Source organism: Corynebacterium sp. HMSC070H05 (assembly GCF_001837615.1).
Classification (GTDB): Bacteria; Actinomycetota; Actinomycetes; order Mycobacteriales; family Mycobacteriaceae; genus Corynebacterium; species Corynebacterium coyleae.
In genome coordinates, this window is record NZ_KV833345.1 from 22,970 (window position 1) to 78,338 (window position 55,369).

At 62.2% G+C, this 55,369-nt stretch carries 59 protein-coding genes (1 of these 59 only partly in view); 42 read left to right on the forward strand and 17 right to left on the reverse strand.

Annotation, left to right across the window (positions count from 1 at the left end; genetic code table 11):
- Window positions 1-417 precede the first annotated feature (417 nt).
- Both HMPREF2617_RS11160 and HMPREF2617_RS11165 read right to left on the reverse strand, forming a co-directional pair.
- Window positions 418-1,893, reverse strand: a complete 1,476-nt coding sequence (locus tag HMPREF2617_RS11160) for an aldehyde dehydrogenase (RefSeq protein WP_070840748.1) — start codon at window positions 1,891-1,893, stop codon at window positions 418-420.
- Window positions 1,894-1,948: 55 nt separating this feature from the next.
- Window positions 1,949-2,581: a GntR family transcriptional regulator gene (locus HMPREF2617_RS11165; protein ID WP_070840749.1), complete on the reverse strand. Its 633-nt coding sequence runs from the start codon at window positions 2,579-2,581 to the stop codon at window positions 1,949-1,951.
- 127 nt (window positions 2,582-2,708) lie between these two features.
- Here HMPREF2617_RS11165 and HMPREF2617_RS11170 point away from each other — a divergent pair, with 127 nt between their 5' ends.
- The 13 genes from HMPREF2617_RS11170 to HMPREF2617_RS11225 all read left to right on the forward strand — a co-directional run bounded on the left by HMPREF2617_RS11170 (window position 2,709) and on the right by HMPREF2617_RS11225 (window position 12,536).
- Window positions 2,709-3,620 (forward strand): dihydrodipicolinate synthase family protein, encoded by a 912-nt coding sequence (locus HMPREF2617_RS11170; RefSeq protein WP_070840750.1) that lies wholly within the window; start codon window positions 2,709-2,711, stop codon window positions 3,618-3,620.
- Window positions 3,621-3,628: 8 nt separating this feature from the next.
- Complete coding sequence (locus HMPREF2617_RS11175; protein WP_070840751.1) at window positions 3,629-4,687, forward strand: proline racemase family protein; 1,059 nt, start codon at window positions 3,629-3,631, stop codon at window positions 4,685-4,687.
- Window positions 4,688-4,722: 35 nt separating this feature from the next.
- On the forward strand, window positions 4,723-6,177 hold the full coding sequence (locus HMPREF2617_RS11180; protein ID WP_070840752.1) for an alanine/glycine:cation symporter family protein: 1,455 nt from the start codon (window positions 4,723-4,725) through the stop codon (window positions 6,175-6,177).
- Between the two features lie 32 nt (window positions 6,178-6,209).
- Entirely contained in the window at window positions 6,210-7,367 is a 1,158-nt protein-coding gene (locus HMPREF2617_RS11185) for an NAD(P)/FAD-dependent oxidoreductase (protein WP_070840753.1), read from the forward strand.
- A 12-nt stretch (window positions 7,368-7,379) separates the two neighbouring features.
- Window positions 7,380-7,673 carry a (2Fe-2S)-binding protein gene (locus tag HMPREF2617_RS11190; protein WP_070840754.1) on the forward strand — a complete coding sequence of 98 codons (294 nt, stop codon included), beginning with the start codon at window positions 7,380-7,382 and terminating at the stop codon, window positions 7,671-7,673.
- Complete coding sequence (locus HMPREF2617_RS11195; protein ID WP_141763060.1) at window positions 7,673-9,130, forward strand: FAD-dependent oxidoreductase; 1,458 nt, start codon at window positions 7,673-7,675, stop codon at window positions 9,128-9,130. Before HMPREF2617_RS11190 ends, HMPREF2617_RS11195 begins: the two co-directional genes overlap by 1 nt.
- 56 nt (window positions 9,131-9,186) lie before the next feature.
- Window positions 9,187-9,951 (forward strand): SDR family NAD(P)-dependent oxidoreductase, encoded by a 765-nt coding sequence (locus tag HMPREF2617_RS11200; RefSeq protein ID WP_246819498.1) that lies wholly within the window; start codon window positions 9,187-9,189, stop codon window positions 9,949-9,951.
- Between the two features lie 52 nt (window positions 9,952-10,003).
- Window positions 10,004-10,324, forward strand: a complete 321-nt coding sequence (locus tag HMPREF2617_RS11205; RefSeq protein WP_070422088.1) for a hypothetical protein — start codon at window positions 10,004-10,006, stop codon at window positions 10,322-10,324.
- 67 nt (window positions 10,325-10,391) lie between these two features.
- Entirely contained in the window at window positions 10,392-10,526 is a 135-nt protein-coding gene (locus HMPREF2617_RS12385; protein WP_256365574.1) for a hypothetical protein, read from the forward strand.
- A gap of 205 nt (window positions 10,527-10,731) precedes the next feature.
- On the forward strand, window positions 10,732-11,040 hold the full coding sequence (locus HMPREF2617_RS11210; RefSeq protein WP_070422087.1) for a type II toxin-antitoxin system RelE/ParE family toxin: 309 nt from the start codon (window positions 10,732-10,734) through the stop codon (window positions 11,038-11,040).
- 13 nt (window positions 11,041-11,053) lie between these two features.
- The gene (locus HMPREF2617_RS11215) at window positions 11,054-11,302 is read left to right on the forward strand and encodes a helix-turn-helix transcriptional regulator (RefSeq protein WP_070840756.1); all 249 of its coding nucleotides are present in this window, start codon (window positions 11,054-11,056) and stop codon (window positions 11,300-11,302) included.
- A gap of 242 nt (window positions 11,303-11,544) precedes the next feature.
- A complete protein-coding gene (locus HMPREF2617_RS11220) occupies window positions 11,545-12,195 on the forward strand; it encodes a Fic family protein (protein ID WP_070840757.1) in 651 nt (216 codons plus the stop codon).
- Between the two features lie 125 nt (window positions 12,196-12,320).
- Entirely contained in the window at window positions 12,321-12,536 is a 216-nt protein-coding gene (locus HMPREF2617_RS11225; RefSeq protein ID WP_070840758.1) for a type II toxin-antitoxin system Y4mF family antitoxin, read from the forward strand.
- A gap of 81 nt (window positions 12,537-12,617) precedes the next feature.
- On the opposite strand, the gene HMPREF2617_RS11230 is transcribed toward HMPREF2617_RS11225, so the two are convergent.
- On the reverse strand, window positions 12,618-13,064 hold the full coding sequence (locus HMPREF2617_RS11230) for a hypothetical protein (protein ID WP_070840759.1): 447 nt from the start codon (window positions 13,062-13,064) through the stop codon (window positions 12,618-12,620).
- Window positions 13,065-13,389: 325 nt separating this feature from the next.
- Between HMPREF2617_RS11230 and HMPREF2617_RS11235 the strand changes: the two genes are divergently transcribed.
- The 5 genes from HMPREF2617_RS11235 to HMPREF2617_RS11255 all read left to right on the forward strand — a co-directional run bounded on the left by HMPREF2617_RS11235 (window position 13,390) and on the right by HMPREF2617_RS11255 (window position 19,553).
- Window positions 13,390-14,559 carry a Fic family protein gene (locus tag HMPREF2617_RS11235; protein ID WP_070840760.1) on the forward strand — a complete coding sequence of 390 codons (1,170 nt, stop codon included), beginning with the start codon at window positions 13,390-13,392 and terminating at the stop codon, window positions 14,557-14,559.
- Window positions 14,560-14,837: 278 nt separating this feature from the next.
- Complete coding sequence (locus tag HMPREF2617_RS11240) at window positions 14,838-16,199, forward strand: SLC5/6 family protein (protein WP_070840761.1); 1,362 nt, start codon at window positions 14,838-14,840, stop codon at window positions 16,197-16,199.
- Between the two features lie 144 nt (window positions 16,200-16,343).
- Window positions 16,344-17,585 (forward strand): inorganic phosphate transporter, encoded by a 1,242-nt coding sequence (locus HMPREF2617_RS11245; RefSeq protein ID WP_083316681.1) that lies wholly within the window; start codon window positions 16,344-16,346, stop codon window positions 17,583-17,585.
- Between the two features lie 13 nt (window positions 17,586-17,598).
- Window positions 17,599-17,856, forward strand: a complete 258-nt coding sequence (locus HMPREF2617_RS11250; protein WP_070452853.1) for a hypothetical protein — start codon at window positions 17,599-17,601, stop codon at window positions 17,854-17,856.
- Between the two features lie 431 nt (window positions 17,857-18,287).
- On the forward strand, window positions 18,288-19,553 hold the full coding sequence (locus HMPREF2617_RS11255) for an amino acid permease (protein WP_070840790.1): 1,266 nt from the start codon (window positions 18,288-18,290) through the stop codon (window positions 19,551-19,553).
- A 133-nt stretch (window positions 19,554-19,686) separates the two neighbouring features.
- Here the strand turns inward: HMPREF2617_RS11255 and HMPREF2617_RS11260 are convergent, their stop codons facing one another.
- Both HMPREF2617_RS11260 and HMPREF2617_RS11265 read right to left on the reverse strand, forming a co-directional pair.
- Window positions 19,687-20,154, reverse strand: a complete 468-nt coding sequence (locus HMPREF2617_RS11260) for a hypothetical protein (protein ID WP_070484567.1) — start codon at window positions 20,152-20,154, stop codon at window positions 19,687-19,689.
- Window positions 20,155-20,407: 253 nt separating this feature from the next.
- Complete coding sequence (locus HMPREF2617_RS11265) at window positions 20,408-20,863, reverse strand: hypothetical protein (RefSeq protein ID WP_070771137.1); 456 nt, start codon at window positions 20,861-20,863, stop codon at window positions 20,408-20,410.
- A 264-nt stretch (window positions 20,864-21,127) separates the two neighbouring features.
- On the opposite strand from HMPREF2617_RS11265, the gene HMPREF2617_RS11270 reads away from it, so the two are divergent.
- The 3 genes from HMPREF2617_RS11270 (at window position 21,128) to HMPREF2617_RS11280 (ending at window position 27,438) form a co-directional block, all read left to right on the forward strand.
- Window positions 21,128-22,864, forward strand: coding sequence for an ATP-binding protein (locus tag HMPREF2617_RS11270; RefSeq protein WP_070840762.1), 1,737 nt, complete (start codon window positions 21,128-21,130; stop codon window positions 22,862-22,864).
- Window positions 22,865-23,077: 213 nt separating this feature from the next.
- Window positions 23,078-25,921: a leucine--tRNA ligase gene (gene leuS, locus HMPREF2617_RS11275; RefSeq protein ID WP_070840763.1), complete on the forward strand. Its 2,844-nt coding sequence runs from the start codon at window positions 23,078-23,080 to the stop codon at window positions 25,919-25,921.
- A gap of 464 nt (window positions 25,922-26,385) precedes the next feature.
- Entirely contained in the window at window positions 26,386-27,438 is a 1,053-nt protein-coding gene (locus HMPREF2617_RS11280) for a DUF2189 domain-containing protein (RefSeq protein ID WP_070840764.1), read from the forward strand.
- Here HMPREF2617_RS11280 and HMPREF2617_RS11285 read toward each other — a convergent pair.
- Entirely contained in the window at window positions 27,428-28,375 is a 948-nt protein-coding gene (locus HMPREF2617_RS11285; protein WP_070840765.1) for an acrylyl-CoA reductase family protein, read from the reverse strand. The genes HMPREF2617_RS11280 and HMPREF2617_RS11285 overlap by 11 nt on opposite strands.
- Before the next feature lie 23 nt (window positions 28,376-28,398).
- On the opposite strand from HMPREF2617_RS11285, the gene HMPREF2617_RS11290 reads away from it, so the two are divergent.
- From HMPREF2617_RS11290 to HMPREF2617_RS11300, 3 genes are read left to right on the forward strand one after another with little or no spacing between them, the layout of a single operon-like run.
- Window positions 28,399-28,890, forward strand: a complete 492-nt coding sequence (locus HMPREF2617_RS11290) for a VanZ family protein (RefSeq protein WP_070840791.1) — start codon at window positions 28,399-28,401, stop codon at window positions 28,888-28,890.
- On the forward strand, window positions 28,887-29,249 hold the full coding sequence (locus tag HMPREF2617_RS11295) for a YidH family protein (protein WP_070840766.1): 363 nt from the start codon (window positions 28,887-28,889) through the stop codon (window positions 29,247-29,249). The genes HMPREF2617_RS11290 and HMPREF2617_RS11295 overlap by 4 nt, the downstream gene beginning before the upstream one ends.
- Window positions 29,246-29,563 (forward strand): DUF202 domain-containing protein, encoded by a 318-nt coding sequence (locus HMPREF2617_RS11300; protein ID WP_246816750.1) that lies wholly within the window; start codon window positions 29,246-29,248, stop codon window positions 29,561-29,563. Before HMPREF2617_RS11295 ends, HMPREF2617_RS11300 begins: the two co-directional genes overlap by 4 nt.
- 36 nt (window positions 29,564-29,599) lie before the next feature.
- On the opposite strand, the gene HMPREF2617_RS11305 is transcribed toward HMPREF2617_RS11300, so the two are convergent.
- From HMPREF2617_RS11305 to HMPREF2617_RS11325, 5 genes are all read right to left on the reverse strand, one after another.
- Window positions 29,600-30,931, reverse strand: coding sequence for an IS1096 element passenger TnpR family protein (locus HMPREF2617_RS11305; RefSeq protein WP_070568381.1), 1,332 nt, complete (start codon window positions 30,929-30,931; stop codon window positions 29,600-29,602).
- A 23-nt stretch (window positions 30,932-30,954) separates the two neighbouring features.
- The gene (dcuC, locus tag HMPREF2617_RS11310) at window positions 30,955-32,379 is read right to left on the reverse strand and encodes a C4-dicarboxylate transporter DcuC (protein WP_070840767.1); all 1,425 of its coding nucleotides are present in this window, start codon (window positions 32,377-32,379) and stop codon (window positions 30,955-30,957) included.
- Window positions 32,380-32,455: 76 nt separating this feature from the next.
- On the reverse strand, window positions 32,456-32,998 hold the full coding sequence (locus HMPREF2617_RS11315) for a pirin-like C-terminal cupin domain-containing protein (RefSeq protein WP_070484586.1): 543 nt from the start codon (window positions 32,996-32,998) through the stop codon (window positions 32,456-32,458).
- A gap of 10 nt (window positions 32,999-33,008) precedes the next feature.
- Complete coding sequence (locus HMPREF2617_RS11320) at window positions 33,009-33,611, reverse strand: response regulator (protein ID WP_070840768.1); 603 nt, start codon at window positions 33,609-33,611, stop codon at window positions 33,009-33,011.
- Window positions 33,608-34,759: a sensor histidine kinase gene (locus HMPREF2617_RS11325; protein ID WP_070840769.1), complete on the reverse strand. Its 1,152-nt coding sequence runs from the start codon at window positions 34,757-34,759 to the stop codon at window positions 33,608-33,610. Before HMPREF2617_RS11325 ends, HMPREF2617_RS11320 begins: the two co-directional genes overlap by 4 nt.
- Before the next feature lie 112 nt (window positions 34,760-34,871).
- Here HMPREF2617_RS11325 and HMPREF2617_RS11330 point away from each other — a divergent pair, with 112 nt between their 5' ends.
- On the forward strand, window positions 34,872-35,828 hold the full coding sequence (locus HMPREF2617_RS11330) for an ABC transporter permease (RefSeq protein WP_371441310.1): 957 nt from the start codon (window positions 34,872-34,874) through the stop codon (window positions 35,826-35,828).
- Entirely contained in the window at window positions 35,828-36,475 is a 648-nt protein-coding gene (locus HMPREF2617_RS11335) for an ABC transporter ATP-binding protein (protein ID WP_070450720.1), read from the forward strand. Before HMPREF2617_RS11330 ends, HMPREF2617_RS11335 begins: the two co-directional genes overlap by 1 nt.
- 52 nt (window positions 36,476-36,527) lie before the next feature.
- Here HMPREF2617_RS11335 and HMPREF2617_RS11340 read toward each other — a convergent pair whose 3' ends face one another.
- From HMPREF2617_RS11340 to HMPREF2617_RS11355, 4 genes are all read right to left on the reverse strand, one after another.
- Window positions 36,528-37,640 carry an MFS transporter gene (locus HMPREF2617_RS11340; RefSeq protein ID WP_070568511.1) on the reverse strand — a complete coding sequence of 371 codons (1,113 nt, stop codon included), beginning with the start codon at window positions 37,638-37,640 and terminating at the stop codon, window positions 36,528-36,530.
- Window positions 37,641-37,721: 81 nt separating this feature from the next.
- Entirely contained in the window at window positions 37,722-38,576 is an 855-nt protein-coding gene (locus HMPREF2617_RS11345) for a hypothetical protein (RefSeq protein ID WP_070840771.1), read from the reverse strand.
- 357 nt (window positions 38,577-38,933) lie between these two features.
- Window positions 38,934-39,905 (reverse strand): NAD(P)-binding domain-containing protein, encoded by a 972-nt coding sequence (locus HMPREF2617_RS11350; RefSeq protein WP_070840772.1) that lies wholly within the window; start codon window positions 39,903-39,905, stop codon window positions 38,934-38,936.
- Window positions 39,898-41,478 carry an NAD(P)H-hydrate epimerase gene (locus HMPREF2617_RS11355; protein WP_070840773.1) on the reverse strand — a complete coding sequence of 527 codons (1,581 nt, stop codon included), beginning with the start codon at window positions 41,476-41,478 and terminating at the stop codon, window positions 39,898-39,900. The genes HMPREF2617_RS11350 and HMPREF2617_RS11355 overlap by 8 nt, the downstream gene beginning before the upstream one ends.
- Window positions 41,479-41,555: 77 nt before the next feature.
- Between HMPREF2617_RS11355 and HMPREF2617_RS11360 the strand changes: the two genes are divergently transcribed.
- From HMPREF2617_RS11360 to HMPREF2617_RS11370, 3 genes are all read left to right on the forward strand, one after another.
- Window positions 41,556-43,049 (forward strand): DUF1846 domain-containing protein, encoded by a 1,494-nt coding sequence (locus HMPREF2617_RS11360; protein WP_070840774.1) that lies wholly within the window; start codon window positions 41,556-41,558, stop codon window positions 43,047-43,049.
- A 65-nt stretch (window positions 43,050-43,114) separates the two neighbouring features.
- Window positions 43,115-43,456, forward strand: a complete 342-nt coding sequence (locus HMPREF2617_RS11365; RefSeq protein ID WP_070450708.1) for a helix-turn-helix domain-containing protein — start codon at window positions 43,115-43,117, stop codon at window positions 43,454-43,456.
- A gap of 10 nt (window positions 43,457-43,466) precedes the next feature.
- Window positions 43,467-44,366, forward strand: a complete 900-nt coding sequence (locus HMPREF2617_RS11370) for an oxygen-dependent tRNA uridine(34) hydroxylase TrhO (protein ID WP_070568400.1) — start codon at window positions 43,467-43,469, stop codon at window positions 44,364-44,366.
- On the opposite strand, the gene HMPREF2617_RS11375 is transcribed toward HMPREF2617_RS11370, so the two are convergent.
- Window positions 44,341-44,805 carry a hypothetical protein gene (locus HMPREF2617_RS11375; protein ID WP_070422061.1) on the reverse strand — a complete coding sequence of 155 codons (465 nt, stop codon included), beginning with the start codon at window positions 44,803-44,805 and terminating at the stop codon, window positions 44,341-44,343. The genes HMPREF2617_RS11370 and HMPREF2617_RS11375 overlap by 26 nt on opposite strands.
- 10 nt (window positions 44,806-44,815) lie before the next feature.
- Complete coding sequence (locus HMPREF2617_RS11380; protein ID WP_070840776.1) at window positions 44,816-45,778, reverse strand: universal stress protein; 963 nt, start codon at window positions 45,776-45,778, stop codon at window positions 44,816-44,818.
- Window positions 45,779-45,879: 101 nt separating this feature from the next.
- Between HMPREF2617_RS11380 and HMPREF2617_RS11385 the strand changes: the two genes are divergently transcribed.
- The 13 genes from HMPREF2617_RS11385 to HMPREF2617_RS11445 all read left to right on the forward strand — a co-directional run.
- Entirely contained in the window at window positions 45,880-46,242 is a 363-nt protein-coding gene (locus tag HMPREF2617_RS11385; RefSeq protein WP_070422103.1) for a DUF5318 family protein, read from the forward strand.
- A gap of 102 nt (window positions 46,243-46,344) precedes the next feature.
- Window positions 46,345-48,570 (forward strand): transglycosylase domain-containing protein, encoded by a 2,226-nt coding sequence (locus tag HMPREF2617_RS11390; protein WP_070840777.1) that lies wholly within the window; start codon window positions 46,345-46,347, stop codon window positions 48,568-48,570.
- 4 nt (window positions 48,571-48,574) lie between these two features.
- Window positions 48,575-50,089: a glycosyltransferase family 87 protein gene (locus HMPREF2617_RS11395; RefSeq protein ID WP_083279383.1), complete on the forward strand. Its 1,515-nt coding sequence runs from the start codon at window positions 48,575-48,577 to the stop codon at window positions 50,087-50,089.
- A complete protein-coding gene (locus tag HMPREF2617_RS11400) occupies window positions 50,086-50,274 on the forward strand; it encodes a hypothetical protein (protein WP_070422058.1) in 189 nt (62 codons plus the stop codon). Before HMPREF2617_RS11395 ends, HMPREF2617_RS11400 begins: the two co-directional genes overlap by 4 nt.
- A gap of 22 nt (window positions 50,275-50,296) precedes the next feature.
- Window positions 50,297-50,674, forward strand: coding sequence for a hypothetical protein (locus HMPREF2617_RS11405; protein ID WP_070450698.1), 378 nt, complete (start codon window positions 50,297-50,299; stop codon window positions 50,672-50,674).
- A 101-nt stretch (window positions 50,675-50,775) separates the two neighbouring features.
- On the forward strand, window positions 50,776-51,750 hold the full coding sequence (locus tag HMPREF2617_RS11410; RefSeq protein ID WP_141763062.1) for a hypothetical protein: 975 nt from the start codon (window positions 50,776-50,778) through the stop codon (window positions 51,748-51,750).
- Between the two features lie 194 nt (window positions 51,751-51,944).
- Entirely contained in the window at window positions 51,945-52,241 is a 297-nt protein-coding gene (gene rpsF / locus HMPREF2617_RS11415; protein WP_070422055.1) for a 30S ribosomal protein S6, read from the forward strand.
- Window positions 52,242-52,293: 52 nt separating this feature from the next.
- Window positions 52,294-52,920, forward strand: a complete 627-nt coding sequence (locus tag HMPREF2617_RS11420) for a single-stranded DNA-binding protein (protein WP_070422054.1) — start codon at window positions 52,294-52,296, stop codon at window positions 52,918-52,920.
- A gap of 48 nt (window positions 52,921-52,968) precedes the next feature.
- The gene (gene rplI, locus HMPREF2617_RS11425; protein WP_070422053.1) at window positions 52,969-53,421 is read left to right on the forward strand and encodes a 50S ribosomal protein L9; all 453 of its coding nucleotides are present in this window, start codon (window positions 52,969-52,971) and stop codon (window positions 53,419-53,421) included.
- Window positions 53,422-53,557: 136 nt separating this feature from the next.
- Window positions 53,558-54,322 (forward strand): chymotrypsin family serine protease, encoded by a 765-nt coding sequence (locus HMPREF2617_RS11430; RefSeq protein ID WP_070820115.1) that lies wholly within the window; start codon window positions 53,558-53,560, stop codon window positions 54,320-54,322.
- Between the two features lie 69 nt (window positions 54,323-54,391).
- Entirely contained in the window at window positions 54,392-54,700 is a 309-nt protein-coding gene (locus tag HMPREF2617_RS11955) for an antitoxin (RefSeq protein WP_141739352.1), read from the forward strand.
- Window positions 54,701-54,708: 8 nt separating this feature from the next.
- On the forward strand, window positions 54,709-55,107 hold the full coding sequence (locus tag HMPREF2617_RS12480) for a type II toxin-antitoxin system VapC family toxin (RefSeq protein WP_070450728.1): 399 nt from the start codon (window positions 54,709-54,711) through the stop codon (window positions 55,105-55,107).
- A gap of 4 nt (window positions 55,108-55,111) precedes the next feature.
- A protein-coding gene (locus HMPREF2617_RS11445) for an AAA family ATPase (RefSeq protein WP_070828859.1) crosses the window boundary here: on the forward strand, window positions 55,112-55,369 show its 5' portion. Its footprint extends 429 nt past the window's final position; the window shows 258 of its 687 coding nt (coding positions 1-258); it begins with the start codon at window positions 55,112-55,114; the stop codon falls past the right edge of the window.

Consider the following 55,369-nt stretch of genomic DNA (forward strand, 5'->3'; position numbering starts at 1 on the left):
CTGCCCCGCACTCGCGGGGATGAGCCCTCGACGGCCCTACCATCACCACGTGGATTGACGTCTGCCCCGCACTCGCGGGGATGAGCCCGAGGCACCCATGACCGAGGAACAGGTCGACCGGTTTGCCCTGCACTCGCGGGGATGAGCCCTCGCTCATCGGTGCGCTGCGCTCTACCTACTCGTCTGCCCCGCACCTGCGGGGATGAGCCTTCCGGCGGCTCCGCAGCCGAGAACAGGTCACCGTCTGCCCCGCACCCGCGGGGATGAGCTGGTGAGACGGGTGGTGTTGGGGTGTGGCTTCGTCGAGAAGCAACGCCCCACAGAGAACTAACTCCCTAGTGCCCCTCAACACCCCAGTAAGCAACAAACGACGAAACCGGAAGCAGCCTCCCTGCTTCCGGTTTCGCACGACGCAATCTACGACAGTTCCATCCAGATGGTCTTCAGGTTGGTGTACTGCTCCATCGCTTCGAAGCCGTTGTCCTTGCCGCCGAAGCCGGAGTGCTTGTAGCCGCCGAACGGCGTGCGGATGTCCCCCTCACTGTAACCATTGACGGCGATGGTGCCGGCCTGGAATGCGCGCGACATGCGCATGACCTGGCTGAGGTCCTTCGACCAGACGGTGCCGGCGAGGCCGTACTTGGTGCCGTTGGCTAGGCGGATTGCCTCGTCTTCGTCGTCAAACTCAAGCACTACCGTGACTGGGCCGAAGATCTCTTCCTGCGCGACTGCAGAGGTAGCGGGGAGGTCGGTGATCACGGTCGGGGCGACGAACCAGCCACCGGTCTCCTCGAGAACGGCCTTGCCGCCGGTGACAATGGTTCCGCCATCCTCGCGTGCCTTCTCGATGTAACCCAGCACGCGCTTGTAAGCAGCCTCCTCAATGAGGGCGCCGAGCTCGGTGTCCGGATCCATCGGGTCGCCGACCTTCTTGGATTCGGTGACGGTCTTCAAACGCTCGACCAGTTCGTTCTTAATAGACGAGTGCACCAAGACCAACGAGCCTGCCGTGCAGTTCTGTCCGTTGTTGCCAAAGGCTGCTTCGGCGAGGTCTTCGGCAACACGGTCGAGGTCGTCTGCCCAGCTCGGCATGACAATCTGGGCACTCTTGCCGCCGAGTTCAAGGGTGACGTTTTTCAGGTTCGACGCGGCGGAGTACTCGAGAAATTTCCGCCCGACCGGCTCGGAGCCGGTGAAGGACAGCACATCCACATCCATGTGCTTGCCCAGTGCCTGGCCGGCGACCTCACCACGGCCGGGGACGACGTTGAACACGCCAGCGGGGATGCCTGCTTCGATTGCCAGCTCTGCCAGGGCCAGGGTGGTCAGGCTTGCTAGTTCTGGCGGCTTGACCACCACGGAGTTACCAGTGGCGAGGGCGGGTGCGAGCTTCCATGCGAGCATCGCAGCCGGGAAGTTCCAGGGCAGTACGGCTGCAACGACGCCTGCAGGTTCGCGGACGAGCAGGCCCAGGTTCTCCGGTCCGGTCGGCACAACCTGGCCGAAGAACTTGTCGGCTGCCTCTGCGTAGAACTTGAACGTGCCAACGACATCCGGGAAGTCGAAGGTTTGGCAGTCGGTGATCGGCTTGCCGGCGTCGAGTGCTTCGAGGTAGGCAAGTTCTTCGGTGCGTTCTTCGATCAGCTGGGCGAACTTGGCCAAAACCGAGCCGCGCTCGCCGGGTGCGAGGGCGGACCAGACGCCGGAGTTGAACGTCTCACGCGCGTTTGCCACGGCGCGGTCAACGTCTGCTTCGTTGGCAGAGGCGACCGTGGTGAGCTCTTCGCCCGTGGCGGGGTTCGGCGTGCTGAAGCGTTCGCCGGACGAAGATTCAACAAATTCGCCACCGATGAACAAGTCGCGCTTGACGTTGTCGGGGAGTTGAACAGCCATGGGGCCTCCTGAAGTCGAAAAGATTGTCAGACGAAACACGACTGTAGCTGTGGTCCTACATACCGTCAAGCATTTTTGTGGCAGCGATCACGGTGTGGTCATAAAACGCCTGTCGGATCTCGTCAAGATTGCGCTCCCGGAGCTTGGCTACAAGGAGTTCGTGCGAGGCCACATCGTGGGTGCGATCGTTGTGGGCACGAGACTCAATAGCGATCGCCAGGGAGATGTGCGACGCGGTGAGTGGCCAGTGTTGGAGTAGTACTTCACTGTCGGAGGCTGCCCAAATTTCGCGGTGGAAAGCAAGGTGTGCTTGAAGTCGATCGCTCTCATCTAGCGAGGTCATAGCCTTGCAGTAAGTTACCAGCCCCTCCTCGACTCGGTTGAGGCGACCGTTCGAGGCGTCCTCGATAATTCGCGTGGCGGCCAACATGTCAAGGGTGTGGCGTACTCGCATGGCGTCGAGGATTTCGTCGGCTGAAAGTTCTTTGACGAGCACCCCAACGTTCGGAATTTGGGTGAGCAGCCCTTCGGAAGCAAGGGTTCCTAGAGCCTCGCGCACGGTCGGTCGGGACGCGCCATATTCCTCGGCAAGCGCCTGTTCTTTGAGACGAGTGCCCGGCGGGAGCTCACCGCCTGCGATGGCGGATCGCAGGCTTTCTGCGAGGCTAAACCGCTTGCTGGTCTCCATTTGTGCCTCCTTAACTGGGCAAATATTAAAAATGTGATTGACATCAAATTAAAAGCAGGATATCGTCCGCACCACACTAGATTGTGTGACAATCTAGGCCAATATTCAGACTCTGGAAGGGTATGTCATGGGCAAGATCAATTATGAAGGTGTCATTGCAGCGATGACGACGCCGTTCTCTGCGGACGGTGAGAACATTCAAAAGGACATCATCGAAGAGATGACCAAGTTCGTTGCTGACAACGGCGTGATTGGCATCATCCCGGGTGGTACGACTGGTGAGTTCGGTGCGATGACGGTCGAAGAGCGCATTGAGGTCAACCGTCTGTACTGCGAGGCTGGCAAGAAGCATGGCCTTTCCGTGATCGCAGGCGTCGGCTCCCTGAGCACGAAAGAAGCAGCGCTGCTGGCACGCGAGGCTGCTGACGCGGGCGCAGACGGGCTGATGGTTGTTGCGCCGTTTTACACCCCGCCGAGCTTTGAAGAGCTGGTGCGCCACCTCAACGAGATTTCCAGGGCGGCTGACTTACCGATTCTTTACTACCACCTGCCTGACACGACCGGCCTGCAGCTCACTGCGGAGGAGCTGGTCGAGCTCGGCGCCCGCACCAATGTCGACTCCGTGAAGTTCACCGAGGGCGACATGGTGAAGTTCAACACCATCATTCAGATGGACCAGCAGGACATCGTTCCCCTGTGCGGTTTCGATGGCCTGAACCTGTCGGCTCTTGCTGCTGGCGCACCTGGTTCGGTGTGGGGCATGGCTGCCTTCCTGCCGGATCTCGCCGTGAAGTTCTTCAACGCCTTGGCGGTGGACAAGGACCTGGACACGGCTCGTGACCTCTGGCGTTACCTGTTGCCGATCTGCGACGCGTTGGAGTCGGGTAACTACGCGGCCGGTGTGAAGGCTGGTCTGAAGATCCGTGACATCGATGCCGGTCCGATTCGTCTGCCAGCATCCGCGATTGACGACGAAGCCACCGCCCTGCTCAAGGACCTCATCGACCGCGCCCTCGACGCAGCAGACGGTAAGGCCTAGGAGTCGTCATGGCAAAGATGCGAACCATCACGGTGATCGACGCCCACGCTGAGGGCGAGTCCGGACGCGTGGTCATCGACCAGCACCTTCGTCTCAAGGGTCAAACGATGTTGGAACGTTTGATCAACGCCGAGACCCAGCTTGAAGACCTGCGTCGCATTGTGCTTCACGAGCCCCGCGGCTTCCCCTCCCTCTGTGCTCCCGTGATCACCCCGCCGGTGGAACCGGATTCTGATTTCGGGCTGATCGTCATGGAACAGGGTGGCTTCAGGCCGATGTCTGGGTCGAACTTGATCTGTGCGGTGACTGCGCTCGTCAATAGTGAGCTCGTGCGAGTCACAGAACCCGAAACCACGCTGAAGGTCGACACCGCCGCAGGCACAGTCGAAGTTGTGGCTGTGGTTGAAGACGGTGTGCTGCAGGCCGTGAGGTTCGCAAACGTTGCCTCGTTCCCCGTTGGGCTCGATGTTCCGCTCGAACTTCCCGGCTACGGGACGATTAAGGCAGACATCGCGTTCGGCGGGCAGTTCTACGTCCAGGCCAACGTGGACCAATTCCCGTTCGAGCTCGAACGCAGCGCGGAAAAGCAGATTCTCCGTGCGGCATCTGCGCTGTGTGCAGCGGCCCGCGAGCAGTTCCCGGTGGAACACCCGCTGTTCCCGGACCTCAACGAGGTTCACCTTCCCATGATCTATCGGACCGCACAACCCGGGCGCAGCGCCAGGAATGCAGTGGTGCTGCCAAACGGAACGCTCAAACTCGACGATCCGGATACCTGGACCGGAACCTTCGATCGTTCCCCGTGCGGCACTGGTACCTCGGCACGCGTCGCCTGCATGTACGCGCGCGGCGAAATCGGCATCAACGAAGAATTCCTGCACGAATCGATGCTGGGCACCTACTTCAAGGCCCGAGTACTCGAGGAACAGGAAGTGGGCGGTTTCAAGGGCATCACCCCTGAGATCACAGGACGTGGATGGATCACCGGAATCAACAAACTCGTCGTTGATCCAACTGATCCGTTCCAGCAAGGCTTCACAATCGGTGACATCTGGGGTGCTGATTAACCACTCCCTCCCCAACAGCAGAGAAGAGGTTCTCCATGCTTGCAACAATCAATGATCTCATCTGGAACCCCATGGCGTACTTCGCGCTACTGGTGGGACTCTGGTTTACAACCCTGACGCGTGGCATCCAGTTCCGTCGCATTCCCCAAATGCTCAAGGAGATTACGGCCCAGCCAGCCGAAGACGGCGGCGTGCGTCCACTTCAAGCCCTGATGCTTTCGCTATCCAGCCGTATTGGCGTGGGCAACATCGCCGGTGTGGCGACCGCGATCTACGCCGGCGGCCCGGGCGCAATGTTCTGGATGGTTGTCGTCGCCCTGTTGGGCTCCGCGTCGGCGTACGCCGAGGTGGTACTCGCGCAGACCTTTAAGAAGCGGATCAACGGTGAAGACCGTGGTGGCGCTCCGTTCTACGTGGAACTCGGCCTGAAGCTTCGCTGGCTCGCCGTGATTATCGCGGTGTGCTACCTGGTCTGCTACGGATTCCTGACCACAGGTGTTCAGGCCAACACGATCACCACCTCGATGGATAACGCGTTCAGCATCCCAGCTTGGGTGACGGCGATCGTGCTGACCTCCATGATGGGCATCACCATCTTCGGTGGCACCAACCGCATCATGAAGGTCGCGCAGGTCATGGTTCCGGTCATGGCTGCCGCGTATGTCCTGGCGCTACTGGTGCTGCTGGGCATGAACTCGGATCAGATCTTCCCGTCGATCTCCCTCGTGCTTGGCTCCGCTTTCGGCACTGACCAGATCTTCGGTGGCCTTGCAGGTGCCGCGATTGCGTGGGGCGTGCGAAGGGCGACGTTCTCCAACGTTGCTGGCGTCGGCGAAGGAACCTTCGCTGCCGCTGCGGCGTCAAACTCGCACCCGTCCAAGCAGGGCCTGATCCAGTCGTTCTCCATCTTCATTGACACCGTGGTGGTGTGCCAGGCAACCGGAATCATGATCCTGATCACCAACTCCTACAACGTCACCGATGGAAGCCGTCTCCTGGTAGAGCACCTCCCGAACGTTGACGCTGGTGTCGGCTACACGCAGGAAGCTATTAACTCCGGCCTGCCGGGCTTCGGTCCAGCGTTTGTCGCCCTTGGCATCTTCTTCTTCGCGTTCACTTCGATGGTGGCCTACTACTACATTGCAGAGACCAACCTGATCTTCATCATGGGACGCTCCGATGGTGTTGCTCGCCTGCTGCTGCGCATCGGTGCACTGGGTATCACTGTCTTCGGATGTGTCGGTTCCGGCGACGTCATGTGGGCGCTCGGTGATATCTCCTTCGGTCTGCTTGGCTGGATCAACATGCTGGTCATCCTGAGCATGTCCAGGCTGGTCCGCAAGATTACAAAGGATTACGACGAGCAACTCAAGCAGGGCCTCGACCCGGTCTTCGATCCGCGACGCGTTGGCATCGAGAACGCTCGGTGGTGGGAAGACTTCAACGCCCGCCGCAATGCAACCCCCGACGCCACTGCAGCAAAGGCCTAAACACCAAGGCGTACATACCAAGGAGGACGGACATGGCTGAGACGTTCGACGTCGTCGTAGTCGGCGCAGGCATCATCGGTGCCGCCACCGCCTACTACTGTGCGGAGGCGGGCCTGCGGGTGGCAGTCGTCGAAAAGCACACTGCTGCATCGCAGACCTCCTCACACTGCGAAGGAAACCTCCTCGTTTCCGACAAAGAAAACGGTCCGGAACTGGAGTTGGCAAAGTACTCCCTCGGGTTATGGCGAGGGGAATTGTCACAGTTCGCGGAGGAGATTGAATTCGAGCCGAAGGGTGGGTTGGTCGTCGCAACGAATGACCAAACCATGGAGTCGCTCCAACGCGCACTCGCAGCCCAGCGCGAATACGGCATCGACGTCGAAGAGCTCAGCCCGCAGGAACTTCGCGACAAAGAGCCATTTATTACCGACGACGCCGTCGGGGCCGCCTGGTACCCACAGGACTCCCAGCTCATGCCCATGGCCACCGTGAACTGCTTCCTCGCCAACGCCGTCCGTCTCGGCGCGCGACTGTACGAGCACAACCCGGTCCAAGAACTGATCACCAACGGAACCACCGTGGTCGGCGTGCGCTGCCCCGCGGGAGACTTCCACGCGAAGACGGTGGTCAACTGCACCGGTCCATTCGCCGCTGGAGTCTCCGAACAATGGGGCGCAATGCCACTGCCGGTGGAGCCACGCCGCGGGTACGTGCTGGTCACGCAACGCGCAGACATGACGGTCAACCACAAGGTTTACTCCGCGTCCTACCTGGACAACGTGGTCAGCTCGGACGGTGGCCTGCAGACATCCCCAGTGGTTGAGAGCACCCAAGCTGGCACGATCCTGATCGGTTCGAGCCGCGAACGCGTCGGGTTTTCCAACGAGGTCAGCCAGGACGCTTTAAAGGGAATCGCGCAGAACGCCATCGCGCTCTTCCCCGGCCTGTCCAAGGTGAACGTGCTGCGGTTCTACCACGGCTTCCGGCCCTACTGTGCAGACCACGTCCCAATCATCGGCCCCGACGCACGCCTGGATGGCCTGTGGCACGCCACCGGGCATGAAGGTGCCGGCATCGGACTCAGCGCAGGCACGGGCAAACTGATCTCCCAAGCCCTCACCGGTGGAATCGGTAGCACTGATGTACCGCTCGATGACTTTCTTCCCTCCCGATTCGAAGCAGCCAGGTAAGGAGCAGCACCAATGACGATCCGGTTTGTGCTCGACGGCGCCCAGCACGAGGTGCCACGACCGATGAAAATCCCGGCGGCGATCTACTCGGCCCGGGAAACCCTGACCAACCGTAAATCCGAAGTCACCGAAGCGCCCCGCGGCATGTTCTGTGGCATCGGCTGCTGCTTCGAATGCCTGGTCACCGTCAACGGGACACCGAAGGTTCGCGGCTGTCTTGTGCAGGTGGAGGACGGCATGGTCATTGAAACGGGAACAGGAACCGCCGGAACAGGAACCGCCGCTTCGAACGGGAGGAACGAATAGTGAGTGTTTACGACGCAGTCATCGTCGGCGGCGGCCCCGCAGGCCTGTCCAGCGCATGCGCATTCCGCGGAAACGGAAAGAAAGTCCTGCTCATCGACCAGAACCCAGCCGTCGGTGGCCAGTTCTGGAAGCATGCCGAGATCGCGCCTCGTCTCGAGTCCAAGCACTCGAAGTGGCACCACCACTGGCAGCAGTTCCGCGACCTCAAGCGCGACTTCCTCGAAGGCGTCGAGGCCGGCGAGCTCGAATACGTACCCAACGCCTCGGTCTCCAGGATCGACCATGCCCAGGAGTCTGGCCCGGCACGGTTTACGCTTCGCCTGAGCGGGCCGTTGGGTTCGCCGGAAGTGTTCCCCGAGGGGCACGTCTCCGCTGCGAACGTGTTCTACTGCGCCGGCACCTACGACCGTCAGTTGCCCGTCGAAGGCTGGACGCTCCCAGGCGTGATGGCCGCCGGCGGCATGCAAACCTTTATCAAAGAAAACGGCTTCGCCCCTGGCCAGCGCTTTGTCATCGCAGGCACCGGTCCGTTCCTAATGGCCGCGGCCGCGACTGTCATCAAAGCAGGCGCCAAGGTCGAAGCAATTATCGACGCCTCCAACCCCACCGCATGGTTCCCCCGCGGCCTCTCCGCCGTCCTTGTCCCTTCGAAGATCAAGGAAGCGTTGGGTTACTCGGCCTTGCTTGCGCGCCATGGGGTGAAGTTCCACTTCAACTCGGTGGTGAGCAAGATCGAATCCACTGCGAGTGGGGACGGGGTGAGCGCTGTCCTGGTGCGTAAGATCGGTGCGGATAGCGATGCGCAGGACAAGCGCTACGGTGTGGACGCAGTGGGGTTGAACTGGGGATTTATCCCGCAGCTCGACCTGTTGCTGCAGCTGCGCGGCGAAACACACCTCAGCGCAGATAACGCGCTGGTGGCCACGGTGGATAAGAACTTTGAATCCTCCGTCGAAGGCTTCTACGTCGTCGGCGAAGGCAACGGAGTCAGCGGTGTGCTCGGTGCTGTTGCTGAAGGCAGCATAGCCGTCCGCAAGTTCCTCGGCGAACCGGTGTCGCTTCGGGATCGCTACACCGTCACCGCAAACAACATCTTCGCCCAAGCCTTCCAGCGCGCCGGGCGCATCCCGGAGAACTATATGTCGGATCTCTCACCCGACACAGTGGTGTGTCGCTGCGAAGACGTGACAAGCGATGCGCTGCAGCACTACTTCGCCGAAGACACATCACCGGACGCACGTGCCGCGAAGGGCGTCACCCGGGTTGGCATGGGCAACTGCCAGGGCAGAATGTGCGGCTTCGGACTCTGTCATGCCGCCGATGAGCAGCGCGGAAAGAAACCGAGCGCCTGCAGCGTATCGACGACCGACCTTCTCCACCGCGACCTTCACGCCATGAGCGTGCGTCCCCTGGCCAACCCGGTGTCGCTGGAGTCGCTGGCCCAGGACACGGAGTAGGCGCAGGCGAACAAGCTCTCGAGCGACCCTGGTGAGCAGGGCATACACTCGGGTTTATGAGCACTCAAGATATGAACACGCAGTTGCAGGATCAGGTCGCCGTGGTCACCGGCGGTGCGGCAGGCATCGGCGGGGCAATCTCGCGCATCCTCGTCGCACGTGGAGCGAAGGTAGTTGCCGTAGACATTAACGACGACGCCGGCGCCACCCTCGAGAAAGACCTCGGCGACAACGTTGTCTTCCTCAGCAGCGACGTGAGCAAGCCGGAGACCGCGAAGAAGGCCGTGGAGCTTGCGGTGGAGAAGTTCGGCAAGCTCACCGGCGTGGTCAACAACGCACACGCATCGCGGCAGAAGCCGTTCACCGATTTAGAGCAGGAGGACTGGGACCTGTCCTTCGGCACCGGCTTCGAGGCCACCAAGAACTTCATGCTTGCCGCCTACCCGCACCTCAAAGACAACGGTGGCGCGATCGTGAACTTCGCCTCCGGTGCCGGCATTATCGGCCAGCCCACCCAGGCGGCGTACGCGGCAGCTAAGGAAGCGATTCGTGGCCTTTCACGCGTGGTAGCCAACGAGTGGGCGAAGGACGACATTCGCGTCAACGTCGTCGGTCCGATGGCGCTAACCGAGGGCGTGCAGAAGTGGTCCGAGGCATTCCCGGAGCTCTACCAGCAGTCTCTGCAGCGCATCCCGCTCGGTCGTTTCGGCGACCCAGAGACAGACGTCGCCCCGGTCGTCGCATTCTTGCTTAGCCGCGACGCCCGCTACATCACCGGCCAAACACTCATGGTGGATGGCGGAACCAACAAGGTCTACTAGACGTAGCTGCGCGGGACGAGATGATTACGGGTCAGCGTCACGAGGAGTAGCAATGGCTGGTTATCTTCCATATGGTCTTGTCTCGGGGGCTGGTGAGGTTGCGGTTATCGAGTCGCCCAACGGTGGATGGAACGTTATCTACTCCGACCGCAGAACAGCGGGCGGCGGAGCAACCGTGGAGGGGCACGACCAAGAGTTCGCCAACCGTCTTGCCCACCTGTTCGTGGCCAAAAGCAAAGAAGGCGTGAACCCTGGCGACCTATTCGGCACGTTGTGCTGGAAGTTCAAGGCGGAACGTATCGAGATCTACAACAACCTTTCGAAACTCTGCCTTCTCACCGGATACGGTGAGCCACTGCCAGACGAGGAGTAACTGACCCCTCGCATCCGCCCCCTACACTCGGTGCTGTCCGTCTTCGCCGCTGTCCCGGAAGGTGCCCATGAACGTCACGCAGCTCCGCGACGTCATCTTCACCGCGGGTGTCGTGTTCGACAATCTGTCCACCAGCTGGCTCGCGACAGGTCGGTTCCTCCAGTCGAGCGAGGTCGCCAGCATCGGCGCGTCTTGCGTGTGAACCCCCAAGCGCTGCTTGTTTAGCACTTTATTCGTTTGGTGCGGTTTTCCGCGGGGAAGTGTTCACTCAAATGAGCAGTCAGAGGCTATGCAGACCGTAGATCGCTCTCTACACTTCTTCTCATGGGGAGAAAAGGGTGGGCAAGCGGGCCAACGCGTAATTTAGGCAAGTTCTCAAACGGCCGGTGTTTTCACCAGACGGAGTCATGGTCTGCGTGAGAATTCGTTTCGAAGACAAGATCCTTAAACGCCTTGCCGAAGATTCCACGTTCCAGCCAAAGCGTTGGTCTCCCGAGCTGGTGCGAGCCTTTCGTCGCAAGATTCAGGTACTTGCAAATGTCAGTGACGAAAGAGATTTGCGAGCGCTGAAGTCCTTAAGACTCGAGCAACTTCGAGGCGATCGAGTCGGTACCTCATCGATTCGATTAAACAGGCAATTTCGCCTTGTCATTCGGTTTGAGACAGATGAAGATAGACGCATCGTAGTTGTGATCGAGATGGTCGACTACCACTAATGGGAGGTGAACGATGACTACTCAACCACTGGCCGAAGCTTTTCCGGTCGGAGACTACCTGGCTGAAGAATTGGAAGCGCGCGGCTGGAGTGAAGAAGACTTTGCAGAAATTCTGGGCCAGCCAACGACGTTTGTGGAAGCGTTGATTTCAGGGCAACACGAGCTCACGAGAGAATCAGCAGCCCTCGTCGGTGCGGCGCTGGGAACTTCGGCAGAGCTGTGGCTGAACCTGCAGGACACGTACCTGCGGCGCACTCAGTAGTTCGCGGACTAACGGAACGAATTCGGCGTGATCGCTCCGCAAAGACAAACATTTGGCAAGAGGAAGTGACACGTGGACATTGAGGCGCTCGGCGCTCCTGTAAGTGCCCAACGTAAGGGGCGGAGGCTGACTCAGCTTGAGTACCGAGGATCTTGTTGCAGAGCTTGTAGCTGCAGACCGAGATAGGCATCCGCCCCTACACTCGGTGCTGTCCGTCTTCGCCGCTGTCCCGGAAGGTGCCCATGAACGTCACGCAGTTACTCAGCGTCATCTTCACCGCGGGTGTTGTCTTCGACAACCTGTCCACCAGCAGGCCCGCCACGGGCCGTTTCCTCGAAACCGGCGACACCACCGGCGTGCGCGGACGCAGCGACCTCGCGTTGCTTGAAGACCTCAAATCCGCCGGTGAATTCATCCTTAACACCCCCGCCACCAGCGTCGACGCGTCGTATCTGAAGCGCATCAACGCAAAACTCACGCGGAGCGCGGCGCTCAACCCGGGCAGTTTGCGTACCGACGACCAGGGTATTGGCGTGCGCACTCGCTACGGGCGTCACGAACCGCCGGCGCTCTCCGACTCAGAGCTCGACACTCTTATCGACGACGCCCTCAACCACCCCGACCCAAAACACGCCTCCGTCGACCTATTCCTCCAGGTCGCCCGCGCGCAACCGTTCGAGGATGGTAACAAGCGAACTGCGATCTTCGCCGCGAATGGCTATCTTCTCGCCCAGCAGTCGCCCTTCCTGCTCACCGCGCCCTTCGACGAGGACGACCCGTCCGTCACCGAGCACTTCAACGACCTGCTCGCCCGGTTCTACATGTTGGGCGAGGATGGGCCGGTGAGAGAGTTGTTGTTGGGGCGTGGGGTCGTCGCAAAGCAATGCCCGTAGACCGAACCCAAGAACCGGAACGAGCGCACCGAAACGAACAAAACTGCGCTAAACTCGCGGCCTAACGGAACGAATTCGGTGCGAACGCTCCGAAAAAGCACACGTTTGGCAAGGAGAAGTGGCACGTGGACATTGAGACGCTTGGCGCTTTTGTACGCGCCCAACGTAAGGAGCGCAGGCTGACGCAGCTTGAAGTCGCAGAACTTGCCGACGTCTCAGACCGGTTCCTTAGGGAACTCGAGCACGGCAAGCCGACTGCGGAAATCGGGAAGGCCATGGAGGTGCTCGCGGTGCTGGGGTACGACCTTGAGCCTGTGGTGCATAGGGGTGATCTGTTGTGAGTTCCGCGGATCCCTCTCGGCTCCGGTCGGTGACTACCTAGCCGAAGAATCGGAAGCGCTGATTCCGGGCAGCGCGAACCCCTACCCCTGCCTGACCCGTGCGGCGGCCTCCAGCGCCGCGAACATCAGCGCTGCAAATGCGGCGCCGAGCAACGTGTGCGGCTTCTTTACCCCGCGGCGCTCGAGTGCGCGGGCGAGCTTCGTCTGGACGACAACGTGCAGGCGCAGGCCCAGCGCATTCAGCGCGATCCCACCGGCGAGCAGCCCCCACGTGACCTTCGGGTTCGTGGTGTCGGGCTTCTCCTCCACCTTGGCGGTGACGTCGTGGTCGGTGTCCTCGTAGACGGTGTCGAACTTCGCCACCGCCGCCGCGTACGCGCCGAGGATCGCCGTCCACGCGAAGATGCGACCCGGGGTGGACCGGACGTAGTCGGGGACCGCGACCAGGGTGCCGGCGATGGCGGATTGGGTGAGGCGGTCGGTGGTGGTGTCGTCGTGAAGCGATGCGCTGCGGGTTGACTGAGTCATGGGGCCGAGCGTACCGGCCTTAACGCTATCTCCAGGCTTCATATGCAGGTCTCGATATGCGTAACCCCTGGTCACGGCGTTTCTGGGAAAACCGGCCGAAATTTCGGAAAACGCTCTGACCGGCACTTACGCATATCGAGCCCTGCATATGAACGGAAACAGGCGGTTCGGCGAGGCCACGGAAACGGGCGGTTCGGCGAGGCCACCGAAACGGGCGGCCCGGCGAGGCCACCGAAACGGGCGGCCCGGCGAGGCCACCGAAACCTTGGCGGTCCGCGAAAACCACCAAACTTAAGGCCAAAAGTTTGGTGGTAGCGTCAAAATCATGACTTGGCCCAAGGTTGGTAGCGAGACGCTGCCGTGGACACCGTCGCCTGCTGCGTACTCGCGGCGGGCGATTCGGAATGCGCCGCGTCAATACGCAGCGGCCGTGGTGCCACGCATTGCCAACGAACGCGTTGCACTGTCGCAGGAGACGCAGACGGTCCTGGACGCAGCAACGATTGAGACGGTTCGTTTCGACGCCACCGAGGCACACCGGGTCGTACCGTTTACGCCGTTGTTGTTGCGGAGCGAGTCGGTGGCGTCGAGTCGGATTGAGAAGCTGACGTCGTCGGCAAGGAAAGTGCTGGAAGCCGAGGTGACTGGACGAGGCAGCGCCAACGCGAACCTCATCGTGGCCAACACACGGCAGATGGCGGCGGCGGTGGAGAACGCGCGGGCGGACGTCCAGGGGATCGTGGAGATGCACCGAATTCTGTTGGGGCAGTCTTCTCCAAACATCGCAGGGCGGCTGCGTGACCAGCAGGTTTGGATCGGCGGTAGCGACCACTCCCCCGCCGGCGCTCTGTTTGTTCCGCCGCACCACCGCCACCTCGAGGCGTTGATGAAGGACCTCGGCGCGTTCATGCAGCGCGACGACATGCCGGCGCTGGCGCAGGCGGCGATTGCGCACGCGCAGTTTGAAACGATCCACCCGTTCGCCGACGGCAACGGCCGCACAGGGCGAGCGCTCGTCCACGTGTTAATGCGGAGCCGTTGCTTAGCGACGACCACCGCACTGCCCATCTCTGCCAGCCTCCTCACCGACACCACACGATATTTCGCAGCACTGGACGCGTACCGCGCTGGTGATGTCGATGGCATCGTCCAACTGTTCGCCCGGGCATCGATCGAAGCCGCACGGCGCGGAGCGCGGTTGGCAGAAGAGCTCACGCAGATCCGCAACGAGTGGAACGGCCTGCTCACCGCACGTGCCGATGCCCTCGCCTGGCGAGTCCTCGACCTCCTCGTGCAGCGTCCCGTACTGACAACCGCCGCCGTGTCTGCAGAGTTCAGCGTGTCAGCGGAGACCGCCCGCAACGCACTCGAGCGCCTGGAAGTCGACGGGATCGCCGTGTCCGCGCAGTTAGATAAGCGCCAACGCGGGTGGCGCTCCCCCGACGTGCTCGAACTTCTCGACGAGTTCGCCGACCGCGCCGGCCGCCGAACCTAGCGCTGGCCGCGGTTGCGTTGTTACCAGTTTCCGTTTCGGCTCTCACCCTGCCCCTCCAGGCTTCATATGCAGGTCTCGATATGCGTAACCCCTGGTCACGGCGTTTCTGGGAAAACCGGCCGAAATTTCGGAAAACGCTCTGACCGGCACTTACGCATATCGAGCCCTGCATATGAACGTAACGCCCCCGACTCACCTTGGCGTTCCGCACGATCCACCGACAACCCCACCGCACAAAAACACGCAGCGTGCCGGAGGCGCCTGTACCGTAATTCTTTATGACTAACGCGGAGCTGCCGGAGCAGTACAGCGATGAACACCTGGAGCTCGCGCGTGACGAGTTCGACGCGGACAACCTCACCGACGCGGACATTGACCAGATCAAGGAGCACCGCGAGGGTGACGAGCCCGACGGTTCGTTTATGCGTTGGGTGATCACGCTTTTCGGCACGGGTGTGGGTGCGGGCATCCTGTTTCTGCCGATTAATGCGGGGAGTTTCGGGTTCTGGCCGTTGGTCGTCGCTACGTTGCTGATTGCTCCGATGGTGTTTTTCTCGCATCGGACGTATGCGCGCATTGTGGCGGCGTCGCCGGTGAAGGGCCTGGATGTGCTGCAGGTGATTACGGCGCTGACGGGCCGCAAGCGGGGGTTCGTCTCCGCGGTGCTGTATTGGCTGGGGATTTATCCCACGGTGTTGATTTACGGCATTTCGATTACGAACACGCTGGACAGTTTCATCGTCAATCAGTTGGGTGGCGCGCAGGTGGACCGGTGGGTGCTGGCCACGGTGTCGGTGGGCATCATGACGGGTGCCTACGCGTTGGGCAAGAAAATCACGCTGTGGATCGCGAATGCACTGGTGTATCCGCTGATCATTGCGCTTGCGGCGGTGTCGTTGTATCTCATTCCGCGGTGGGACTTTGCCAGTTTCCGTGGCTACGAGTCGGATGTTCCGGTGTGGCAGGGCCTGCTGCTGATTCTGCCGGTGTTGGTGTTTTCGTTCAGCCACATGGCGGCGTTGAGCCAGTTCGCGTTGGATGTGCAGAAGAAGAAGGACGGCGACGTTGAGGCTGTCGAGCGTGAGGTGTCCAAGGTGGAGTTGGTCACCGCGCTGATGCTGGTGGCGTTCACCATGTTTTTCGTGTGGTCGTGCGCGCTGTCGCTCGGCGCGGAGGGTATGGATGCGGCGCGCGAGCAGAATGTGCCGGTGCTGTCGTATCTGGCCAATGAGACGGATACGCCGTTCATGGCGTGGATGAGCCCGATCATTGCCATCGCTGCGATTGTCACGTCGTACTTCGGTCACCTCCTGGGGACGGAGGAGGGCACCGGCTATCTCGTGCGCGTGGTCGCGCCGGGCTTTGCGTCTCGCGTATCGACGACCACCCTGCGCTGGTCCGTCAACATCTTCGTCTTTGTCACCGCGGTGTTGGTGGCGGTGGCGAACCCGTCGATTCTGGACATGATTTCGGTGGTCGGCGGCATTTTCGTTGCGTTCTTGGTCTACATCATGCCGGTGTTGCTGTTCCATAAGGCGGTGGCGTTTAAGCACTACGCGCGTCGCCCGGACACGATCTTTGTGCTCGTGGTGGGGTTGGTGATCATGGGTGTCACTGTGTGGAACATCGTGGCTGGCTAACTACCCCCAGAAGGTGAACGCTAGGTGCCGTAGGCCGGAAACCCCCAGGTAAAGCAAAGTAGCACCAAAGGGCTTGGTAAACGGGAGGTTAATGGCGCGACCGTGAGTTTCTTAAGTGCTAATTAGGGCGCATAATGCCAGGATGTGAGCATCACTATCCTCCTCGTCCTAATTATTGTTGTGGCGCTGTTTTTTGATTTCACAAATGGCTTCCATGACACCGCGAATGCGATGGCGACGTCGATTGCTACTGGCGCGTTGAAGCCGAAGACGGCTGTGGCGTTGGCTGGCATTTTGAACCTCATCGGCGCGTTCTTGTCGGTAGCGGTGGCCAAGACCGTGGCCAACGGCATTGTGAAGCTAGACGTGTTTGACCTCAGCGACACGGTTGAGTCGGAGCGGCTCCTGCTGGTCGTGTTCGCGGGCCTGACGGGCGCCATTCTGTGGAATTTGTTTACGTGGCTGTACGGCATCCCGTCGTCGTCGTCACACGCGCTGTTCGGCGGCCTGATTGGCGCGGCGATCGCGGCGATTGGCTGGCAGGGCGTCGTGTGGGGCGGCGTGCTGCACAAGATCATCCTGCCGGCGTTGTTTGCGCCGTTCGTGGCTGGTCTCGTCGCAATGATTGGCACCTGGCTGGTGTACCGCCTGACGTCGAATGCGGAGAAGGAGCACCGCGACAATTACTTCCGTTGGGGCCAGATTGGTACGGCGTCGTTGGTGGCGTTGGCGCACGGTACGTCGGATGCTCAGAAGACGATGGGTGTGATCTTCCTGGCCATGGTGGCCGCGGGTCAGTTTGATTCGGATCACACGATGCCGTTTTGGATCCAGGCGTCCTGTGCGCTCGCCATCGCGATTGGCACCTACTCGGGTGGTTTCCGCGTGATCCGCACCCTGGGCAAGGGTCTGGTGGAGATTCACCCGCCGCAGGGTATGGCTGCGGAGACGTCGTCGGCGGCGATCATTCTGACGTCGTCGCACTTGGGCATGGCCTTGTCGACGACCCACGTCGCCACCGGTTCCATCATGGGCTCCGGCCTGACGGGCCCGAAGGGCGAGGTGCGCTGGGGCGTTGCCGGCCGCATGGCCATCGCGTGGATCACCACCCTGCCGATCGCCGCGTTCGTCGCGTTCGTCACCTGGTGGGCGGCCCGTTGGGTCTCGGATCTTGGTGGCGACCCCGTGTGGGGCGGCATCATGTTGGCAGTGGTGCTTGTGATCTGCGGCGGTTACATGTTCATCGTGGCGCAGCGCGAGCCGGTGCACCGCGACAATGTCAACGATGACTGGGAGAGCGACTCGCTTATCGACGAACCCACCACCCCCCACCGCGGCGAACCCGCCCATATCGTGGATACGACCCGCGGCCTGGACCACCAGTAAAGAGGTATAGGTCATGCTTGAAATTCTGAAGTCTCTGTTGATGGTGCTCGGCACCGGCTTGCTGCTCGGCGCTGGCCTGCCGGCGTTGTTCTCGTTGAGCATCCACTTCCTGTCGCCTGAGGAGGACGGCACGGCACCCGTGGGTGCGCGCCGGGTGATCGGCTGGGTGTTCCTAGCTATGGTGCTGGTGGCGGTGGTGGCAGCGATTCTGTTGATCGCTCGCGAGCGCATTGAGTACTTCACCGGATGGGACCCATATCCGTTCCTCTAGTCACATGCGTCACATTAATTTTTAGTGCGTATGCAGGGATTATTCGCACGGGCCAATCGTTGGTGTTGACAAACTATTTGGCCCGGCCTAGGGTTGCCTCAAGATGAACGGAAGGTGAACAACCTTCACGCTTTGAAAGGAGGTGAACCCGCATGATGAACCTGTTCGACCAGATTCGCGCGTGGTTCCGCGATGAGGACCGTGGCCTTGCCACGCGCATCGACGTGTCCCCGCTGGCAGTCCTCCCCCGCGCATAAGCGGTAAACGGCATGTACGCCCGCGTCCCCGAGGTTTGGGGCCGCGGGCGTCTTTCGTCGATAAGCAAGGGCGTGGTCTATGATCCGTGTGGCGTATGACACCCCCTAACGAGGAAGGCGACATTGACCACACCAGCGCGTGAATTTAACTTAGACCATCTGACAGATGCGGACATGCGGCAAATCAAGGCCGAACGTGCCGCTGACGCGCCCGACGGCAGCACCCTGTCCTGGGCGATCACCCTGTTCGGTACCGCAGTCGGTGCGGGCATTCTGTTCCTGCCTATTGACGCCGGATCGTTCGGCATCCTCCCCCTCATCTTCATCTCGCTGCTGGCGCTGCCGATGGTGTTCATGTCGCACCGCACCTACTCGCGCATCGTGTCGGCCTCCCCGGTGAAGGGCCTCGACGTCCTGCAGGTGGTTACCGCGCTGTCCGGCCGCACCCGCGGGCTGATGACCGGCCTGATGTACTGGCTCTCCATCTACCCCATCGTGCTGATCTACGGCGTGAGTATCACCAACACGATGGACAGCTTCCTGGTCAACCAACTCGGCGGACCGCAGCTGCCGCGTTGGGTCCTGGCGGCGCTGTGCGTGGGTGTGCTCACCGGCGCCTACGCCATGGGCAAGAAGGCGACCCTGGCGTTTGCCAACATCCTGGTCTACCCGCTGATCATCGCGCTCGCGGCCGTGTCCATCTACCTCATCCCCCAGTGGGACCTGGCCAGCTTCCGCTCCTACCAGTCCGACACCCCAACCTGGCAGGCGCTGCTGCTGATCCTGCCGGTCTTCGTGTTCTCCTTTAGCCACATGCCGGCGATCTCCCAGGCGGCCCTCGACGCGCAGAAGCGTTTCGATGGCGACGAGAAGGCCACCGAAAAGCTCGTCTCCAAGATCGAAGCCATCTCCGCGATCATGCTCGTCGGCTTCACCATGTTCTTTGTCTGGTCCTGCAGCCTCGCCCTCGGCGCCGACGGCATGGACGCCGCCCGCGAGCAAAACATCCCCGTGCTGTCCTACCTGGCCAACGAAACCCACGCGCCGTTCCTGGCGGTGCTCTCCCCCATCGTCGCCCTGTGCGCGATCGCTTCGTCCTACTTCGGCCACGTCATGGGCGCGGAGGAAGGCACCACCTACCTGGTACGCGCCGTCGCCCCGAAGTTCGCGGACCGCATCAGCCCCAAGGCAATGCGCTGGGGCATTTACGTCTTCGTGTTCGTCACCACCGTTGCTGCAGCCGTGGTCAACCCGTCCATCCTGGACCTGATCTCGGTCGTCGGCGGCGTATTCATCACCTTCCTGGTGTACATCGTGCCCATGCTGCTCTTCCGCAACGCCAAGGCCTTCCACCGCTTTGCCAACAAACCCGAAACGATCTTCGTGTTCGTCCTCGGCGTGATCATCATGGGCGTCGCCATCTGGCAGATGTTTATGTGACGCGCGCAGGGTCCGCACGGGGGTTGCGGACTCCGCATTGCGGATAATTGGGCTCGCGCCAACCGTTGGTATGTGCCAACGAAAAAAGCCGCTCCGGTCGTAGCCGGAGCGGCTTTGGTGTTCTAAGGCGAAATTAGAACGGCAGGAACTGCTGGATCATCGGGCCGACGACCGGGGCGAGAACGCCACCGATCAGGACCAGAGCGGAGATGACGGTGCCTGCGATGATGCCGGCCTTCTCGCTGTCAGTGATCGGCTGGGACTTGAAAGTCTCGCCCTGGGCGCAAGCGCGGAGTGCAGCGAGGTTATTTGCGTCATTGACGGAGGTCTCGTCGGAGGAGCCGAAAGCCTCGCCAATCTTGGAGGAGGTCTGGGCGGAGTCGATAAGGTTATTGGCCTTATCCGAGTCCAGGAGCTTCTTAACCTTGACCGGGTCCTTGAGACCGTTCGTGTATTCGATGTTGGACGGCTTGTCAAAGGTCATGTTGCAGGCGTTGCGGCCCTGGACCTTGGTCATCGTGTTGGACGCAGCGTTGGCGTCAACAGCGCCGAGGGAAAGGGCCATGGTTGCTGCCAGGGTGGCTGCGGCGATCTTCTTCACAGAGAAACTCCAATTCTTGGACAGGGGAAAAACAGATTCCACTTATGAAGATATTCCCATGTGTGGCGGGTGACAATTACGGTCGCCGAAAGGGAATTTCGTCACCCCTGTTCGGGGCACTGCAGGCATTGCAGGTGCCGCTAGCGTTGCGGACTCCGCATTGCGGACAACTGGGGGCCCACCAACTATCGGCGCCGGGCAACGGAAAAGCGGCCGTTCGGTGAGGAACGGCCGCTTGGTGTCGTCGCAAAGATTAGCGCGGGAGGAACTGCTGGATCATCGGGCCGACGAACGGCGATGCCAGACCAGCGATTGCCAAGATCACAGCGAGCACGGTGGAGCCGATGATGGCAGCCTTCTTGCCCGCGGTCATATCGGCGGTCTTGTAGTCCACGCCCTTCTTGCAGGCGTCGATGGCCTCGAGGTTGTTGGCGCCGTTGATGAGCTCCTGGTCGGAGGAGCCGAAAGCCTGGCCGAGGTCAGCGCTGGTGCGCACCAGGCCGTTCGTGTTGTCCGGGAGGATGTCCTTGACCTTTTCGTCAACCTTGGCCGGTGCGACCTCGATCTTGTTCTTCTGGCCATCGAGGGTCAGAACGCAGACGCGGTCGTCGCCCGTGCCGCGCATCTCGTTGGTTGCGGCGTTGGCCTGAACAGCGCCGAGGGAAAGGGTCATGGTTGCTGCCAGGGTGGCTGCGGCGATCTTCTTCACGGGAGCTCCAAGTCTTAGAGGGGAGTTATGAACAGCTATCAATATAGCCAGTTGTCGTTATTAATTTGTAATGTAGGGACATTTTGGGGCGAATAAATGCGCAGGAAACAATTCCGAAAGATATAGAAAGATATCGGAACAATTCTCTGACCTGGGGAAACGGCTGTAGATGCCTGCCCGCAAGCCCGCTATATCTTTTCTATATCTTTCAAATCCCAAAAACGGCCCCGAAAACAATTCCCTGGGGAAATGTACAATCGCACCATGGTTACAGAATCTGCCTGGGATGATCTTCTCCCAAACGTGCGTGATGCGCTTCAGGCGATCAATGACGGGGCAACGGCGGACTCGCAGGAGTCGCTCATCTTGGAGTTCAAGGAGGACCCCGCTGCTCGAGGGGGAGGACAGGCGGAGAGGGAGCGGTTCGTCGACAAGTTGGTGGATGAGGCCGTCTGCATGGCGAACGGGGAAGCAGCCATGGGGTACATCGTGGTGGGTGTCGCCGACAAGGTTCCCGGGAGGGAAGCGTTTACGGGTACCAAACTGGATGAAGAAAAGATCACTCACCGGATCTTCGTCAAGACCAATCCCAACATGAACGTCCAGGTCACGACGTTGGATGCGTGGGGCGCAAGGCTCGTTGTTATTCACGTCCCTGAAGCGCGGGCGTTGTACACGCGTAGCGACGGCGCTGCGAAGAAACGCACCGTAGACGGCCAATTCTCCTGCAAGGAGATCATGGAAGAGGAGCGACGCGCTATCGACGCGGCACGTCGCAACCCGGACTACTCAAACGGACCAGCCGATATCTCGATAGACGACTTGCCGTTAGCGGTAGTTGACGAGGCACGCAGGATGCTCCGCGAACACCGCCGGGCGCGCGGCCTCGATGCTGCCGTCCCTCAGACCACAAGCGGACTGTTGCGGGAGCTTGGGCTTTTGCGTGACGACGGCAAACTTAAACGTGCCGGCGAGATTCTCTTGGCCAGTCCAGAGCCAACGGACGTGGTTGTGCGCCACCTTTGGCGGACGTTGCCGGGTGAGGAACCCCGAGCGACGTTGATTTCTGATCCGGTCTTGCTGGCACTGCCACGCCTTCGCCGACTGATCACCGAAAACGGTGACACTGAGATTGAACGGGTCCAGTTTGACGACGGTGAAGAGGTTGCCATCAGCCGTTTTCCCGAGCAGGCCGTTGATGAAGTTGTTGCGAATGCATTCATTCACCGCGACTGGCGACTGCCCGGCCCGGTGGTTGTCGAGCAGTCCAATCGAACGCTTAAAGTCACCTCCCCTGGCCCACTCCCGCCAGGTGTGACCCGGGACAAACTCCTATCTACGTCCTCGGTTCCGCGGAACAACCGGCTGATGGCGGCAATGCGCACGCTCGGCTTGGCGGAAGAAAGCTCTCGTGGTTTTGACCGTATGTGGGCGACCATGCTCCGAACCGGACGCAGTGAGCCGGAGGTTATCGCAACCGATGTGAACGTCCAAGTGATTCTGGCTGCACAAAAACCGGACGTGGACTTCATCAAGGGGCTGAGGCGGCTGTCGAAGCGTTACGGAGAGGTTGTCGTCGATAGTGTGGCGTCGTTGATTGTGTTGTGGCACCTCAACTCCGCAGCACTCATCACGGCAACGACCGCAGTGCAGAAAACCCAGCTCACATCGCTTGAGGTCAGGGAGCTCATGGACGACCTCGTGGACCGCGGCCTCCTCGATTCCGTAGCCGACGCAAACGAATGGACACTCAGCGGCGAGGCTCGGAAACTTCTCAACTTGGGCCAGGCTGGCGAACTGGCAACGGTAAGTATTCAGGAATGGATCGAAGCAAAGCTTCTCGACGGCGAAACCCTCCGGTCCGCCGACATCGCCGATCAAACTGGCGTCAGCGTTGCAGAGGCGGGCAGAATCCTGCGACACCTTCGAAGCCTCGGTAGGGCAAAGATTGATCCGGAAGGTCCCCCTCGTGGCCGCGGCACCCGCTGGATTCGCGCGTAAATCCGCGCAGAAAACAATTCCGAAAGATATAGAAAGATATCGAAACAATTCGCTGACCTGCGGCAACTGGCAAAACGGCTCGTCTAAACGCCCGCTATATCTTTTCTATATCTTTCACATCCCAAAAACGACCCCGAAAACAATTCCCTGGGGAAATGGCGTTCGGGGCGGAGGTCGCAGATAAGCAATGCCTGTTCACTACACTGCATAACCATGACTGAGGCGACCCCGCACCGCTATACGGCCGAGCTGGCCAATGAGATCGAGAAGAAGTGGCAGGCGTACTGGCGTGACAACCAGACGTTTTACGCACCCAACCCGGTTGGTGACCTTGCTCCGCAAGCGTCGCAAGGCCAGACCGAGCTGCCCAAGGATAAACTCAACGTTCAGGACATGTTCCCCTACCCGTCGGGTGCGGGGCTGCACGTCGGCCACCCGCTGAGTTACATCGCTACGGATGTGTACGCGCGCTACAACCGCATGTTGGGCAAGAACGTGCTGCACACGCTGGGTTATGACGCGTTTGGTCTGCCGGCGGAGCAGTACGCCATCCAGACCGGCACCCACCCGCGCACGACCACTGAGGCGAACATTGCCAACATGCGTCGCCAGCTGGCCATGCTGGGCCTTGGCCACGACCCGCGCCGCTCTGTGGCCACCACGGACCCGGAGTTTTACAAGTGGACGCAGTGGATCTTCCTGCAGATCTACAACGCCTGGTTCGACGAGGAGCAGCAGAAGGCCCGCCCGATCGAGGAGCTCGTGCGCGACCTCATGTCCGGCGCTCGCCAGACAAAGGACGGCCGCAACTTCCGCGACCTGACCACCGAGGAGAAGCACAAGGCTATCGACGCGTTCCGCCTCGTCTACCTCTCCGACTCCATGGTCAACTGGTGCCCGGGCCTGGGTACCGTGCTGGCCAACGAGGAGGTCACCGCCGAGGGCCGTTCCGAGCGCGGCAACTACCCGGTCTTCCGCAAGCGCCTGCGCCAGTGGATGATGCGCATCACCGACTACTCCGACCGCCTGCTCGACGACCTTGACCTGCTTGAATGGCCGGAGAAGGTCAAGAGCATGCAGCGCAACTGGATCGGCCGTTCCCGCGGCGCGGACGTGGTGTTCGAATCGCCCGCTGGCGACATCACCGTCTTCACCACCCGCCCCGACACCCTGTTCGGCGCCTCCTACGTGGTGCTCGCGCCCGAGCATTCGCTTGTCGACGACCTCGTGGCCGACTCCTACCCCACCGACGTCAACACCCGCTGGACCAACGGCGAAGCCACCCCGCGCGCAGCTGTCGACGCCTACCTGCGCTCCATCGCTGCCAAGTCTGATGTGGAACGCCAGGAAAACAAGGAAAAGACCGGCGTGTTCCTGGGCACCTACGCGGTCAACCCGGTCAACGGCGAGCAGGTCCCGATCTTCATCGCCGACTACGTGCTCACCGGCTACGGCACCGGCGCCATCATGGCGGTCCCGGCCCACGACGAGCGCGACTACGAGTTCGCCACCGTCTTCGGCCTGCCCATTACGCCTGTTCTCGACGGCGACGTGTCCGAAGCCGCCTTCACCGGCGACGCCACCCACATCAACTCCGCCAACGATTCCGGCCTGGACCTCAACGGTATGGGCAAGGAAGAGGCGATTGAAGCGGCCCTTGGGTGGGTCGTCGATAAGCAAAAGGGCTCCGAGAAAATCCAGTACAAACTGCGCGACTGGCTGTTTGCTCGCCAGCGCTACTGGGGCGAGCCATTCCCCATCGTGTACGACGAAAACGGCCAGGCGCACGGCCTGCCGGAAGACATGCTGCCCGTCGAATTGCCGCAGGTAGAGGACTACAACCCCGTCGCCTTCGACCCCGAAGACGCCGACTCCGAACCCGCCCCGCCGCTGGCCAAGGCCACCGACTGGGTCGAGGTCGAACTGGACCTGGGCCACGGCAAGCAGAAGTACTGGCGCGACACCAACGTCATGCCGCAATGGGCCGGCTCCTCCTGGTACCAACTGCGCTACATCGACCCGACCAACACGGATGCGCTGGTGGACATTGAGAACGAGCGCTACTGGACCGGCCCGCGCCCCGAGGAGCACGGCGCCAACGACCCAGGCGGCGTTGACCTGTACGTCGGCGGCGTCGAACACGCCGTGCTGCACCTGCTGTACGCGCGCTTCTGGCACAAGGTGCTTTACGACCTCGGCTTTGTCACCTCCAAGGAGCCCTACCGCCGCCTGTTCAACCAGGGTTACATCCAGGCCTACGCCTACACCGACTCCCGCGGCGTTTACGTCCCCGCGGCCGAGGTCGAGGAGAAGGACGGCAAGTTCTTCTACCAGGGCGAAGAGGTCAACCGCGAATACGGCAAGATGGGAAAGTCCCTGAAGAACTCCGTCGCACCCGACGAGGTCGTCGAAGACTACGGCGCCGACACCCTGCGCGTCTACGAAATGTCCATGGGCCCGCTCGACACCTCCCGCCCGTGGGCGACCAAGGACGTCGTCGGCGCACAACGCTTCCTGCAGCGCCTCTGGCGCCTGGTCGTGGATGAGGCCACCGGCGAGGTCACCGTGGTGGACGCTTCGTTGACGGAAGACGACCTCAAAGCCCTCCACCGCACCATCGCCGGCGTACGCGACGACTACGCCCACCTTCGCGACAACACCGTCGCCGCGAAACTCATCGAGTACGTCAACTACCTGACCAAGACCTACCCGTCCGGCGCCCCTCGCGACGCCGTCGAGCCGCTGGTCCAGATGGTCTCGCCGCTCGCCCCGCACATCGCCGAAGAACTCTGGTCCCTGCTCGGCCACCCCGAGACCATCACGTTCGAGCCGTTCCCGGAGTTCGCCGAGCAATGGCTTACCGACGACACCGTCGAGGTCCCCGTCCAAATCAACGGCAAAGTCAAGGCCCGCATCGACGTGGCCACCGACGCCTCTAAGGACGACCTCGAAGCCGCCGCCCTTGCCGACGACCGCGTCGCCGCCTTGGTGGACGGCAAGACCGTAGTCAAGGTGATCGCGATCCCGGGCCGCATGGTCAACCTCGTGGTCAAGTAGGGGTTCTGCTCGGGTTCTGCTCGGGTTCTGCTGCCCTACCCTTTCTCATACCCTTCCCAAAAAAAGTTCCCCGGTTCGGCCGAATCCGGGGAACTTTTTTGTGCCCGCGCCGACCTGTCCTGGGCGTAGTGAATTTTCTTAGCCCGCCGGACGAAGAAAGTTCCTCGCCCGGGAACTATTTTGCCGGTGATGCCCAAAATGCCCGGCCTGCCTCACCCCGGGCGCCCCGCCGCCTCACCCCGACCCGCGGGCCCGGCCCCACCGCCCCGTCCGGCTGACAGATCACGGCGGAATCTGTCAGGCGCCGGTAAACGTGCAGGTCAGAAAACGTTCCTGACAGATTTTGCAAAGTTTGTCAGGAGGCGGCCCGGGCAGCGCCAACGTTCCGGTCCGGCGTCCCACCGCGCAGGGTTGTTAAACTCGGCTGGGCAAAACTGATACCTATCCGATGAAGGAATACATCAATGTCCACTCCGAACGATGACGGCTTCGAGCCGTATCCGCAGTATCCGCAAGGAAGCCACCCGGAGAACGACGGGGGTTACCCGAGCTACGACAGTTACGCCGACCCCGCCGACGCCGGCAACTACGCCGACCAAGCCGGCAACTACCAAAACGGCTACAGCGACTACAGCGCGTTTGAGGTCAATTCGGCGGCGTCGATGGCGGGCAACACGGCGTTGCGGTTCCATGGCCAGCAGTTGACGGACAACGTTCCGGGCGATGGTGTGAGCCCGCACCCGATTAACGACCCGGCGAATAACGGCTGGTCGCATGTGAAGGGCACCGGCAAGCTGAACATTTTGGAGGCGATCGGCTGGGGCTTCAAGACCGTGTTTGGCAACCCGAAGCTGTGGTTGCCGCTTGGCGTGGTGTACCTGCTGCTGAGCGTGGCGGTGCAGTTTGTGCCGACGGTGGGCACCTGGATTCAGGTGGGCGGCACGACGGTGTTCGGCCCGTGGATGATTGGTGCGGCGTTGCAGGCGACGCTGGCGCGCAACCTGAACTTCGGGGATGTGAAGTCGCCGACGTTTGGTAAGACGCTGGGCATGTCGGTGTTGTTGTCGGTCATCGCCATGCTTGGCATGACGGTGCTGCTGACGGCGCTGGGCATTGGTGCGTTTTCGGCGATCGATCCGACGATGATCCCGGAGAACCCGGAGGCGATCATGGATGACCCGGAGACGTTCTTTGCGGTGATGGGCCCGGTGATGGCGGCATTCGGCATTGGTTTGTTGGTGATGCTGCTGATCAGCCCGCTGTTTATGCTGCAGCCGTGGTTCGCGGGTGACAACAATGGCACGTTTGGCCAGGCGTTCACCGGCGGTTTCAAGGCGGGTGCGCGTAACTATGGCCGTCTGTTGGGCTTCGCGGTGTTGGCTGGTTTGATCAACCTCATTGGTGCGATCCCGTTTGGTCTTGGTTTGATTGTGACCTTGCCGGCGACGATGCTCGCGTTGGCGTACGGCTACCGGCAGATTTCGGCTGGTCCGGTGCCGCAGGAGCCTACAGCTTAACGACGACCCTTCCACCGCCCCGGCCCTCCAACAGGGCCTGGCCGGCTTCGATGACGCCATCCAATCCGATTGTTTCGGTGCGGATGGCGTTTGTGTTGAGGGAGGTGTCGAGGAGTGCCCAGGCTTCGTCGCGAAGGTCGTTGGGGGTGTCGACGGAGTTCACGCCGATCAGTTGGGTACCGCGCAGGATGAACGGCAGGACGGAGGCGGGCAGGTCGTTGCCGGCGGCCATGCCGCATGCGGTGGCGACGCCGCCCCAGCGCAGTTGGGTCAGGGCGTTGGCCAGGATGTCGGAGCCGACGGTGTCGATCACGCCGCCGAGGCGCGCCTTCTGCAGCGGTTTGCCTTTGCCGGTGAAGTCGGCGCGGTCGAGGATTTCGGTGGCGCCGAGTTCGCGCAGCCAGGTGCTGTGTTCGTCGATACGCCCGGTGAGCGCCCAGACCTCGTGGCCGCGCTCCGCGAGCAGCGACACGGCAATGGAGCCGACGCCGCCGGTCGCCCCGGTGACCAGGATGGGGCCGTCCACGGAGTAGGAGGCGCGCTCGAACGCCGCGACGGAGAGCGCTGCGGTGTAGCCGGCGGTGCCGATGGCGGCGGCGTCCTCGGCGGTGAAGCGGGATGGGACGCGGGTGATGTGGGTGTCGTCGATACGCACGCGCGGGGTGTAGCCACCGTGACGGCGCTCCCCCAGCCCACGGCCGTTCACCGTGACCAGCGTGCCGTCCTCGAGCGTGCCCACCGCGTCGATGCCGGGGACGCGCGGCAGTTCGCGCAGGACACCGCGGTTGCCGGACAGTGCCATTGCGTCTTTGTAGTTCAGCGACGAGTGCGAGACGTTGATCAGCGTGTCGCCTTCGCCGGCGTATTCATCGCGGGTTTCTACGATCTGGGGGCCATTGTCAGTAACCAGCAAGGTGCTATTCATGGTCGCCAGCATAACGTGCGTCTAGCGTGGGGCGGGTGAATACGACCAGAAGTAGACCGGCAACGGTCGCCGCGGCAGTGGTGACTGTCGTTGTCGTGCTTGCGTTTACGGTGGGTAAGGCTTTCGTGTCGATCCCGGGAGTGTGGGCGGCGGAGTCGCACCAGATCAGTCAGATCCGGCTCAATCCGTTGCAGACGTTCACGTATGCGCGCGTGTGGTGGGGGCCGTGGCTGAACTTGTTCGGCAACATTGCGCTGTTCATTCCGGTGGGGTTCGTGGCGTATCGGGGCTCGATCGTGAGGGCGCTCGCGGCAGGCACGCTGTTCAGCCTGGGCATCGAGACGGCGCAGTACCTCGGCGGGGGGGGGTATAGCGATACGGACGATGTCATCTGCAACACGGCGGGTGCGTTGTTGGGGGCGGTGTGGGCGAGGGTGTCGTCGCAAAGAAACACGATTTTGTGGGTGATCGCTGCGGTTGGGGTGGTTCTCCTGACGGTGTATGCGGCGCTAGGGTTGAGCGCATGAGTGAGCGTGGTTGGTTTACCCGGCGGGTGTTTCCGGATGGCAACGAGCCGGATCCGCGTTTCACCTTGGCCAACGAGCGCACGTTCCTCGCGTGGACGCGTACTGCGCTCGCGTTTTTGGCGGGCGGGATTGCGTTGGAGGCGTTTGAGCTTCCGCGTATCGACGACACCGTGCGCTCCATCGCCGCCGCCACCATCATCGTGATCTCGATGGCTATTTCCGCAGGTGCGGCGGTGCGTTGGGTACGGATCGAACGCGCCTTGCGCCACGGCAAACCCATCCCGGCGCCGGCGATCGTGCCGGTGTTGGGCATCGGCGTATTTGCTGCCGCGGTGGTGGTCGGGGTGAGCCTGCTGTGAGCATCGTCGTCGCGGACCCGGGGTTGCAGCCGGAGCGCACCGCGATGAGTTGGACGCGTACCGGCCTTGCCATGCTGGTGTGCGCGGCGACGCTGTTGCGCTGGGCGGATGCCTACCCGGAGCTGATCGTGTTCGCGGTGTGTGCGCTCTCGCTCGGCGCGGTGGCGATCGGGCTGCTCAACCGCCGGCTGTACAGGCGCGACGCATTTGCTCTTGCCGACGAGCGCAGCGCCCCGAACACCGCCCCCATCGCCATTCTCACCGCGATGATGCTGGGCATTGCCGTGGTGGGGCTCTACCTGGTGCTCGCCTGAGTTAACCGGGCGGGGCCAACCGGGCGGGGTCTAGACCTAGCCTTCGTAGTAGGCGCGGTGGAGGTGCATCATGGCGCGGCCTTCGTCGGAAAGCCCGGAGCGGCCCGGTTCGTACTCTTCGACGACGCAGAAGCCGTAAAGCCACGGGATGTAGTCGTCGATGTCGGGGTTGGGCTGGGGCTCGCCGATGAACCAGTCGACGGTGGCGCGCCACAGGTCTGCGCCCATGACGGATTCGAAGAAGCGGCGCAGGTTGTCGGCGTTGGCGGCGACGGCGTCGTCGCTGCTGAGGAAGGTCAGGCCCGCTTTGGTGGGGGTGAGGATTTCGTGGCGCTTCTTTAACAAGCCGGCGTCGAGAAGAAAATCGACGACGGTACCCGGGAACGGCAGCGCTGTGATGTCGCGGATCTCGCGGGATACCTCGGGGGTTAGCTCGCCCACGTTGTAGGGCACGCTGGCGATGAACAGGCTGATCAGGTCGCCGAACACCAAGGTCAGGGAGTTGGGGGCTTCGAGGTCATCGGTGTCGTCGAGAAGCCCTTCGAGCCCTTCGAGCCCTTCGAGCCCTGGCAGGCCGGCGAAGCCGGGCAGGCTGGCCAGTTCGGCGAGTTCGGGGAAATCGGTGCCTTCGCCGAGGACGGAGTTGAAGAAGTCGGTCACGGCTGAGATCATCGCCGGGTTGCGCTCCGGGTGGGGGTCCACGTCCAGGATTTCGCGCAGGCCGGGCTGGGAGTTGATGAAGTTGTCAAAGCGCTCCGCCAGGCCTAGACCCTCGGATTCGGCGGCGGCCATCTCGTCGAAAAACTGCTCCTCGGCGACGTTGGCCATGCGGGAGGCGACCGTGACCGGGTCGGCGAAGGTCAGCCGGTCCAGCATGCGCTCCGGCGGCATGACCGGCAGGAAGCTAAACAGCAAGGTGACGGTGTCCACGTCGGGTTCGATACCGGCGGCGAGCAGGCGGGCCTGGCGGCGGAACTCGGTCATCATGGCGGGGCCGTTGCAGGCTTCGATGACGTCGGGGCCGGCGGCGTCGACAAGCATCGGCGTTGGCGCATCGATGTGGGAGGGGCCGAGGACTTCGACGTGGATGGACCAGTCGGCCGCCGCGTCGTAAATGTAGGTCATCGGCTCCATCTCAGCGACCGTGATGGTGTCTTCGTGCTGCTCACCCGCACCGGGGCTTTCGGCGTACACCTCGCGTTGCGTGCCGTGCTTGCCCACGAACAGGTGCGAGGACGCGCCGGAGAACCCGAGGGATGCGTCGATGACCTCGGCGAGCGCGCCGAGCGTCATGTCGGGGTCAACGTTGAAGCAACGTGAGATTTCCGGCGAAGAGTCTTCGACGGTGATCAGCACTGAGACAGTCATACCGGAAACAATACGGACTTTTGCTACACGACGAACAACAGCGCGCACACCACCGACGTGACCATGCCCGCTGCCAACGGCACGAGGGTGCGGCGCACCACGTCAACCGGGTTCACGTTCAGTGCGCCAGCGACGATAAGCACCGCAGCGTTGACCGGGGAAGCCTGGCGCATGGTGTTGGAGGCGGCCCAAATGGAGGTGAGCATCTGCGGGGCGGACACGGCGGAGTCGGCCGCGATGCCCGGCACCATTTCGGAGAACGCGAAGTACGGGGCCACGCCGGAACCGGTGAGCATTGCCATGACGGAGGTGGCGATGACGAACACCAGCACCATCAGGATCGCAGCACCCGAGGACGCCTGGGCGAGGCTGGTCAGGCCCTCGATAACGCCCATCTGGGTGATGCCTTCCACCAGGATGGCGGCAGCGACGATCAGCGACACCACGCCTGCGGCGCCCTCGCCGAGGCCTTTGAAGAAGTCCTGGAGGGAATCCGCGGCGTAGTTCACGTCGCGCAGGCGGATGGCCTCGATGATCATGGTCAGCATGAGCGACACGACGGTCACGGGGAGAATGCCGGCCTCGAAACCGACGATGTCCAGGCGGTTCAGGATTGCGGAGACGATGATCAGCAGCAGCGGCATCAGCGGCAAGATGGCGTAGAAGCCCGGCAGGCCCTCGGCGCGCTCCATGGCTTCGTGGATGCGGCGGTCGGACTCTTCGTGCTTCGCGGCCTCCAGGTCGGCCTCGCCTGCGGCGGCACCGGCTTTGACCAGGTCCTTCTTGTCGCAGCGGTGCTGCCACCACATGTGCACAAACGCGATGACGATCAGGCCCGGGATGGTGGCCTTAGCCACGTTGCCGAAGGTGAACTCGGTGACCGTCATGCGGGTCAGGTCAGCGGCCTGAATCAGGCCCGCCTCCAGCGGGGACGGGGCAATAGTGGAGGCCGTAGCGACGATCGCACCCACCGTCAGCGGAGTCAGCCCGGCAGCGATCAACGCCGGCATGAGCGTGGCCACGAGCAACAGCGCCAACGCACTGGCAGAGGGCACCACGAACGACAGCAGCGTCGCCACCAAGTAGCCGATGGGTACGAGCCAGTAGGAGCCGTTGAAGCGACGCAGCGGGCTAGACAGTGCCACTACGGTTTTTGCGTCGGCGCCGATGTGGCGCATGTAGCCGACGAAACCGAACAGCACCATAATTGCCATGCCGGTGCCGGCGAAACGGGACTTGAACAGGGCCTCGATGATGAGCAACTCGTCGTAGAACGCGTTGCCGGAAGATTCGAACTCGGTTGAGGCGTAGTCGATGCGGCCGGTTGCGGCGGCGATCATGAGCAGCAGCACACCGACTGCGAAAATGGCGGAGGCGGCGTGGACTTTTTTGTAAATGAAGTAGCCGACGGCAGCGACGGCCAAGACAGCAATCAGAATATATAGCACTATCCGATTATTGCGCTGTTACCGCATGTCTGCACGGTAAGTGGCCTATATGTGGGCAAGATCTCCCCGGTTCGTGTTACTCGGGAAGGCCACCTAACACCAGCACGTGGGTGAAATGCTCGGAACGGTTCTCCAAACCGAGCGTGCGCTCACCCGGACCAATGAGCATGTGGGAGTGAGAGACCACCGAGGAGCGGTTGACCTCGATATCGCCGTCGCAGGCAATGATGGCGTACTCGAAGTCAGGGTTGAGCGTCATCGCAAGTTCAGCGTCCGTGGCAAGCGTCATCTGCGCTGCGACACACGGCGTGAGCGTCTCAATTTCTCCTTTGCGGCCGAACATTTCACCGATGAACACGTACGCCTCGCCGGCGGTTCGAGTGGTCACGGTACGCAGCGGAAACGCCTCAGGTTCGGCGATTTGCTGGCGGGCGGGCAACGCATCTGCCTCGATGAACATCTGCCCTTGAGGGCGGTCCAAATCGTCGCCGGTACGCAGCGAGCCGTTATGGCGCCAGGTCAGGCTGGCCAAGCCAACTGGCGCGTCATGCGGGCCGCTGAGCCCCAGTAAGCAGGTACTGGCGCGCCAGGGCCCAGTATGCAGCTCGATGAAAGTCATACGGGACACACTAGATGATGCGACGCTGCCGAGCTTGCTCTACGGCAGCTGTTCTGTTGTCCACGCCCAACTTTGTATAGATGTGGATCAGGTGGGTTTTCACCGTGGCTTGGGAGATGAAGAGCTGTTCGGCGATCTCCCGGTTCGACGCGCCCGTCTGCAGTGCGCGAAGCAGTTCGATCTCGCGGGCGGACAGAGCCTCGTCGGGGTTGACCAGGCGGTCTGCCAGCACATTCGCCACTTGCGGAGAGAGCACGCGCTTGCGTTTCGACGCCTGCACCACCGCGTCATGCAATTCATCCTCCGGCGCGTCTTTGAGCAGGTAGCCCATCGCGCCGGCCTCCACCGCCGCGACCACGTCGGCCTGCGTGTCGTAGGTGGTCAGGATGAGCACCGGCGGCCCGCCCGCCTTGACCAAACGGCGGGTCAGGTCGATTCCGGACGCGCCGGGCATCTGAATGTCGGAGACCACCACGTCCACGCCTTCGGGCACGTCGGCGTCGCCGTCGGCGGCTTCAGCCACCACTTCCATGTCGCCGAACGAGTTGAGAACGGCGCGAAGGCCGGCGCGGACGACCGGGTGGTCGTCGATAAGCATTACGCGCAGCGTCATTGCTCCTCCACAGGCAGTGTCGCGGCGAGGACGTTGCCCTCCACCGAAAGTTCCCCACCGATCTCCTCCACGCGGGCGCGCAGGCCCTTGAGCCCGTAGCCCTCCTTGCCGGAGATGCCGCGGCCGTTGTCAAAGACGTCGATGGTTGCGGTCGCGCCCAGCTTATCCACCGTGATCACCGCCTTAGATGCGCCCGCGTGGCGCACGATGTTGCTCAACCCCTCGCGCACCATGCGCTCAGCTACCGACGCCGCCGGCTCCGGCAGATCCACCGCATTGACCTGCACCTCTAGTGGCTCGCCGAGCGCGCGCTGGCGGTCCGACGCCGCCTGGGCAAGCCGCTCCAACCGTGTCGGAAGTGCCACACGCTGGGGTTTGTCTTCAACCGAGACCGTGTCCGCCGAGTTGATTTTGACGAAGCGGCGCGCCTCCGCCAGGTTGTCCGCCGCCGTCGAGCGAATCACGTCCAGGGTCTCGCGCGCCGCGGCGTCGTCGCCGAGCTGCTTATCCAGCGCGCGGCCGAGCAGCACGATCGAACTGAGCCCCTGCGCCATCGTGTCGTGCACCTCGCGCGCCAGGCGTGCTCGCTCCTGCGCCACGCCCGCCGCATGCTCCGCCGCGGCGCGCTCCCGCTGGGCCGAGCGCAGATCCTCCGCCATCTGCTTGTAGTGGTCCGCCTCCGCACGCAGCGCCCGGTACGCGTGCACGATGAACACCGCGAGCACCGTGCCTATCGACGGCCCCACCACCGCACCGATATTTCCACCCGGCGCTGCCACCGCCACCAGGGACACACACAGTAAGCCGGCCGCAGCGACCAATTCCCACCATCGCGGCAGAATCACGCATGCCAGCATGACCAGCGGAAACTCCAGCCACACGAAGTCCGCGGAAACCTGCACCAGCCCCACCCACAGCGCGGCCACGACCGCCAGCCACGCGTACGGCGCCCAACTTGGATAGGCCCGGCCCTCGTAGTGCCACACCGTGCCCGCCATGTACACAGCGGCGAAGACGGTGGAGAGAACGAGGCCGGGCAGGGGGTCGTCGATACGCAATTGCCCCATAAGACCCACCACAAGCAATACGGCGACCAGCACGTGCAAGCTCACGCGCAACAAATCCAGAATCCGGGTCGTGGACAACATAGGACTGAGCGTAGATCAACCGATCGGTTGATTGGGATTTCAACCGCCCGCCCGATGTGAAACAGTGCAGGTCAAAGCCATAATCGGAGTCATGTTCGTAGGTTTGAGAGAAATGAAGTCGGCCAAGGGGCGCTTCGGGCTGATCGTGGGCACGGTCACCCTGATCACCCTGCTGGTGGTTGTGCTGACCGGCCTGACCGCAGGCTTGGGCAAGCAGAACACCTCAGCACTTGAAGCGCTCGAGCCGGAATCCGTTGTCTTCCAGGACCCGGAAGACCTGTCGTTTACCACCTCGCGCGTGGAGGCTCGCGACGGCATGACCCCGCTTGGCACCAGCCAAATGCTGCTGACCAAGGCAAACGGCGAAGACGCCGCAGTGTCCATCCTGTCCCTGCCGGAAGGCACCGTGCTGCCGGGCGGCCAGACGCTGGGCAAGGAGGCGGTTGCCGCGCCGGGCCTTGAACTCAAGCAGGGCGAGGAGATCACCGTCGCCGGCAAGGCCATCACCGTCGGTGCAATCGGCGAGGACCTGGCGTTCTCCCACTCCCCTGTCCTGTGGGTGCCCACGGACTTTTGGAAAGAGATCATGCACACCGACGCCGACGGCACCGTGCTGCTCGCCGACCACGAGGTCGGCGGCGGTGTGTCGTTGAAGGAGTCCTTCGAGGGCCTGCCCGCGTACTCCTCTGAGCAGGGCTCGCTGAAGCTCATCCAGGGCTTCCTCTACGCCATCGCCGCGCTTGTCATCGTCGCGTTCCTCACCGTGTGGACGATGCAGCGTACCCGCGACCTGGCCATCCTGAAGGCCATCGGCGCATCGAACAAGTACCTGCTCAAGGACGCACTCGGCCAGTCCGCGGTGCTGCTCGGTGCAGGTGCGCTGATCGGAGGCGTGGTCGCCTTCGGCCTCGGGCTGGCGATGCAGGGCGCTGCACCGTTCTCCCTGACCGCACTCACCGCCGTCGCCCCGCCAGTTGCCATCTGGGCGCTCGGCATGGTCGGAGCACTGATCGCCACCCGTTCCATCACCAAAGTTAACCCTCAACAGGCCCTTGGAGGTGCCGCATAATGCTTGAACTGAAGAATGTCACCGTCGCCTTCCAGGACGGCCAGGAAATGCGAACCGTGCTGGACAACATGAACTTCACCGCCAAGCCCGGCGAGCTGACCTTCATTGTTGGCGAGTCCGGCTCCGGCAAATCCACCATGCTTTCCGTCGCCGCGGGCCTGATCACACCGGATTCCGGCACCGCCACGCTCAACGGCGTTGAGGTGAACAACGATGTGCGCCGCGACAAGATCGGCATGATCTTCCAGCAGGCCAACCTGATCGCCGCGCTCAACGTTCGCGACCAGCTGCTGGTCACCGACGACATCCGCGGCATCAAGCCGCGCCCCGACCGTGCCGACGAGCTCCTGGCCAAGGTCGGCCTCGAGGGTCTTGGCGATCGCCGTATGGGCGAGCTCTCCGGCGGTCAGCGCCAGCGCGTCGGCATCGCCCGCGCGTTGATGGGTGAGCCAGAGCTTTTGCTTGCCGACGAGCCCACCGCCGCCCTCGACCACGATCGCTCCCAGGAGATTGTGAAATTGCTGCGTGACCTGGTTGAAGAGCGCAACATTGCCTGCGGGTTTGTCACCCACGACCGCTCGCTGATCAATCCGCGAGACGAGGTCTTCGAGGTTGGCGTCAACGCACGCACCCCGGTCTACGCATAAGACTGCGCTTATATGTCTGGGGTTTGTATGTCTGGTGCTTTAATCGCTGGCGCTAGCGCAGGAGCGTGCGCGACCACAGCGCCAGCACCGTAAACGCCAGCGCGCCGAGCACGCCGGTAGAGATCAGGGTGCCGGACAAGTAGCCCGCATCCACCACCGCAGCACCAACCGCGGAACCGGATGCGATGCCGACCTGGAAGGTGACCACGTACACCGAACTTGCCAGGTCCTGGTTGCGCTGGCCTGCGTGCAAGAAGATGGTGGTGGCCACCGTGGGCAGCGCACCGGCGGCCATGCCGAACACGGCGATCACCGCGAACATGCCTAGGCCGCTTCCGGCACCGAGCGCGAGCAAACCTGCGATGGCGGACACCACCATCACGGCAGCGGCCAGGGCATTGAGCCGGATCATTCGGCTATCCACCCTCCGGCCGGCGATCGTGATGCCGACCAAGCCCGCGATGCCGTACAGGGACACGCCGAACGGCACATACGCGTGGCCGGCGGTGCCTTCCACCAGCAGCGCCAAGTACGTAAAGGTGGAGAAGATACCCGTCACCGCGAGCAGCACGTACACCACAAGCGAAGGGATGGCGGACTTCGTGTTCGTCGCCTTCGCCCTGTTCGCCGGTGGCACCGCCGGCAGGCTTGGCAGGGTAGCGATCAGGGTGACCAGCGCGCCGATCGTCGCTACGCCAAGCACCCACGTGGACGCCCGCCAGCCGATCATCGTGCCCAACGCAGTGGTCAGCGGCGAGCCAGCAACCAGCGACAAGGTAGAGCCGATGGACACCGCAGCCACCGCTTTACCTGTCTGCCCGGCGGGAGCGATGCGTGCCGCCATCGGGTTGACCAGCGACCAGAACACGCCGTGTGTAAATGCTGCGGTGACGCGCCCGGCCACCAGCATCCAGTAGTTGCTGGCTGTTGCCTGCAGCACGATCCCGCCGAGGAGAAACGCCAGAGTGGCGATAAGCAGCGGACGCCTATTGACGCTGCGTGTGAAGTGGATCAGCGGGATGGTCACCACTGCGACCAAGCCCGCATAGACGCTCATGAGGAGGCCAATTTGGCCTTCGGAGACGCCGAGGTCTCGCGCCATCGGGGAGATGAGCCCCACCGAGAACATCTCGAAAGTGACATAAACAAAGGCGGCGAAACTCATCGCCGCCAGTGGTACGAAGGGGAATTGGCCCGGGGTTTTCTGGGGGGTTTTCGCGGTGTTGGACACCGCGCCAAATTACGCCTATCGCCCGCCCATGACAAATGCTGCCCCAGCGCCACCAATGATTGTCAACAGAGCGACGACGATGCCGATGATCGCACCGACAGGCATCGACGCTTGTGGTTCGTTCTTCTGGCGCTCAACCGAGGTGGAGAAGTCAACGCTGATGTTGGTGGTGGTCTTCGACTCAGTCGGTGTGGACGGCTCTGTGGTCTTGCCAGGCTTGTCCTTGCCGCGCTGTACCGGTGGCACGTCGTACGGAGTGGTCGGCTTGGGAGCGACGGGCAGAGTGACCGAGCCGCCACCATTGGCGCAGGCCTCGCGTGCCTTCTTGAAGGCATCGCGGAACTGTGCCGCATTGACCGAGCCGATGGCTTCCTTGGACGAGGCGTGCGCGTTTACCCACTTTTTGCGCTGGTCTGCCGGCATGTCTGCCAGAGCGCCCTCGAGACGACTGTTGCTCACTTCCTGCGGGAAGGAGGGGTAAATGTCGCGTGGGTCAGTGGCGCTGATGGTGCCACTTTCAAGGGCGTCATCCACAACACGCCAGAACTCAACATGATCCAGCGCCAGTCCGTCTTCGCTGGATACCAGCACGCTGTTCATGACTTCGGTGAAGTACCACTTTGCGCCTGCCGGATCTACATTTGCGGCGGCAGCGATGCGGTCTTCCCAACGGGCGGTTTCAGCGTTGCGGTTGGCATGGAACTGCCTGAAGTATGGGCCGTTGAATGCTTCGAGGAATTCTTGTGCGATGGGCGCAGCTTCCGGGAACGCTACCTCGAAGGCGTTGGTCCACTGCTGTTTTTGCTGCGCTTGGGGGCTCCTAAGGTCTCGCGGCAATGCTGCGGCGAAATCCTTTTCTGCAATGCTCATTTGCAATGAGCACACGCCGTTTTCGGGCTTGCCTACAGTGGCCGCGTCGGCGGAGGGCACGGCAGTGACAGCCGCTGCTGTAGTAGCTGTCAGGGCAAGCGCTGCGATCCTCCGTTTATTTAACACATAAGTAAGCGTAGCGCAGATGTCCAACTATTCACCCTTCGTGAGTAGGGTGACCTGCGTCTCAAGTACGGTTCATTCCGTGCTTAATTAACGTACGTGCTGGTTGGAGAAAGCTGAGTTAGTGCTACTCAGGAAACTCTCATGTAACGAAAAGGTGAATGTATCCCCGAAAAGGGCTATTTTTCCACGTCAAGGCCTAAATAACACCTATGTAATTTTGTCGAAGCGTGCTTACCTGCGACGGTGTGCGCCAACAGAATCGGCGATCCGAGCCGCAATATCGCGGGCAAACGGGCTCACCCCTCGAATCGTTCCGGCACCCGGTCCGTTGATGTTGTCAAACCCTAACACGTACAAACCAGGCGTGTCCCGGGGCAGCCCGCGGATAGGCCCGAGGGCCGGTCGAAACCCGGTTGCCCAGATGATCACGTCCGCGTCCACCTCGTCGAGCGAACCCACCATCGGACGCGCCTGAAGCAGGCCGGCGTCGCGCGCTCGGCGCACCTCCGGTACGACGACGATCTCTCCGCCGAAGTCCACCCCGCCCGGATCTGGCTCCCCCTTCGCAATTGCAGTGAGGCGCTCACGATTGCGGCGAAACAGCGTGGAACCGTCCACGTCGTCCGGCATGAAACCCGGTGCAGAACGTGTCAGCCACTGCGCCTTTACCCCGGCTAGCGCGAGGTCCGCCGTGATCTGGGCACCCGAGTTACCGCCACCGACGACCGCGACGCGCTGGCCTGCGAAATCTCCCGGTCGCGTGTAGTGCGCCGAGTGCAACTGCCTGCCCGAGAACTCACCCGGCACAAACGGCACGAACGGCGCAGACCAGATCCCGGTTGCAACCACCACGTTGCGGGCGTGGAGGTTTTGGGGGCGGATGGTGAAGCCAGTGTCGTCGATAAGCACACGCTCCACACGCTGCCCACGGCGAATGGGAAGGTCGTAGCGGGCCTCGTAGCGCGTTAAATAATCGACGACATGATCACGCGGCGGATACCCATCAAACGAAGGCATCGGCCAACCCGGCAGGTTGGAAAACTCCGCGCGCGAAAACAGCGTCAGCGAGTCCCAGTAGTTCGGCCACGCCCCACCGGGAGCGTCGGCGGCATCCAAAACCACGAAGTTCACGCCGTATTTGCGTAGGTAATACGACACGGCAAGGCCGGACTGGCCGCCGCCGATCACGACCGCATCAAGCATCATTTCGCATCTTCGCGGTTGCGGGGCGGATGAACTCGGCGATCCGGCTCGCTGGCGCCGTCGCGTCACCGTACGCAGTAGCAGCGGCCAGTTTCGCAGCCAAAGCGTGCACGGCCACCGCGCCGGCGAGTGCGACCTCCTCCCATAGCCGCTTGGCATGCATGAGCGCCAGGTGCGCGCCCGCAATGCCCGCGAGCACATCGCCCGATCCCGGAGTCGCCGCCCAGGAATGCCCCGCGTCGATCGCGTACGCCGTGTACGGGTCGCCCTCGTGCGCAATCACCGTCACCCGCCCCTTGCGTACCACCGTGCACTGCAGCGCGGCGGCCAGCGCGATGGTCTCGGCCATGCGGTCGCTCTCCCCCACGTTGGCCGCCTCGCGTAGGCGGGCGAACTCGCCGTCGTGCGGGGCCAGCACCGTCATCTGTTCGCGCTTGGCCACCTGTTCGCGCAGGTTGGGGTGTTGGGTGAGGAGGGTCAGGCCGTCGGCGTCGATAAGCACAGGCACCTCCTGGCCGAGCACCCACCGCAACTCCTCCGCCGCGGCCTCGTCAGTGCCCGCGCCCGGCCCGAACACCCACGCCTGCACCCTGCCAGCATCCTGGAGCGTGTGCGTAGCGACGACCTCCGGGTGCGCCCGCACCACCTCCACCGCCTGCGGGCCCGCGTAGCGCACCATCGCCGGGGTGGCGTTCACCGCGCCCGCAGTAGACAAGATAGCCGCGCCGGGATAGTCGCCGCTGCCTGCACGGATGCCGACCACGCCGCCGGTGTACTTGTCGTCCTCAGGCCCCGGCGCGATGTCTTGGAGCGGTGGCTGCCACAGGGTCTGTATCCCGTCGGGCCACTTCTGCTCGGACCACTTCTGCTCCGGCAGCACCGCCCGGTTTGCAATCAACAGCGGCGGGCCATCCTCTGCCCACAAGGTGAGTTGGTCGCCGAGCGTTTCGTGCAGGCGCTTGCCCGGCAATCCGATGTCGGCGAGCAACTGCACCCCGCACGCTGGCGAGAGCCCGTGGGCGCGGCGCCACCCGCCGAAGGTGACCGTCACATCGGCGTTGACGTGGCACTGCCCTGCCCAGCCGGTGTCGGCCTCCACACCGGTGGGCAAGTCCACGGCCAGCACTTGGGCGTTGAGTGCGTTGGCTAACTCGACTGCGGGGCGAAGGTTCTCGCGTACCTCGCCGGTCGCGCCGATGCCCGTCATCGCGTCGATAACCAGGGCGTAGTCCTGCCACTGCTCCGGGAGTTCCTCCAGCACCTCCCCGCCGGCTGCCGTGAACGCCCGCAGGGCACGCTCCTGCGCCGAGCCTGTGGGCAACACCGCATCCACCCGGTGGCCTGCCAGCAACAATTCCGCGCCGGCGTAGAGGCCGTCTCCCCCGTTGCCGCCAGGGCCTGCAAGCACGAGCACCCGGGCGCGTGTCTCAGTAACCCCAGCGAGCATCACGTTGGCTACCTCCGCCACGGCGTGGGCCGCGGACTGCATCAACTGGTCCTCGAACTCCTGCGCCGCAAGCAGGGGTGCTTCCGCAGCTCGGATCTGGTCGGCGGTAAACGTGGAGGAAAACATGCCTGCCACCGTAGCGCTACCACCGTGTGGAGGTAGCGGGGTGCGTGGTGTCGCAGCAAAGCAATAGAATTGCGCGCATGCCGTACACGACCGGTTTTGACCGCGAAAAATATATTGCAATGCAGTCCGAGCACATCCAAGCGCGGAGAGCCGAGGTAGGCGGCAAACTCTACCTGGAGATGGGTGGGAAGCTTTTCGACGACAACCACGCCTCCCGTGTTCTCCCCGGATTCACTCCGGACAACAAAATCGCCATGCTTGACCGCATCAAGGACGAAGTGGAAATTGTCATCTGCTTCAACGCTGGCGATGTCATCCGCCAAAAAGTGCGCGCGGACCTGGGTATTACATACGAAGATGACGTGCTGCGTCTTGTGGATGTGTTCCGCGACCGCGGATTCCTCGTCGAAAATGTGGTGTGCACCCAACTCGACGGACACAACCGCACCGTGGAGGCGTTCCTCGAGCGTCTTTCCCGCCTTGGCCTGAAGGTGTCGCGCCACTACATGATCCCTGGCTACCCCAACGACACCGCCAAGGTGGTCAGCGAAGAAGGGTTTGGCCGCAACGACTATGTGGAAACCTCCCGCGACCTGATTGTCATGACCGCGCCGGGACCTGGCTCCGGCAAGCTGGCCACCTGCCTGTCGCAGGTCTACCACGAGAACCAGCGAGGCATTGCCGCAGGTTACGCCAAGTTTGAGACGTTCCCCATCTGGAACCTGCCCCTCTCCCATCCGGTGAACCTGGCCTACGAGGCGGCCACCGCGGACCTGGACGATATCAACGTGATCGACCAGTACCACCTCGACGCCTACGGGGAGAAGGTCACCTCCTACAACCGCGACATTGAGGTCTTTCCGCTGCTGAAGACGCTGCTGCGTGAGGTTACGGGTACCGAGCCGTACCAGTCCCCGACCGATATGGGTGTCAACATGGCGGGCTATTGCATTTCCGACGACGAGGCCTGCCGCCACGCCGCCCAGCAGGAAATCATTCGCCGTTACTTTGCATCGCGTGTCGATGAACGCCGCATCGGCTCCGACTCCTCCATCTCTGACCGTGTGATGAACGTGATGCGCAAGGCGGATCTCTCTGTGCAGGACCGCGTTGTGGTTGCCCCGGCGCTCGACGTCGCGGAGGCGACCGGCAAGCCGGGTGCGGCACTTGAGTTGCCGGACGGCCGCATTGTCACCGGTAAGACTTCTGACCTGCTCGGACCTTCGGCTGCGGTGCTGCTCAATGCCCTGAAGCAGCTCGCGGGTATCGACGACGATGTGCACCTGCTCTCCCCCGATTCCATCGAGCCGATCCAGTCGCTGAAGACCCGCCACCTGGGTTCGGTCAACCCGCGCCTGCACACCGACGAGGTACTTATTGCCTTGTCCGTGTCGGCGGCGTCGAACCCGGACGCGGCGCTCGCGCTGGAGCACCTGAAGTCCCTTCGTGGTTGCGATGCTCACATCACGGCGATCCTTGGTTCTGTGGACGAGGGCATTTTCCGCAACCTTGGCGTGCTTGCAACGTCTGAGCCGCAGTACTGGCGAAAAGGGCTGTACCACAAACGCTAAGAAAATCTTAGATTTCTTCTTTAAAACGGCTCCGCTCGTTGTATTTGTGGTTTATGGTCGCCTGTATGCCTGTACAACAACCGCCGGTGGAGACCGCGTTGGCTCAGCTCAACGACGGCATTGCTGCCGCCCGAGCTGACCAGCGTGAGGAAGTCACGCTACCCAAACAGACCGCTGCCTGGATCCGTGATCTGCTCGAGGATCTTGCGGAGGGGCGCCTCATGCGCCCACCCAGCCCCGAAGATGAAATGACCACCCAGCAGGTAGCTGACCTGCTCAACGTGTCTCGTCCATACGTGGTCAAGCTTATCGACGAAGGCACACTGCCCGGCCACAGAGTCGGTACACACCGCCGCGTGTACACGCGCGACGTATACGCCTACAAAGAACGGACCCGCTCGACGTAGACTGCCAGGCATGACCAGCAAAATCCTGCTCTACTACAAGTTCCAGCCCATCGCCGACCCGGACGCGGTGCGTCTGTGGCAGCGTGACCTGTGCGAAGGGCTCGGCCTGACCGGCAGGATTATCGTCTCCGAACACGGCATTAACGGCACCGTCGGCGGCGACATCCGCGCCTGCAAAACCTACGCGAAGAAGACCAAAGAGTACTTCAAAGGCATCGAATTCAAGTGGTCCGAAGGCGGTGCCGAAGACTTCCCGAAACTCAGCGTCAAAGCCCGCGACGAGATCGTGGCGTTTGGCGCACCGGGGGAGTTGAAGGTTGATGAAAACGGTGTGATCGGCGGCGGAAAACACCTCACTCCGCAGCAGGTCAACGAGTTTGTGGAGGCCAACCCGGACGTGGTCTTCTTCGACGGGCGCAACACCCGCGAGGCCGAGATCGGACGGTTTAAAAACGCGGTGGTGCCAGATGTGGAAACCACTCACGACTTCATCAAAGAGCTCGAGTCCGGCAAGTACGACTGGATGAAGGACAAGCCGGTCATCTCGTACTGCACCGGCGGCATTCGCTGCGAGGTGCTGTCCAGCCTGATGATCAACCGCGGGTTCGAAGAGGTCTACCAAATCGACGGCGGCATCGTCCGCTACGGCGAAGCCTTCGGCAACTCCGGCCTGTGGGAGGGCTCCCTCTACGTGTTCGACGACCGCATGCACACCGAATTCGGTTCCGCGGACGACCCGGACTACGTCCAGCTCGGCCACTGCGTGCACTGCGGGGAGGCGACCAACCAGTTCTACAACTGCGCCAACGAGCCGGAGTGCCGCCAGCAGTACTTAAGCTGCGAGGCCTGCCGGGAGAAGAACCCGTACTGTGCGCAGTGCGCAACTACATCGTCGCCAGCATCCCAATAGTCAGAATCAGCCACGCCATGGTGAACGGCACGAGCGGGATCCAGAACACGCCCATCCACGGGATCCAGCGCTCGTAGCGGTTGAGTTTGCGCACCATGATCACCGCGCAGCCAATCAGGCCGGCGATCGGTGGGAGAGAGGTGACTACAGCCCAGGTGGTGCGCCAGGTTGGGGTGCACAGCCAAGTGGCGTCGCCGTCGCTGCACAGCGGCCCGCCCTGCAGGCGGGCGACCAGGCCTAACACAAACGCCAACAGGAACGTGACCCCAACGGTGCCCAGCGCCCACGTGATCGCCTGACGGGTGGAGCGCTTATTGCGCCGGTCTACCTCCAGCGGATCCGGGGCATCCGCCAACTCATCAAAGGAACGGGGCTCCGGGCGAACGCGGGAGAAGCGGTCGGCGGGGGAGTGCAGGTCGTTTTCAGGATGGTCGCGCATACGCCCTAACCTACTTCGCTGCCTCCGGACAGACGATGACGGGCACAGGCGCGTAGCGGATGAACTCGCCTTCGAGCGTGCCCAAAAACACCGTGCGCAGATTCGGCGACGGCTGCGAACCCAGGCACATGATGTCGCCCTTGCGCCACTTCACCGAGTCAATCGAGCGCTTCCAGCTCTTGCCGGTGGACACGGAGCTGGTCACGTCGAAATGGTCGAGGCGGTCGGGGGAGAGTTCGCATGCGTACTCCCAGGCTCGGTCGCGGGCGTGGTCAAGCATGCCGAGGGTGCGTTCGTACCATTTCGGGCCGTGCTCGTCGTAACTCGTCGGAGAGAACGCGATGATGCGCAGCGGCAGGTGCAGCGCGCACGCGAGGGCGGTGGCGTAGTCCAGGCCGTAAAACTCGGGCTCTTTCTTCCCGTCGGTGTCCACCACGGCGTAGGTCACGCGCGTGATGCCCTTCTTAGACAGCTTCACTCCGCGCGGTGCCAGCCCGAGGGGGATGGGGGAGGAGTAGAGCATTTCGTCCGTAACGCTGGACGGGCGTAGTCGGCCCTTGGGTGATTTTGCGCGGGAGCCCATGACGATGAGGTCAGCGTTGAACTCTAAGGCGTTGTCGAGAAGCGAGCGGACGGTATCTTTGCCGTCCTTGAGCGTGGCCACCTCTTTGGACCACTGCGATTTCGGGATCTGCCCGTCGAGTTCATCGACCACGCGTTTGTGGAACTCTTCGCGCATCTTCTTCAGCTGCTTCTTGCGGCTCTTCGCCGAGGTTGTCAGCGCCTGGATCGGCGGCAGTTGCGCAGATGCCATGACCTGCACCTTCATCGGCAGGGAGCGGCCGAGCCAGGCGGCGAACTCGACGGCTTCGCTACTTGTGGTGTCCCAGCCAACCGCAACGCGGAGAGGAGCATCCGAATCGACAGTGTTCGGTAGGCGTGCAGACTCGGGGGATACAGCGTGGTGGCTCACGTCGTGGCTCCTCGAAGTGGCAGTGTCGCTAGCAATCGTTTGAACATCAACATCATATGTGGCGTCGGCGACGCACCGAAAACGGCGTTACCATTGCGCAGATGTTTGTGTATGAGGGTGAGGTGTCGCACGAGTGGCGTCGTCGCCACGCATTGCGCGAGCTCAACGCAGGGCGCATGCGTATCGACGACGCCTGCGACGCCGACTTCATCCTCCGTGCCGCCGCCGAACACCACGGCACCGCATCCCCACGACCCTGCCCCATCTGTGGCGCCGAACTGCGGGAGATTACCTGGGTGTACAGCGAAAAACTCGGCCGACGCACCGGCACCGCCCGCAGCGCAGAAGAAATCGACCGCATGGTGCACGAGGTCGGCCCCATCACCGTCCACTTCGTGGAGGTTTGCCGCGACTGCAAGTGGAACCATCTGTTAAAGGAAGTCACTGCAGTACCAGTAGTGTGATTTCGCGTTGGCCGGGTAGGGTGTGCATAGAAAACGAGTAGGTAGCTCGCGGTTTCGCCCTCCCCGCGGGGGCCGCGAGTCAAATTGCGCAGGGAAAAACGAGTGTCAGATAAAGACAACGGCGGCGACACGACCGCCAAGAAGAAAAGCAACGGCTCAACGACCGTCACAACCAAGAAACGGTCGCGCGCATGGCAGTGGTTTATCGCGTTCTTGCTGTTCTTGGCCATGATTGCGGCGATCCCGCTGGCGTGGTTCTTCTGGAGCTACGCGCGCGCCGAGGTGCCCGAGCCGGGCAAGATTGAAACGGCGCAGATCTCCAACATCTTCTACCGCGACGGCGACAAGGAACTCGCCCGCATCGTCCCGCCGGAAGGCAACCGTAAGCAGATCCCGCTTGACCAGGTGCCCGAAGACGTCCAAAACGCGGTGCTTGCGGCAGAAGACCGTGACTTCTGGACCAACTCCGGCTTCTCCCCGACAGGCTTCGCTCGCGCCGCCATCGGGCAGCTCACCGGCAACGCATCCGCAGGTGGCGGCTCCACCATCACCCAGCAGTACGTGAAGAACGCACTGGTGGGCAACGAGCACTCCTACGAGCGTAAAGCTAAAGAGCTCGTCTACTCGGTGAAGATGACCAACCAGTGGGAAAAGGCCGACATTCTGCGCGCCTACCTGAACACGGTCTACTTCGGCCGCAACGCCTACGGCATCGAAGCCGCAGCGCACGCCTACTTCAACAAACCAGCCTCCCAGCTCACACTGGAGGAGGGCGCAGTCCTGGCCGCGTCGATCCAGCTGCCGAGCCAGCTTGACCCGTGGACCAACCGCGAAGCCGCGGAAGGCCGCTGGAACTACGTCATGGACGGCATGGTGGAAACCGGCGCCATCACCCAGGAGCGTCGCGCGGCCGCCCACTACCCGGAGACCCGTGACCCGGCCACCTACTCGGCCTACACGGAAGCAACCGGCGCAAATGGCCTGATTAAAAACCAGGTTGTGGCGGAGTTGGCCACCATTGGCATCACCGAGGACGACCTGACCAACCGTGGCCTGCAGATCACCACCACGATCGATGCCGGCACCCAGCAAAACGTCGAAGAGATCACCCGTCAGCGCCTGTCCTACCTACAGGATGACGCCCGCTCCGGCGTCGTTGCCATCGAGCCGAGTACCGGTGCCGTGCGCGCCTACTACGGCGGCGACGACCCGTCTGGCTGGGACTACGCCAACGCGGGCCTGCAAACGGGTTCGACGTTCAAGATCTTCGCGCTCGCGGCCGCCCTGCAGCAGGGCATCCCGCTGACGTCCATGTTCGATTCTTCCCCGGTGACCCTGCCGGGCAACCACGTCGTGACCAACTGGGACGGCGGCGGAGGCGGAATGCTGTCCATGAAGGAAGCCACCCGCACCTCCTCCAACACCGCCTACATGCGCATCCAGGACGAATTGGATAACACCACCCAGGACACCGCCGACATGGCGCATGCCCTCGGCGTGGCCAAGTCCATCCCGGGCATCCCTGTAACGCTGCGTGAAAACGGCGGCCAGCCCTACGAAGGCATCGTGCTGGGCCAGTACCAGTCGCGCGTGCTGGACATGGCTACCGCAGTGGCAACCCTGACCAACCGCGGCGCCATGCACCCAACCCACTTCGTGGAAAAGGTTGTGGACGCCAACGGTGAGGTCCTCTACGAGGTGGACCGCAACTACACCGAACGTCGCGTCTCCGAGCAGGTGGCGGACAACGTCCTCGAAGCAATGCAGACCGTGCCGGCGTACTCCAACGCGGTGCTCGCTGGCGGCCGCCCGTCCGCGGCAAAGACCGGCACTGCACAGCTGGGCAACACCGGCATGAACAAGGACGCCTGGATGGTCGGCTCCACCCCGCAGCTCGCTGTGGCCGTGTGGGTCGGTACCGCCGACAACACCTCCGCCATCTTCAATGAGTGGGGCGGCATCATGTGGGGCTCGAACACGCCGTCGCAGATCTGGAAGCAGGTCCTGGACACTGAGCTGGCGGATCAAGACTTTGAGTACTTCGAGCCGGCAAGCCCGGTGTACTGGGGCGTGAACGCCTACAAGGGTGGCGTTGGCCTGGGTGGTTACTACTCCACTCCGGCAACCCAAAACTCGGCTACCGGGACTGCGCCGACGGAATCCGAGTCGGCTGCATCTTCCGCTCCGAGCGAAGCACCTGCTCCGGCACCAGCACCGGCTCCCGCGCCAGCACCGGCACCTGCACCTGCTCCCGCACCGGCGCCTGCGCCGGACTTGCGTGATGCTGTCAACGATGTGATCGGCCAAGTTCAGGAGGCGTTCCAGTAACAGCATGTCTCAGACTGATCAAACAACCGTCACATGGCCGGACCCGGCCGACCGCGTCCAGCCCGGCAAAACCGAACCGGTGGCACGCGGCTGGGTGAACTACCTCGGCGGACCAATGGGCCGCTTCGCCCAGATCGGCCGCGCCCGGTTCTGGACGCCGCTACGCGCCATCATCGCCGTCGCATACATCTTCTTGTCCTTCGGCGCACTACAGAAGTCGCGCTGCGCTGGCGGCAAACTGGACGACAACGGCATCATGCAGCTCAACTGGGACGGCAACCGCCAGTTCGTCGCTGCCTGCTACAACGACATCATCCCGCTCTACGGAGCACGCGGTCTGGACCAGCCGGGCTTTGTCTACGCCTACTCGTGGGTAGAAGACGACCTGACCCGCTACATGGAATACCCGGTGCTCGCTGGCCTGTTCCAGCAGCTCAGCGCCTGGATCGCGCGCGGTACCTACTTCCTGACTGATAGCTTCCTGCCGGAATCCGGCTGGTACTTCTACGTCACCGCACTGCTGATGTCCATCATCTGGGTGATCACCATCCGCATGGTCGCGGAACTTGCCGGCAACCGCATCTGGGACACGCTGCTCGTCGCCGGTTCGCCGCTGCTGATCGTCCACGCGTTTACCAACTGGGACATCCCCTCGATCTTCTTCGCCGTCGCAGCGATGCTCGCGGCGCGCAACCGCAAGTGGTGGCTGGCCGGTGTGCTCGTCGGTTTGGGCACCGCGTTCAAACTGTGGCCGCTGTTCATCCTCGGCGCGTACCTCACTGTGGCGATCCGCAAGCGTGACCTCGTGCCGTTCTTCAAGATGGTCGGCGCCACCGCCATCACCTGGATCGCCGTCAACGCGCCGGTGTACCTGCGTTACCCAGACGCATGGAGCGAGTTCAACCGCCTCAACACCGACCGCGGCTGGGAGTGGACCACCATCTACGCGGTGCTCTCCCGCGAGTTCGGGTGGGCCGGCTTCGACTCCGGTGAGGGCGCCCCGGTGATCCTCAACGCCGTCACCCTGATCCTGTTCCTGCTCGGCTGCCTGTTCGTCCTCATCCTCGGCCTGCGTGCGCCGCAAACCCCGCGCATTGCGGAACTGATCGTGCTCATCGTCGGCTTCTTCCTGCTGTTTAACAAGGTATGGAGCCCGCAGTACTCTCTGTGGTTCGTGGTTCCCGCGGTCCTCGCACTGCCGTACTGGCGTCTGCTGCTGTCCTGGATGGTGGCGGACATGATGGTTTGGCCGGTGCTGATGTGGCACATGATGGGCGACGACAACATGGGTGTGCCGGGTTGGTTCCTGGACATCTTCATCCTGGCGCGCGATGCGTTTATCGTGGCGGTGATGGTGCTCGTCGTCAAGCAAATGCTCGGCAAGCGCCCGGACAAGGTCCGCGACGCGCACAACGGCCACGACCCGCTGATGTCGCTGCCTGCGCAGTGGAAAGAGCCTGTGCTTATCGACGAGCCCACGCCCGAGCCTGAGGTGGAGGCGGTGAGTACGCAACCATGACCACCGCAACGGTCCTCGGCATCGTCTCTATCCTGATCGCGTTTGCCCTGTTCGGCGCGTCGTTCTACATGGCAACGAAGGGCCGCAAGAAAGAGTCGATCATCTACGGCGCGGTTGCGTTTGTGTTCATGACGATCATCCCGGTGTCGCTCGCACTTTTCGTCGCGGTGCCAAACCCGACCTGATCTTCGTCGTTACAGTGGGGCCATGCTTACGAAGAAGATGGTTGCCCTGACAGTCGCCGCCACAGCAGGACTTGCCGTGGCGGCGTGTTCTGATTCTGGCGAGACTGCGCCCGAAACAGTCACTGAAACCGTCGCGCCCGAAACGGTGACGGAAACGTCGAACGCTGGAGCCGCTGTGTCCGAGGATCTCCCAGCCGCTGTGACCGGCTACTCGGACGAGGCGCGCAAGGATCTTGTCGACGAAAACGTGACCGAAGCCGAAGTCCAAGACGTCTTAAAGGCCGCCCAGGATGGCAAGGCCAAAGTGGAGTGGGACGATGACGGCTACTTCGAGGTGGAGTTCGGCGAAATCGACATTGATATCGATAAGGACGGCCTCGTTTTAGACGTCGACCGCTAAGACCGAAGATTTTCGCGTTTTGCTGCGGGTTCTGCTCGGTGAAAATATCCTGAAAGCACCGTGTCCGATACCGGACTGCTGTTGCTAAAAAGGAGCCCGCGTTGAACCGTCGAATTCTTACCCTGCCGCTCGCCGTATCGCTGGTCGCGGGCGGCCTTGCCCCAGCTGCAGTCGCCGCTACAGTCGGGCCGAATGAAGGGCCCATGGTGTTGGCGGCGAACGGGATCTGCATGTTAAAGCTGAACGATCGGGAAGCGGCAACCTACAGCGCTTGGGCCAACGTGCGCACACAAGAGGTGTACGCCAACGCTGCGGTGAAAGCATTTGAGGTGCTGTACCCCGGAACAGAGAACATCGTTCGGGAGTTCCGGGCAGAACCCTCGCTTGCAGAGCTTGTGGAGGCACAGAAGAATCTCGCGAGCAGGCTCGCAGACGCCAAAGAGGCTCAAAAGCGCACTGAGCAGCGGTACACGGAACGCCTCCAGCAGGTAGGTATGGAGCATGTGCTGGCACAACACCTCACCGAGGAACTTACAAAGGTCGAGGTGTGGGCGGTAAAGCCGAGCATCAAACAGGGCAGCATCTCGGAGCGGCCGGTCAGCGCACTTGGTGTTGAGGAGGCGAACCGTGTGCGGGGCAAGAGCGTGAACCGGCAGGACTTTGAAGACGTTGCCTGGAAGAGCTTCGTTGTGCAGGGCAACCTGTCCCAGTCCGATCTGAAGACTTTCCGGAAAACGTTCTTGGCCGCCGACGATGTCCAACTCGCCATCGGGGGAACGACGGCGTACCTCGAAGTGGATATGAACGCGCGGGTTGCCTGCGCAGACGGCGGCAACCGAGAGGTGAAGTACCCGACCAGCATTGACGAGGTTCGTAATTGGAACATCGACTCGCTGCGCGGTGAGGCGGGCTTGAGCAGTTTGAGTTCTCAGGGTGAGGTTGAGGTATCCCCGCTCGCGATCGTGGGCCTTGTGGTCGGAGTTCTCGCAGCTTTGGGTATTGCGGTTGCGGCGGTCGGGCCGTCGTTGGGCATCCCGCTGCCGGCTCTGCCGAAGTTGCCGGGGTTGCCGTTCTAACGCCAGCCGTTGGTGCCTGCCAACGATTGGTTGCCGGCCAATTGTCCGCAATGCGGAGTCTTTCATGTCATCCCCGCGGCCAGGGTTTTGAGCAGTGCAAACCGTGGGGTAGTCTGTTCAGGTTGCTTGACGCAACGACCCTCCTGCCATGACCACAAGGGTTATGGCCGAACAGACTAAGACCATAGGAGGTGATGAGGTCCGTGCGTCACTACGAAGTAATGATCATCCTCGATCCGCAGCAGGATGAGCGCACCGTTGCCCCGTCCCTGGATAAGTTCCTGGAGACTGTCCGCAAGGACAACGGCAAGGTGGAGAACGTTGATGTGTGGGGCAAGAAGCGTCTTGCTTACCCGATCAACAAGAAGGAAGAGGGCATCTACGCCGTTGTGAACCTCGACTGCGAGGCTGACACGGTCAAGGAGCTCGACCGTCTGCTGAACCTGAACGACAACGTTCTTCGTACCAAGGTTCTGCGTACCGATAAGTAAGACCGGTAGGCTCTACAACCACACGATCAGCAGGTAGGAAGGTTCACGAAACATGGCTCAAGGCGATACCCCGATTACCGTTGTCGGCAACTTGGTTGCTGACCCGGAACTGCGTTTCATCCCGAGCGGTGCCGCGGTTGCGAACTTCCGCATCGCGTCCACCCCACGTACGTATAACCGGGAGACGAACCAGTTCGAGGACGGCGAAGCACTGTTTCTGACCTGTAACTGCTGGCGCCAGATGGCCGAGAACGTCGCAGAGTCCCTGACCAAGGGCATGCGCGTTGTGGTCACCGGCAAGCTCAAGCAGCGTTCCTACCAAACTAAAGAGGGCGAAAACCGTACTGTGTTCGAGGTCGAGGTCGATGAGGTCGGCCCGTCCCTGAAGTACGCCACGGCTAACGTCAACCGCAACCCGCGTGAGGGCGGGCAGGGCGGCTACGGCGGCGGCCAGGGCAACCAGGGTGGCGGCTTCGGCGGCCAGAACCAGCAGCAGGGCGGCTTTAACCAGGGCGGTTTCGGCGGCGGCCAAGGTAACCAGGGTGGCGGCTTCGGCGGCCAAACCCAGGGCCAGGGCCAAGGCGGCCAGAACCAGCCCCAGCAGCCTGCACATGATCCGTGGGGTTCCGCACCCGAGGCCGGTGGCTTCGGTGGCGCGGGCGATGAGCCACCGTTCTAAACGACAACCACACATCAAGCATTTTTCACCATAAGGAAGGTTAGGATTATGAAGCTGATCCTCACCGCTGCCGTCGAGAAGCTTGGCGAACCTGGCGAGGTCGTCGAGGTCAAGAACGGTTACGGACGCAACTTCCTGCTCCCGCGCGGCCTGGCTATCCCGGCTACCCGCGGCGCAGAGAAGCAGATTGAAGACATTAAGCGTGCTCAGGCTGAGCGCCAGGTCCGCGACCTGGATCACGCCAAGGAGCTGCGCGACCAGCTCGACCAGCTCACCGGCGTCAAGGTTGCCGTTCGCACTGCGAACAACGGCAAGCTCTTCGGCTCCGTGAAGGCTGCCGACATCGCCGACGCCGTCAAGGCTGCCGGCGGCCCGAACCTGGACAAGCGCCGCATCACCGTGCCTAAGGGCCTGGTGACCAAGACCGGTGGCTACCAGGTCAAGGTCAACCTCCACGACGACGTGGAGGGCAAGGTGAACTTCGAGGTCGTAAGCGCATAAGCACCGCTTGACGACGACTGCGCGTCAGAACAGCACGCAGCAGTCCAACGACAACAGCACTTGTAGCGCGGGTCCCACTTGTGAGGAGTGGGGCCCGCGCTTTTTGCATGCCTGAAGGTGTGGAAGAATCCTCGCCATGATCTCTTCCCGCCTGCGCCGGGTGCGCAACACCGTTTTGTCCCTCACCGTCGCAGCAGCGGGCGTGCTTGGCATGGCAGCCACCCCAGCCCAAGCACTGGCCATGTATGCGGGTGACAGCATTCGCATCGAGTACAGCGATGGGGAGAAGTACGGCTGCACGTTGAACTCCATCGCGTACCGGGGCGGTGTGATGTACGGCGTCACCGCCGGTCACTGCCTCGCCCCGATCGGTGGGGCGCACGCGGTGCGGGTGCTGGCGGCGGATGCGCGAACCCCGATCGCGAGCAACCTGCAGGATTCAGGTTTCGAGCTCGAGGGCGACAACACCCTTGGCGGCGAGTTGAAGGACGTCGCCTGGTTCCGCATGGACCGCCACGTCACCGATGCCCACGCCATGCGTGGCGGGTTTATCGACATCCCGTTCATCGGTGCGCTGCACGGTCTGAGCCAGTTCGCGCAGTTCGTCAACCCCACGCGGCGTGTGGCGGGGCGCGCGCCGGTGACGTCGGTACGCGAAGGCCAGATTGTGTGCAAGGACGGCGCACGCACCTCCCGTACCTGCGGACCGGTGCTCAACGTGAACCCGCGCACCGGAGAGATCGCGGTGATGATCCTGTCGCTGCAGGGCGATTCGGGCTCCCCGCTGTACACCGTGAATCCGGACGGCAGCACCAACATCGTCGGGATTATCTCCGGCGCGGCCTACGGGATCCTCGTCGCGGCGGATGCTGCAACGCCACTGCCAGCAGGTCTGCGGTAAAAGAGGGTCTTGCTGGACACCGCGAATCTGTATATCGTTGCGGATATACATCGATCTGTGGAGGGTGTCATGGCAGAACCTATTCGAGAGGAACCGAATGTGAGCGGTCCGATCCGTACGACTGTTTTTAAATCTGGGAACAGCCAGGCAGTGCGAATCCCTGCAGCACTACGCATTGCATCTGGGGCTGTGTCCATTGAAGCCGTGCCGGAAGGGCTTCTTCTGAGGCCGGAGGAAGAGGATTTCGGACTTGTCGTCGCCAGGCTTCGTGAATTCCAGAAGGAACACAACCTCGAGCAGGGACTAATTGAGGAAATTGAAGACCTCCCACTCGACGAAGTGCCGAACCTCGATCATTCCCCTGATCACGGAGGATGAACGATTCGATGGGATATCTTCTTGACACGAATGTCTGGATCGACATTGAACGGGGAACTCAACCCCGGGTTGTCCAACGAGTAACTGAATGTGCGAGCTCAAAGCTATGGCTCTCTACTGTTGTTCTCGGTGAGATTGAAGCGGGTATTCAGCGGTCGGTAAATCCAGAGATCCTGCACCGGACGTACAGGGTACTGCTACACGGTAGACGCATATTGGGAGTCGATGAGGAATGTGCATCGATTTACGGACGGCTTCGGGCAGATCTTCTAGATAGAGGGCTACCGATTGGGGCTAACGATCTATGGATTGCGGCCCAAGCGATCCGACAAGACTTAGTCCTAGTCACCGCCAACGAGAAAGAGTTTTCACGGGTTGGCGGCTTGAAGATTGAGAACTGGCGGTAGCCCCATGTTTCTTACCCGTGTGCGCATTGATGCTCCTGTCCAGGGCTACGCGCGTGATCTGTCGGTGGTGCACTCCCTCCAGCAAACGCCGCTCGAGTTAGGCCAGGTCACGCTGTTGACCGGCGATAACGGTTCCGGAAAATCCACGCTCGTCGAGGCGATCGCCGTGGCCATGGGCGCCAACGCTGCTGGCGGTTCGCGCCACGCGCGCTTTACCGCCGCAGACCATTCGGCCCTGCACCGCTCGCTCACGCTGACGCGC

Bases quoted from the DNA above. Each gene is read 5' to 3' on its own strand.
- HMPREF2617_RS11160 (WP_070840748.1), bottom strand. From the start codon at position 1,893: ATGGCTGTTCAACTCCCCGACAACGTCAAGCGCGACTTGTTCATCGGT.
- HMPREF2617_RS11165 (WP_070840749.1), bottom strand. From the start codon at position 2,581: ATGGAGACCAGCAAGCGGTTTAGCCTCGCAGAAAGCCTGCGATCCGCC.
- HMPREF2617_RS11170 (WP_070840750.1), top strand. From the start codon at position 2,709: ATGGGCAAGATCAATTATGAAGGTGTCATTGCAGCGATGACGACGCCG.
- HMPREF2617_RS11175 (WP_070840751.1), top strand. From the start codon at position 3,629: ATGGCAAAGATGCGAACCATCACGGTGATCGACGCCCACGCTGAGGGC.
- HMPREF2617_RS11180 (WP_070840752.1), top strand. From the start codon at position 4,723: ATGCTTGCAACAATCAATGATCTCATCTGGAACCCCATGGCGTACTTC.
- HMPREF2617_RS11185 (WP_070840753.1), top strand. From the start codon at position 6,210: ATGGCTGAGACGTTCGACGTCGTCGTAGTCGGCGCAGGCATCATCGGT.
- HMPREF2617_RS11190 (WP_070840754.1), top strand. From the start codon at position 7,380: ATGACGATCCGGTTTGTGCTCGACGGCGCCCAGCACGAGGTGCCACGA.
- HMPREF2617_RS11200 (WP_246819498.1), top strand. From the start codon at position 9,187: ATGAGCACTCAAGATATGAACACGCAGTTGCAGGATCAGGTCGCCGTG.
- HMPREF2617_RS11205 (WP_070422088.1), top strand. From the start codon at position 10,004: ATGGCTGGTTATCTTCCATATGGTCTTGTCTCGGGGGCTGGTGAGGTT.
- HMPREF2617_RS12385 (WP_256365574.1), top strand. From the start codon at position 10,392: ATGAACGTCACGCAGCTCCGCGACGTCATCTTCACCGCGGGTGTCGTG.
- HMPREF2617_RS11210 (WP_070422087.1), top strand. From the start codon at position 10,732: ATGGTCTGCGTGAGAATTCGTTTCGAAGACAAGATCCTTAAACGCCTT.
- HMPREF2617_RS11215 (WP_070840756.1), top strand. From the start codon at position 11,054: ATGACTACTCAACCACTGGCCGAAGCTTTTCCGGTCGGAGACTACCTG.
- HMPREF2617_RS11220 (WP_070840757.1), top strand. From the start codon at position 11,545: ATGAACGTCACGCAGTTACTCAGCGTCATCTTCACCGCGGGTGTTGTC.
- HMPREF2617_RS11230 (WP_070840759.1), bottom strand. From the start codon at position 13,064: ATGACTCAGTCAACCCGCAGCGCATCGCTTCACGACGACACCACCACC.
- HMPREF2617_RS11235 (WP_070840760.1), top strand. From the start codon at position 13,390: ATGACTTGGCCCAAGGTTGGTAGCGAGACGCTGCCGTGGACACCGTCG.
- HMPREF2617_RS11240 (WP_070840761.1), top strand. From the start codon at position 14,838: ATGACTAACGCGGAGCTGCCGGAGCAGTACAGCGATGAACACCTGGAG.
- HMPREF2617_RS11250 (WP_070452853.1), top strand. From the start codon at position 17,599: ATGCTTGAAATTCTGAAGTCTCTGTTGATGGTGCTCGGCACCGGCTTG.
- HMPREF2617_RS11255 (WP_070840790.1), top strand. From the start codon at position 18,288: ATGCGGCAAATCAAGGCCGAACGTGCCGCTGACGCGCCCGACGGCAGC.
- HMPREF2617_RS11270 (WP_070840762.1), top strand. From the start codon at position 21,128: ATGGTTACAGAATCTGCCTGGGATGATCTTCTCCCAAACGTGCGTGAT.
- leuS (WP_070840763.1), top strand. From the start codon at position 23,078: ATGACTGAGGCGACCCCGCACCGCTATACGGCCGAGCTGGCCAATGAG.
- HMPREF2617_RS11280 (WP_070840764.1), top strand. From the start codon at position 26,386: ATGTCCACTCCGAACGATGACGGCTTCGAGCCGTATCCGCAGTATCCG.
- HMPREF2617_RS11285 (WP_070840765.1), bottom strand. From the start codon at position 28,375: ATGCTGGCGACCATGAATAGCACCTTGCTGGTTACTGACAATGGCCCC.
- HMPREF2617_RS11295 (WP_070840766.1), top strand. From the start codon at position 28,887: ATGAGTGAGCGTGGTTGGTTTACCCGGCGGGTGTTTCCGGATGGCAAC.
- HMPREF2617_RS11305 (WP_070568381.1), bottom strand. From the start codon at position 30,931: ATGACTGTCTCAGTGCTGATCACCGTCGAAGACTCTTCGCCGGAAATC.
- HMPREF2617_RS11315 (WP_070484586.1), bottom strand. From the start codon at position 32,998: ATGACTTTCATCGAGCTGCATACTGGGCCCTGGCGCGCCAGTACCTGC.
- HMPREF2617_RS11320 (WP_070840768.1), bottom strand. From the start codon at position 33,611: ATGACGCTGCGCGTAATGCTTATCGACGACCACCCGGTCGTCCGCGCC.
- HMPREF2617_RS11325 (WP_070840769.1), bottom strand. From the start codon at position 34,759: ATGTTGTCCACGACCCGGATTCTGGATTTGTTGCGCGTGAGCTTGCAC.
- HMPREF2617_RS11330 (WP_371441310.1), top strand. From the start codon at position 34,872: ATGAAGTCGGCCAAGGGGCGCTTCGGGCTGATCGTGGGCACGGTCACC.
- HMPREF2617_RS11335 (WP_070450720.1), top strand. From the start codon at position 35,828: ATGCTTGAACTGAAGAATGTCACCGTCGCCTTCCAGGACGGCCAGGAA.
- HMPREF2617_RS11340 (WP_070568511.1), bottom strand. From the start codon at position 37,640: ATGAGTTTCGCCGCCTTTGTTTATGTCACTTTCGAGATGTTCTCGGTG.
- HMPREF2617_RS11345 (WP_070840771.1), bottom strand. From the start codon at position 38,576: ATGAGCATTGCAGAAAAGGATTTCGCCGCAGCATTGCCGCGAGACCTT.
- HMPREF2617_RS11350 (WP_070840772.1), bottom strand. From the start codon at position 39,905: ATGCTTGATGCGGTCGTGATCGGCGGCGGCCAGTCCGGCCTTGCCGTG.
- HMPREF2617_RS11355 (WP_070840773.1), bottom strand. From the start codon at position 41,478: ATGTTTTCCTCCACGTTTACCGCCGACCAGATCCGAGCTGCGGAAGCA.
- HMPREF2617_RS11360 (WP_070840774.1), top strand. From the start codon at position 41,556: ATGCCGTACACGACCGGTTTTGACCGCGAAAAATATATTGCAATGCAG.
- HMPREF2617_RS11365 (WP_070450708.1), top strand. From the start codon at position 43,115: ATGCCTGTACAACAACCGCCGGTGGAGACCGCGTTGGCTCAGCTCAAC.
- HMPREF2617_RS11370 (WP_070568400.1), top strand. From the start codon at position 43,467: ATGACCAGCAAAATCCTGCTCTACTACAAGTTCCAGCCCATCGCCGAC.
- HMPREF2617_RS11375 (WP_070422061.1), bottom strand. From the start codon at position 44,805: ATGCGCGACCATCCTGAAAACGACCTGCACTCCCCCGCCGACCGCTTC.
- HMPREF2617_RS11385 (WP_070422103.1), top strand. From the start codon at position 45,880: ATGTTTGTGTATGAGGGTGAGGTGTCGCACGAGTGGCGTCGTCGCCAC.
- HMPREF2617_RS11395 (WP_083279383.1), top strand. From the start codon at position 48,575: ATGTCTCAGACTGATCAAACAACCGTCACATGGCCGGACCCGGCCGAC.
- HMPREF2617_RS11400 (WP_070422058.1), top strand. From the start codon at position 50,086: ATGACCACCGCAACGGTCCTCGGCATCGTCTCTATCCTGATCGCGTTT.
- HMPREF2617_RS11405 (WP_070450698.1), top strand. From the start codon at position 50,297: ATGCTTACGAAGAAGATGGTTGCCCTGACAGTCGCCGCCACAGCAGGA.
- rpsF (WP_070422055.1), top strand. From the start codon at position 51,945: ATGAGGTCCGTGCGTCACTACGAAGTAATGATCATCCTCGATCCGCAG.
- HMPREF2617_RS11420 (WP_070422054.1), top strand. From the start codon at position 52,294: ATGGCTCAAGGCGATACCCCGATTACCGTTGTCGGCAACTTGGTTGCT.
- rplI (WP_070422053.1), top strand. From the start codon at position 52,969: ATGAAGCTGATCCTCACCGCTGCCGTCGAGAAGCTTGGCGAACCTGGC.
- HMPREF2617_RS11430 (WP_070820115.1), top strand. From the start codon at position 53,558: ATGATCTCTTCCCGCCTGCGCCGGGTGCGCAACACCGTTTTGTCCCTC.
- HMPREF2617_RS11955 (WP_141739352.1), top strand. From the start codon at position 54,392: ATGGCAGAACCTATTCGAGAGGAACCGAATGTGAGCGGTCCGATCCGT.
- HMPREF2617_RS12480 (WP_070450728.1), top strand. From the start codon at position 54,709: ATGGGATATCTTCTTGACACGAATGTCTGGATCGACATTGAACGGGGA.